A 54,384-nucleotide genomic window follows, 5' to 3' on the forward strand; every position below is an offset into this window, starting at 1 on the left:
ACACCACCGAGGATTGGAAGTCTGATGAGCAAGCTGATGTTGAGTGCGAAGAACCTGCTGGTTGCCGCGGCCGGGACCGGGATCTTGCTGGCCGGCGCGACGACTGCGCAGGCGGCGGAGTCCGGGCGGGCCGCCCAGTCCGAGCAGGCGAAGCCGACGATCGTGCTGTTGCACGGTGCCTACGCGGATGGTTCGAGCTGGTCTGGAGTGACCAGTCGGCTGCAGCATGACGGCTACAACGTCGTCGCGCCCGCCGTACCGCTGCGCGGGATCGCGTCCGACACGTCGTACCTGAGTGGTGTCCTCGCGACCATCCCCGGTCCGAAGGTGCTGGTCGGGCATTCGTACGGCGGTGCGCTGGTCAGCGAGCTGGCGGACACCTCTGGGGTGAAGTCGCTGGTCTATGTGGCGGCGTTCATCCCGCAGGCCGGTGAGACCCTGGGCGCACTGAACTCGCAGTTCCCGGGCAGTGAGCTCGGACCGGACGTGACCACCGTGATCAGCTACCCCGGTGGGGTGGACCTGGCGCTGAAGCCGGACAAGGCCGGCCCGATCCTGGGCGCGGACATCCCGGCCCGGGAGGGGGCGGTGTTCCTGGCGGCGCAGCGGCCGGTCGCGGCCGCGGCGTTCAGCGAGCCGGTGGAGGAGACCGCTCCGGCGACGCTTGCGAAGTACGCGGTGATCCCGACCGGTGACAAGGCGATCGCCCCGGCCGCCGAGCGGTTCATGGCCACTCGGGCGGGCGCCACGAAGGTCGAGGTTCCCGGTGCGTCCCACTTGGTGGCTGTGTCCCAGCCGGCGGCAGTCACCCAGGTGATCGAGCGAGCCGCCCGTTGATCGCAATCACTCGCCACAAGCCGGCCGGAGCATCCCGCTCCGGTCGGCTTTCGTCGATCGCCTAGCTGGGGTCGGGGTTGCCGGCGTTGCGGGCTTCGATGGCTTTGAGGGTGTTGGTGAAGGCCTTCGACAGGAGGCGCTTGCCGAGGACTCCGACGACGACAGCGAGCATCCGGCCTTGGAGGTTCTTGCCTTCGCGGACGACCGTCACGTCCACCGCGGTCGTCCCGTCGGGCTGCCGGGTGAAGTCGTAGGTGTGCCCGGAGTGTCCGCCCCAGATGTTGGAGTCGGTGGTCGTGAGGACGACGTGGTCGGGGTCGGACCAGTCGTAGTGGAGGCGTTCCCAGATGCCGGCTGAGCCTTCGGTGACGTCGGCGTCGTGATCGCCGCGGGCGTGGACCACGAGATAGTCCTCGGTGCTGTTACCGAAGAGTTCCGCGCGACCCGGCCCGAAGTCGGTGAGCCCGGCGATGAACTGCTCGGGCGTCGAGGTCGTGGTCGCGTGCAGGCGAATCGTGGACATCTGTACTCCTTGGCTGTCGGTGTCACGGGGTGTAGGACATCGTCCGCCCGGGGTGAGGCTTTGTGGGGGAGGCGGCGCGATGGTGAGGGGTGAGTGGCGGTCGCCGATCATGAGGAGGAAGCCGTGGGTTCTGATAGCAACGTTCCGGTCGATCTGTACATCGCCGCCTACCTGGACGAGCAGGGGGCGCGGGGTGATTGGGACGCTCTCAAGCAACTCGCCGATGACGACGTGATCAAGGTTGACGGGCTGGTCCTGGTCAGTCGTGACAAAGACGGCAAGATCAATGTCGACGACGATTTCCACACGGCCCGGAAGGGCGCTGCCTGGGGTGCGGTCGGTGGTGCGGTCATCGGCCTGATCTTCCCACCCAGCCTGCTGGCCAGTGCGGCGGTCGGTGCGGGTGCTGGGCTCGGTATCGGTGGCCTCAAGGCGCACCGGACCAAGGCGGCCATCAAGGCCGACGTCGAGGACACCCTGCCGCCCAACAGCTCCGGAATCGTGGCGTTGTTCGAGGAACAGTGGGTCAAGGACGTCGACAAGGCGCTGGCGCACGCGAACAAGGTGACCAAGCACGAGGTCGACGCGGACAGCGCGGAAGAGGTCAAGAACGCCGCCAAGAAGTAGTCCCGAGCCGCGAGCTAGGCCCTGAGTGACCAGGAGGCATCCAGAAGCCGGAGGAACCATGCCGCGGAACGGCGCCCGCCGATCGGTCTTTGCGGCGCTGGTGATCGTTGCCCTGCTCGTCGTACCGACGGCTTGCAGTGACAGCTCGCCACAGAGTCAGTCGAGTCCGTCAGCGAGCGCCGCGCCGCGGGGGACAGTCGCACCGACACCGGTCGAGTCCGCGGCGGACTGCGCTGCCTCGTCGGCACTGAGGGCCTCGCTCCAAACTCTCATGAACGTGAAGCCCTTGCAGGACGGTCTGGCCGCGCTGACTACCGCGATGGCCGACGTCAAGACCAGCCTGGGTGCTGCGGCAGCCTCGGCATCCGCCGCCCTGAAGCCCGCTGTGGAAGGCGTCAAGACGGCATTCTCAGAGTTGGAAACCGCGGCGAGCGGCCTGAGCGCAGACACCCTCAGGCAGCAGGCCCCTGCGATCAACACGGCGCTCCGGCAACTCGGCACCGCGACCGCGACGTTGGCCACCACATTGACAAGGAGCTGCCCAGGCCGCTGACCTGGCGCGACAAGAGGGGATTTCGAGATGGCTGAAGTGACTGAGAAGAGGGGAGGGGCAGTCATGGCCGGCTTCGTGCTGTTCGCCGGCATGCTGCTCATCGTGATCGGGTTCGTCAACATCTTCCAGGGGTTCATCGCGCTGTTCAACGACGAGCGCGTGGTGGCGACGCGGGAGAAGTTCATCCTCGTGGACATGACCGGTTGGGGATGGACACTCCTCATCTCCGGACTGCTGCTGCTGATCGTCGGCGGCGGCCTGCTCGCGGCACAGACGTGGGCCAGGATCACCGGGATCGTGCTCGTCAGCCTGCACGCCATCACGCAGATCGCGTGGCTTGGTGCCTACCCGGTCTGGTCGCTGCTGATGATCACGCTGGACATCATCATCCTGTACGCGCTGACCGCCCGGTGGGCCGAAGTACGCGACCGGATCGGCGAGGGTCCGGGTCCGTGGGAGGAGGTCCCCCGGCCGTCAGCGGCGGAGTACCGGAGCGTTCCTCCGCCCGTCTGAGTGCCGAGGGGCTACTCGTCGGCGAAGACAGTTGCCCAGTCGTTCCGGATGCTGACGACCGTCCAGTCATGTGCGCGGGCCTGCTCGAGCGAGGTCTCGGCGCCCGCGGTGTAGCTGAACTCGCGGTCGGCATCGTCGTGCAGAACCAGCAGCCGTAATCCGGGACGGCCGGGCTGTCCGGCGTACCGGAGCATCGGGATGTCGCCATTGGAGTTGCCGCCGGCAACGACCGGCCGGCGGCCGACCCGGCTCCAGATGCGGACGGGTTTCATCGGGCCGTCGTCGAAGACGTCCATCTCCGCCTGGTAGACGACCGATCCGCCGGTGTCGTCGTCCTGGTACCGCAGCCCGGCGGATGTGCCGATGATGCGCTCGGCCGGAATACCGTAGATCTCTTCGGTGACGGGCCGCATGAAGTCGCGGTCGCCTCCGGAAGCGATGAAGGTACTGAACCCGTTCGCCTCCAGGTAGTGCAGCAGTTCGACCATCGGGAGATAGGTACAGTCCCGGAGACGCCGGCCGAGCGTCGGGTGCGGCGTCGTCTGGAGGAAGCGGCCGGCCAGCTCGGCGTAGGTGTCGACACTCATCGTCGCGAACGCCTGAAGGATGCCGCCCATGAGTACCTTCACGTCGCTCTCGTCGCCGTGGTAGTGCTTGGTGATCACGCCCCCGAGCCAGGCGTAGTCCTTGTCCCGTGCGGCCTGCCACGGCTGACGTGAGCGCAGACTCGGATCCTGCTCGGCCATCTCGGCGAGCCGCTGCAGGATGAAGCCGAGCTCGACCGGCATCGGCTTCTCGCACCACAGCGTGCCGTCGTTGTCGAAGACCGCGATCCGCTCGGAGGGTGGAACGTACTGCGCTCCACCCTCGTCCACGGCCCGACCGACGTAGTCCACGATGGCCTGTCGGGTCGGCGTGTCGTTCCAGGACAACAGCAGGGCTTCCGACCGCACGGGTACGTCGTGTTCCGTCCTCACGTCGGGCCTCCTACTCGCGCATCAGCATCAGGGCGGCTTCGCGTTCGAGGTCCAGGTACGGCTCACCGCTGACGTCGACCGCGATGCGGTTGATCGTGCCGCCGGTGAAGCGGTGCGGCGGCTCGCCCGGGTAGTCATCGGTGATCGGCTCGCCGCTGTGCCTGCCGACGTACAGACCTGAACCTGCGATGGCGAAGGCTCCGAGCTGGGTCTTGATGCGTGCCTCGCCGACCTTCTCGTCGCCGTGGTAGAGCGAGAGTGTTCCGGTCGCGGCGTCGGGGTCCATGCCTTGCTTCTCGAAGGAGGCCGACAGGATCAGGTTCTCGCCGGTCGGGACGTCCTTCGTCCCGACGACCTGCTGCTCGAGCGCGCCGACGAAACTGTTCACGTAGTGCAGCCGGTTGTCCTTCACGTACAGCGCATGGCCACCGAACCTGGCGCCCATTGCGAACAGCACGCCTTCGGCTCCCGGCGCCGGGATGTCGACCACCGCACCGATCGTGAACGAGCGGTTGCGGGTATTGACCGCCTGCCACTCCGAGACCGGGGCAGTGTCGGGGAAGTAGACGTAGCGATCCTTCGGGGCGCTGAGCTGCGGCCGGGGGGTGCTGAGGATCTCCAGCGGAGAGCGATCGTCGAGCGGGAACGCGTTGTTCGCGCCGGCCTCCGCGAACCAGATGTTCACCAGTTCGCGCAGCTTGTCCGGCTGCTCCGCGGCCAGGTTCCGGACCTCGGAACGATCGACCTCGACGTTGTACAGCTCCCACTCGTCGGCGTTGAAGTGCGCCCAGCCCGACACCGTCGGGTGCGTGGTGACCGCCTTCCAGCCCTCGTGGTAGATCGCGCGGGATCCCAGCATCGAGTAGAACTGCGTCCTTCGTCCGGAGTCGGCCGACGCGTCGTCGACACTGCCGCGCATGCTGATCCCGTCCAAGGGGCTCTGCGTGTGGCCCTTGATCGTCTCGGGGGGTTCGACGCCGAGTACGTCGAGAATCGTCGGGACGATGTCGATCGCATGGTGGTACTGGTGGCGGAGCTCGCCGCGGGCCCGCGCGCCCTTCGGCCACGAGATGATGCACGGGTCCGACGTACCCCCGTTGAACTCGTAGCGCTTCCACATCTTGAACGGCGTGTTGAACGCCATCGCCCAGCCGTTCGGGTAGTGGTTGTAGGTCTTCGTGCCACCCAGATCGTCGAGCTTGGCGAGGTTCTCGGCCAGATCGTCCTCGATCCCGTTGGCGAACTTCATCTCGTTGACCGAACCGTTCGGGCCGCCTTCGCCGCTCGCACCGTTGTCGGACACGACGACGACCAGCGTGTTCTCCAACTGGTCGGTCTGTTCCAGATAGGCGAGCAATCGACCGATGTGGTGGTCGGCGTGGGCCAGGAATCCGGCGTACACCTCGGCCATCCGGGCGAACAGACGCCGCTCGTCGGCGTTCAGCGTGTCCCATGGACGGCTGTAGTCCAGGGTCGGGAACGGCAGGTGATCCGGCCCGCTGCGGGTCTCGGGGGTGCCGATCGGATTCAGTTGCGGAAGTTCGGTGTCGGCCGGCACGAGACCGAGTTCCTTCTGGCGCTTCAGGGTCTCTTCCCGCATCGCCTCGTACCCCTGGTCGAAGCGGCCGGCGAACTTGTCGATCCACTCCTTCGGCGCGTGGTGAGGTGCGTGGCAGGCGCCGGGTGCGTAGTAGAGGAGGAACGGCTTGTCCGGAGCGATGGCCTTGGCGTCCTTGATGAACTCGATCGCCTTGTCGGTGATGTCGTCGGTCAGGTGGTAGCCCTCCGCGGGTGAGCGGGGCTGATCGACCGGGTGGTTGTCGTAGACGAGGTCGGGATACCACTGGTTCGTCTCGGCCCCGAGGAACCCGTACCACCGTTCGAAGCCGCGGCCGCTCGGCCAGTTGCGACGCGTTGCCGCGAGGTTCATCTCGTCGGTGGGGCACAGGTGCCACTTCCCGACCATGTACGTGTTCCAGCCGCGCTCCCCGAGGATCTCCGACAGCATCCCGTTCTCCGGGGGGATCGTGCCGCTCGCGTTCGGGAACCCGATCGCCGCCTCGGTGATGCACGCCATGCTGTTGCGGGTGTGGTTGCGACCGGTGAGCAGCGCCGACCGGGTCGGCGAGCACAGTGCCGTCGTGTGCCACTGGGTGAAGCGCACCCCGCGCGCGGCGATCGCGTCGAGGTTCGGGGTCTCGATCGGGCCGCCGTAGCAGCTCATGGCCGAGAAGCCGACGTCATCCAGCACGATGTAGACGACGCTCGGCGCGCCGTCCGGGGGCTTCGGTGGTTCGAACGGCGTCCAATCCGGCACCGAGTCGCGAATATCGACGTTGATCGTCCCTCGGAACTGTTCAGGCATGACGTTCCCTCTCGCTGGAGCCACTTCGGGCCAGCATTCCGGGGGCCGTGATCCCGAGTCGTCACCCGCAGGGGGTGAACCGGCTTCGCGCGACGAGCAGATCATCCCGGCTGTGGGATGCCTGAGGCGTGGCGGCCGGAAAGGATGGCTTCGGCGTCGGGGGTCGACAAGCCATGGAACAGGCGGGAGTGGGGCGGGCTCGATGAGGCGGCGGATTGCGGCGATTGTGGCGCTGCTGGTGGGGGCGGCGACGATCGTGCTCGGCGTCGTCAACGCGGTGAATCAATTCCCGCGTGGTCTCGGCGTGCTGGCCTGTGTGGTGATCGCTGCCTGCGCGGCTTGGTACGGCGTGATGCGGAGAGGGGTCGCCCGGCTGGCGGGGTTCTACGTGGCCGGCGTGGCCCTGGTCGCCGCGGTGATCTTTGTGGTGGTGGGCGGGACGTTCGGCGTCGGTGTCCTCGTCGTGGCCGGGCTCCTGGTCACGCTGGCAGCGGCCCGCGCCAGCTTCGCGAGCCACGTGGATCTGCCCCGGGTGGCTCCTCCGCAGCGCCCGGTGCTGTTCTACAACCCGAAGTCCGGCGGGGGAAAGGCGGAACGTTTCGGACTCGCCAAGGAAGCGCGCGACCGCGGCATCGAGGCGATCGAACTGAAGCGCGGGGACGATCTCGAAATCCTGGTCCGCGATGCGGTCGAGCGCGGCGCCGACGGGCTCGCGATGGCCGGCGGGGACGGTTCGCAGGCGATCGTCGCCGCGATCGCCGCCGAGCGCTCGCTGCCCTACGCGTGCGTGCCGGCCGGCACGCGCAATCACTTCGCGCTCGACCTCGGGGTCGACCGTGAGGATGTCGTCGGTGCTCTGGACGCTTTCGTCGATGGCGGTGAGCGGCTGGTCGACCTCGCCGAGGTCAACGGCCGGGTGTTCGTCAACAATGTGTCACTCGGCCTGTACGCCGAAGCAGTCCAGCGCACCGGTTACCGCGAGGCCAAGCTCCGCACCCTGCTCGACACCGTGCCCGACGCGCTCGGTCCCACCGGCAGCGAACTCGACATGCGCTGGACCGGCCCAGGCGGTCAGGGACACCGCGGGGGAGCGGCAGTGCTCGTCTCGAACAACCGCTATCGCCTCGGACGTGCGGTCGGTTCGGGGACCCGGCCGCGCATCGACGACGGCCTGCTCGGGATCACTGTCGTGGGAGCACCCGCGGACGGCGATCAGCGCCGCGTTCAGCGTCCATGGCGCGAGTGGTCGGCTCCGTCGTTCGAGGTCGAGGCCGATCGCCCGCTGCCTGCCGGCGTCGACGGGGAGGCGCTCGTCCTCGACGCACCGCTGCGGTTCCGGATCCGGCCCGGGGTCCTCCGGGTGCGTATCGCCCACCAGCACCCGGGCGCGTCGCCGTCGGCGACGGCGCCCGACGGTTTCCGCGACAGCGTGGCCGAGCTGGTGCGCATCGCCCTCGGCCGGGGCCGATCAGCAAGCTCAACCCGTGGGAGGACGTAATGGACCTGATCGAGATCAAAGAGAAGGAGCCGATGAGCCGGGAGGCCGCCGCGGCTCGCTTACACGCTCTGGCCGACATGCTCGCCAAGGAGAACGACGTCGAGTTCGACCGGGGCGGGATGCGGGTCAAGGTGCACGTTCCCGATGAGGTCAACCTCAAGCTCGAGTTCGAGCTCGGCGACGACGGGAGCGAACTCGAGGTCGAGCTCACATGGTGACGGAAACCGTTGCGTGACCGACTCACTGAGCCGTCTGGCTACTTACGACCGCGCGCTGTACCGGTCGGTGGCGCGGCTGCCCACCCCCGTGCTCGACGAGCCGCTGCGGCGGGTGTCCGACATCGCCGACTTCTCCAAGCCGTGGTTCCTGGTGGCCGGTGCCCTCGCGCTGTTCGGTGGACGGCGAGGCCGGCAGGCTGCGTTCGCGGGAGTCACGGCGATCGGGGCGGCGTCCTTGGTGGCGAACCAGCTGCTGAAGAAGACGGTGGGTGAGAGCCGCCGGCCCGACCGGGGTGGGCTCGGCGTGCCCGTGCAGCGATGGGTGCGGATGCCGTCGTCGGGATCCTTTCCGTCCGGGCACTCCGCGTCCGCGGCGGCCTTCGCCGTTGCCGTCGGAGACGTCATACCAGCGCTCGGGCCGGCCCTGCGGGGGGCGGCGTCGGTCGTCGCGTTCTCCCGGGTGTACACGGGCGTGCACTACCCGAGTGACGTTCTGGTCGGGGTGACCGTAGGAGCGCTGTTCGGTCGGTTGGCCGCGCGGCTGACGCTCCGCCGGCGGCCACCACACCAGCCGGATGAGAAGGAGCACACGTCATGACAGTTGAACCCACCCAAGGCGGTGCGCACGCGGTGAACGCCGCCCGGCTGTGGGCCGGCGGCGGGGCCACGGCCGTCGTCGCCGCATTGATCGCCTTGGTCGGCATCCTGATCGCTCGCGGGGTTTTCGATGTACCCGTCCTCGCACCCAAGGGCGAGGGCACCTGGGGAGACGCGGACACGCCGAAGTACGCGTTGTTCTGCGGCCTCGCGGCGCTGGTCGCCACCGGCCTCCTGCATCTGTTGCTGATCTCCACGCCGCGGCCGTTGCAGTTCTTCAGCTGGATCATCATGCTGGCCACGGCCGCGGCGGCACTGCTCCCGTTCGTGGCCAACGGCTCAACGTCGTCCAAGGTGGCGACCGGAGTGATCAACCTCGTCGTCGGGATCGCCATCGGCACTCTGCTGAGCAGCTCAGCGCGGTCGGCAATGCGAGACCGCCGTGACATCAGCTGATCCGCGGGGCCGTCACTGATCGGGGCGCTCCGGTCGCTGCCGGACCTCCCAGGCCGCAGCTGCTCGCAGGGCTTGCTCGGTCGATTCCCCGATCAGCTCGGTGGCCTCGAAGACGCCGACCGGTCCGGCCCCGTGCTGCCGGTCGGTACGACGCAGCAGTTTGGCGACCTCGTGGTCGACACCGCTGAGGTACAACCGGCCGCCGACGGCGTCCAGCGCCGCGGCGTAGTCGTCCACGACCTTGACGAACGTCGCGCCCACGGCAGTCCGGCCGCGCAACCGCAGTACGACGGTCGGTGCCTCGGCGCCGGCCGGGTCGGGCAGCTTGACGCCCAGCGTGCGCGAGCCCGCGTACAGCAGGCTGCCGTACACGTCGAGGAGCGTCGCCTGATGGCTGGGCAGCTTCGCCGGAGCCGGGTGCTCGGTCCACCGGCCACCGCCGACGGGAGTCAGCTGGACGATCTTGAGGTCCATCGCCTCCTGGTTCAGCTGCAGCAGCAGGGACAGTGCCACGCCGATGCCGACCGCGGCGGAGATCGGCAGGAACAGGGTTGCGCTGAAGGTCGTGACGACCGCGATCTGCGAGGTCGGTCCGGTGCGCAGGATCGACACCACCTCACGTGGTCGCAGCGACTTGGCGGCCGCATAGATGAGGACGGCCGCCAGCGTAGGCATCGCGACAAGTCCGATCACGTTGGAGAAGGCTGCGAGGATCGCGATCATCCACAGACCCGAGCAGATGGCCGCCCACCTGGTGCGACCGCCGACCGTCCGGTTCAGGGCGGTCTGACCCACCGAGCCGCCCACCGGCAGTCCGCGGAAGAATCCGGCCGCGACGTTGCCCATGCCCTGGGCAACAAAGTCTTGGTTCGAGTTCGAGGCGGTCCCGTCCCGGTTTGGGGCGGCGTCGGCGACACCACTGCCCTGGACGAGGACGATGGCCGCGACAGCCAGTGCCCCGGTGAGCAACGGGAACGACAGCTGGCTGAGGTCCGGCAGCTGCGGCAGCGGAATGCCGCGCGGAATGTCCCCGGTGTCCTTCACGAGGGTCACCGTGTCGGCACCGGCGAGGGCGACGCCGGCGGTCGGGACGGCCAGCGCCACCAACGCGCTCACCGTCGACAGCCGGGTCCAGGACAGGCCGACGAGGATGGCCAGTGCGGCGAGTCCCGTCAGCAGTGACGGGAGGTCGATCCGCGAGGGATGGAGGATGACGTCGACCGCCTTCCCGAGCGCGATCTCGCCGGTGGCGCTCGCGCCGGTGAGGCCCGGCAACTGGCTGAGCAGGATGTTGACCGAGATCCCGGTGAGGAAGCCGGTCATCACCGAGTGCGACACGAAGCGGGTGTAGCGCCCCAGGTGCGCCAGACCCGCGATGATCATCGCCACGCCGGCGATGATCGTCAGCAGGAGCAGGGCTTGTGGCCGATCGGCGGAGTCCACACCTTCCAGCGCCGATCCGGCGGCCAGGGCCGCGGCCGTGGTGGTGGTGACCACCATCAGCTGGCTGCTCGTGGCCAACCCGCCGGCGACCGGACCGGCGAAGCTCGCGTAGAGGCCATGGATCGGATTCACACCGATCAGCGCCGCCGACGCCATCCCGTTCGGGACGCTGCTGATCGCCCCCGGCAGCCCGGCGATCACGTCGGCGCGCAGGTTCCGTCGCTCCGGACGGATCGCTCGCAGCCACCGCAGCACGGGGCGTGCGCTCACGCGATGCCCAGCGCTCACGCCCGTCTCCTTCCGCGATCGAGCGTCTCCGCCTGTAGTGAGCCTAGATGCGAAGCGGCACCGGCATCTCACCCTGGCCGGACGATGCGGAGCGAGGGATCGGGGGGCATCGTCGTCCGGGTAGGGGGATGACCGGAGAAGGTGGGCACGATGACCTACGACGACCTGGACGAGCAGCGGGACGTCCCAAGCGGCGCGGTGGGCGGTGTCGCGTTCGCCGCGATGCTGATGTCCACGATCGGTGTGTTCTCGATCGTCGCCGGGCTCGCGTCGATCATCGACGAGGGCTCCGTTTCCGCCACTCCGCGGTACGCGTTCGACCTCGATCCCACCGCGTGGGGGTGGGTCCACCTGGTACTGGGCGTCGCGGCCGTGGCGGTCGGGATCGGCCTGTTCACCAACGCGGCCTGGGCGGACTGGGTCGGGATCATCCTTGCCGGGCTGGTCGCGATCGACTACTTCTTCTTCATTCCCAAGCAGCCGTTCTGGTCGCTGTTGGTGATCGCGCTGAGCATCTGGGTCATCTGGTCGATCACGCAGGCACGAGCGAGTGATGCCTGACGGGCCGATGGTCGACTCGGCCAGAGCGGACCAGGAGCGGTTGCCGTCCGACTACGCGGGGGCGATCTACGGATCGCTGCTGGCGGCGTCGGTTGTCGCCGGCACGGGTCCCGGGGAAGAGCCGCCACACCCCGCCGAATTGATCGTGTTGCTCCTCGCGACCGGCCTGGTGTTCTGGCTGTCCCACGTCTATGCCCATCTGGTCGGAGAGCCATCGGCAGGAGCGCTCCGGTCCGCGAAGCAGTTCCGCGTGGCCGCACGGCGGGACTGGCCGATCGTGCAGGCCGCCGTACCTCCCGCGGTGGCGGTCGGCGTCGGCGTGCTGCTCGGGATGTCGGACGCCGGTGCGGCCTGGCTCGCGCTCGCCGTGGCCGTCGGCTCGCAACTGGGGTGGGCGATGTACGTCGCCATCCGGGCCGGCGCGACCGGGGGCCGTCTGGTTGCGACAGCCGTCATCAACCTGTTCCTGGGTCTGGTGATCGTCGGGCTCAAGGCCGCCTTGACGCACTAGTCACGAAGACCCGGCAGGAGGGGTAGATACAGATGGCCCACAACCGCACACCATTGGTCCGTCCTGGCGACGTCGGCCGGGTCGTCGCCACCTACATCACCTCGGTCCTGGCGCTGGCTCTCGCGGATGCCGTGTTGTCCGGGCTGCGGTTCTCGTCGTTCCAACAGTTGCTCGCCGCGGCCGCTGTCACGCTGGTGGTCGGTGCTTTGGTACGCCCGTTGCTCGTCGTCGCGAGTGCGGCCATCGGATGGCTTGCGGTGCTCCTGCTGGCGGTGCTCGGACAGGCTGTGATCCTGGCCGTGGCGCTCTCGCTGATCCCGGGCGTCGAGGCGAGCTCGTTCTGGGTCGTTCTCGCCGCGGCCTGGATCGCGGCCGGCGCGGCGACGATCGTGGCCTGGCTAGGCACCTCTGGTACGCCGGAAGCCTTCACGGCGGCGCTCGTACGCCGGACCAGGCGACGGCGTAAGCCGGTGGACGACCCCGAGGTTCCAGGCGTGATCTTCGTCCAGTTCGACGGCGTACCGTTCCCCGTCCTGCGCTGGCAACTCATGGCCGCCACCTTGCCCACCGCAGGGCGCTGGATCCGCGACGGCGGCTATCGCCTGGTGGAGTGGACCCCGGTGCTGCCGCCCACCACGCCCGCGAGCCAGCTGGGGATCCTGCACGGTCGCATCGACGGCGTGCCCGCGTTCCGGTGGTACGACCGCGCGCTCGGACGGGTGCTGGTGAGCAATCGGGGTCCCGACGCCGCGGAGATCGAGCGCCGCGCCACCAACGGCCGCGGTCTGCTGGCCGACGGCGGTGTGAGTATCTCCAACCTGTTCAGCGGCGACGCCGAGCGGTCGCTGCTGACGATGAGCAAGCTCGAGCTGAGTCGTGGTTCGGCCGGTACGCGTCGCCGCGTCGCCTGGTATCTGGCCAGGCCGGACGGATTCGCGGGCAGCCTGTTCGGAGCGGTCGCGGAGATCGGCCGGGAACGGTTCGAGGCCCGGCGGCAACGTCGCCGCGACGTTCGTCCGCGCGGTCACCGCGGCTGGCTCTTCGCGGGCATGCGCGCCGTCACGAACGTCGTACTGCGGGATCTCAACACCGCACTGGTCGCGGAGGAGATGATCCGTGGCACCCGTGCCGTGTACGTCGACTATGTGGATTACGACGAGGTGGCCCATCACGCCGGCTCGCTGCGGCCGGAGTCGCTGGCCGCGCTCGATCGACTCGATCACGTACTGGCGTGCCTGGAGGAGGTCGCGGCGTCGGCACCGCGGCCGTACCGGCTCGTCATCCTGTCCGACCACGGGCAGTCCCAGGGCGCGATCTTCGCCGATCGGTACGGGATCGACCTCGCCGCGCTCTGCTCGCAACTGACCGCGGCGCGCGTCGAAGCCGTCGAGCAGGCGGTCGAGGGCTGGGGCCGGCTGAACGGTCTCCTGGCCGACCTGTCCGGCGGTGACAGCAGCAGGGGACGAGTTGCCCACGGTGCGGCGGTCCGGGTGCAGCGCCACTCCGCGCCGCCAACGGTCACCACGAGTTCAGACCTGGTCGTCCTCGGGTCGGGCAATCTCGGCCTGGTGTACGCCGCCGAGGAGCAGCGGCTGACGATGGAGGAGATCAACGAACGCTGGCCGGCGCTCATCCCCGGGCTGGTGAACCACGACGGGATCAGCTTCGTCGGTGTGATGAGCACCGAGCACGGACCGCTGGTGGTCGGGCCGTCGGGCATCCACCGGCTGTCCGACGCGAAGGTGACCGGCGACGACCCGCTGGAGCCGTTCGGCCCGCTGGCGTCGGCGGACCTGCTCAGGGCGGTGTCGATGCCCGAGGCACCTGATCTGTACGTGAACAGCTCGGTCGACCAGGACACCGGCGAGGTGTCGGCGTTCGAAGGACTGGTGGGCTGTCATGGCGGACTCGGTGGATGGCAGGGCAGGGCCCTGCTGCTGGCTCCGCCCGACCTGGTCATCCCGGAGCAGCAGATCCGCGGCGCGGACGAGCTGCACCGCGTGCTCGTCGCCTATCTCGAACAACTCGGACAGCGCACCGGGATCTCCCACGACACCGGCGGACGGGTGACAACCCAGCAGCCTGGCGCTTTACCCCGCCAAGGATGAGGTGACTGCGGGCACGCCGGACCGAGCATGGTTATGTGGGTATCTCAGATCAACAGACCGGCGTACGGCGCACTTCGGCGAAGGGCTGGGTCGGCCCGATCGTCTTCGCCGGCGTGATGATGATCGTTCTCGGCTGCTTCCACGCCTTCCAGGGACTCGTCGCGCTGTTCAACGACGGGTACTACGCGGTCCCGGCGAATGGTCTCGCCATCCATATCGACTTCACCACCTGGGGTTGGACGCACCTGATCTTCGGGACGATCGTCCTCGTGGCCGGATTCTGTGTTCTGCTCGGCCAGGTGTGGGCCCGGGTCGTCGGCGTGATCCTCGCCGTCGTGAGCATCATGGTGAACGCGGCCTTTCTGGCCGCGTCCCCGTTTTGGGCCACTATCATGATCGCCGTCGACATCTTGGTGATCTGGGCGCTCACCCTCCATGGTCGTGAGGTGCGGCCGAAGGCCGGTGCGTACTGACGTCGTCGGGCCAGGCCTCCGGACGTGCGGGGAGCAGCCCCAGCTCCCATGCCCGCCGGACCGCCTCGTTGCGGCGCGATGCGCCCAGCTTGCGAAGGATGCTCCGCACGTGGCTGCGCACCGTGTTGACCGAGACGTACATGGTGCCGGCGATCTCCTCGGTGGTCAGCAGTTCGGCGAGGTACTCGAGGACCTCGTGCTCCTTGCTGGTCAACGAGGTGGTGATGACCAAGTCGGTCCGCGACATCGCCCAGCGATCGGCGGCACGGTCGCGAGGCTGCCGACTTGGTGCGCGCAGCCACGGGTGATGTCTCATCAGCTCACCGGCCGGGTGCAGCATCTTGCGCAGCGACGGTGGCGCCTCGGTGAAGGGCCGACGGAACTGCTCGGGGGCCGCCAGCCTGAGGGCGCGTTCGAGACAGAGCCCGCTGCGGCTGGTGTCCCCGGAGCTGATCGACTCGGCGGCCTGGACCAGCCAGCTCTCCACCTGGGTTTCGAGTGGGACGGCCCGATCCGCGGCCGGGGGTGGCTGACCGGGCAGGCGTTCGCCGGCTTCGGCGGCCGCACGGTGCAGCACCAGCAGCGATCCGACCTGATCGCGCCCTTCGGACTGCTCGATCACCGCGATGGCCTCCTGCGGCAGGTGTTGTGCCACGAGCATCTTCGCCTCGTCGACGATCAGCGCCTGGCCGAGCCAGCCGCTCCGGGCGCCGTAACTGTTGCTCGCGGCCCGCAGCTCCGCGGCGGCGAGATCGGTGTCGCCGCCGGCCCTCAGCAGCCTTGCCCGGACGAGGGCAAGGGCGGCAGCGAGAACTCGCGCGTCGTGGGTGGGAGCGGCGTCCGCGGCGCGCCGCACGAGGTCCTCGGCGAGCGGCAGATCGCCCTGATCGGTGTGCACCCAGGCCTTGGCCACGATCGCGGACTGCGGAAGCTCCGGTTGCGCCCCCGACTCCGCCAGCGCCGTCGCGTGGGCGACGACCTCCCCGGCTCGCCGCAGATGTCCCCACACCGCCTCGACCAGTGCGGCCATCCCGAGGAAGTCGGCCAGGGCCTCGTGGGCACCGGCCTCTTCCGCGATGGCGATCCCCTCCGTGAAGGCGGTGATGGCCGCCGGGAAGTCCCCGCGCCGGAGCAGCACCCGGCCCTTGCAGCCGGCCACCAGCAGTCTCGGTTCCGGATGCCTGCTCGCCGACTCCGCCGACGCGGCTCTCAGCTCGGCCTCCGCGATCAGGACGTCGACCAGTCCGTCCTCGATGTTCTCCCCGAGGCTGGCGCAGACGGCTTGCAGCACGGTGACGGCCAGCTCGGCCGCCGGTGTCCGAGCGGGTTCCTCGTTGTCCAGCCACTCCCTGGCCTTGCCGAGCTCCGACATACAGCGGTCGACGTCGAACGCGGCGAGCGCCCGGGCGGCTCTGACCACCGAGGCCTCGGAGCCGTCCAGATCGTCCGGGAAGTCGGCGAACATCGTTGTCAGCTGCCGACGCCGGCGTCCGACGAGAAGACCCGCCACGTCGAACCCCTCGACCAGGTACTGGGCGGCGTGCCACCAGTCACCGGCGTAGATGGCGTGGTGGATCGCTTCCAGCGGCTGATCGTTCTGGGCGAACCAGGCGGCGGCGGCGCGGCCCAGCGCGGGAGCGACGATAGGCCTCTCGAACAACAGTTGGGCGCGCAGGAACTCGCGGAACAGCGGCTGGTAGGTGTAGCAGTCCGCGGTCCCCGGCACCGGCTGGATGAACGAGTTGCCGTGGGAGAGGAACTGCAACGACCGAAGGTCACAAGCTCGCCCGGTGAGGGCTTCGGCCAGCCCCGGGCGGATCACGTCGACGATGCAGGTCAGGAGCAGGAACCTGCGCAGTGCCGGGGGCTGCGCGTCGAGCACCTCGGTCATCAGGTACGCTGCCACGTTGCCGGCGTCGCCGCGGAACTCCCGGATGACCCGCTCCGAGTCGGTCTTGCCGGCCAGGTTCATGGCCGCGAACATCAGGCCCGCCGGCCAGCCGTCGGTCCTGCCCAGGAGCTCGTCGACCTGCGTGGCCGTCAGGTCGAGTTTGTGCTCGCGCATCAGCTCCGCGGCCTCGTCGGTCGTGAAGGCGAGCTCGACGGCCCGGATCTCGGCGATGGTGCCCGCCAACCGGTAGACGTGCAGGGGGAGCGGAGGGTCGGATCGTGTCACCAGAACGACCCGGACCTGACCGGCACCCTCGCGGATGAGGCGATGGAGGCTCTGCCCGAACTCCGGCGTCATCATGACGTCGCCGCAGTCCACCACGAGCACCAGAACGTCGTGGTCGTGGCGACGCAGGATGGTGTGGACGGGGTCCAGCACGGCTGTCGACTGACCGCTGCCGGTGTCCAGGGCGATGCGCCTGACCAGGGCCGGTCCCTGGTACTGCGCCGCCCACGACTCCAGCAGCATCGTCTTGCCGAAACCCGCCGGCGCACTGACCAGCGTGAGTGGCCCCTGCACCCCCAGGCTCACGCGGTCGACAAGACGCGGCCGTGGCACTGTTCCTGGTGGGATCGCCGAGGTCCTGGCCGGGGAACTCAGTCGACCTTCGAATGGTGCGTCCGGTGAATGACGAGATCTGTTCTCCACCCCTGCGTGCTGATCGCTCGGCATTGCCCCCTCCTAGCGACGTGCGGCATCACTGGGCGCTGGCGGGGCGGTGCGTGGCGAGCCGCACCCTTTGAAGAAACCACGGAACTGCTTGTAACACCAGCGTTTCCCGTCCGAAACCCGGACATTTCGAGACTCAGCGACCCCCTTTGATCAGCGTGCCGGGCAGTTCACCCCGCAGGGATGAAGCCGCGGGCGGGTGACGTTTGGAAGCGTCGAACGCACACGTTCGGAACGGAGTGGGTTCGATGGTCGACGTGACGTACGAGATCCGCGTTGCGGGCGCCGTACCCGAACAAGACCTTCGAGACATGGGCGCCGAGACACTCGCGGTCGACCAGGTGAACACCATCGTTTACAGGATCCCGGACCAGTCAGCCCTCTACGGCCTGCTGGCCCGGCTTCGGGCCTTGGGCATCGAGGTCGTCGAGGTTCGCCGGGTCCTGGACCCTGCCTCGGCATCGACAGAGCGGATCGACATCGATCCGGCAGGGAGGGGGGACGATGTCACCAAGTGAGTGCCGCGAGCCGTCGTACCAGGTCGTCATCCAGGGGGAGCTGAGGCCGGCCGTTCTCGCCTTCTGCGCGGGCCCGCGGGCTCAGTACGAGACATCCGGCGCCTTTCGGCTGCGGGTCCGCGACGATCAGGGGATCGCGGAGCTGGCCGCGCGGCTGCAGGGCGCGGGCTTGATGATCCTGAGCATCCGGCGCGTTACGCCGACCGATGTCGTGGTGCCCGCGGGCGTGTGAGATGACCGAGGAGGCGAGCAAGGCACCGGCCGGGGCGACGGCCAGCCCACGGCTCGCCATCCTGCTGGCGATGGCGATGTTCGTGCTCGTCGTCGACACGTCGCTGATGAACGTCTCGATCAGCTCGGTGGTCCGGGATCTCGACACCACGGTGAGCGGCGTCCAGTCCGCGATCGCGCTCGAGGCGCTGGTGTCTGCGGCCTTCATCCTGATCGGAAGCAAGGTCGGTGACCTGATCGGGCGCAAGCGCGCCTACCTGCTGGGCCTGGTCGGCTACGCGATCGGTGCCCTGGCGATGACCCTGGCCCAGAGCCTGACCGCGATCATCGTCTTCTGGGCCCTGATCGGCGGCCTCGGGGCTTCGCTGCTGCTGCCCGCCATGCAGTCACTGATCCACGGCAACTTCGAGGGAGCGGCGCAGGTGAAGGCGTACGCGCTGGTCGGCGCGTCCGCGGCGCTGGCCGCGGCGGTCGGACCGCTGCTCGGGGGCTTCATCACGACGTACCTGTCCTGGCGGGTGGCGTTCCTGCTCGAGGTCGTGGTGATCGCGGTCGTGCTCATCGGCCAGGGCCTGATCCATGACGCGCCGTACACGGGATCCCGGCGGGTCGACGTGGTCGGTGCCGTCCTCTCGGTGATCGGGATGGGCGGCGTCGTGCTGGGTATCCTGGTGTGGCAGGAAGGCGGCGAATACGTCGGCCTCATCATCGGCCTCGGCCTGATCGCGCTCGCGACGTTCATCTGGTGGCTGGTCCGGCGCAAGCGCCGGGGTGAGCCGACCCTGCTCGACCCGGACCTGTTCCGCTCCGCTGTCTACCGGCTGGGTATCTCGCAGCAGACGCTCCAGCAGATCGCGCTGGGCGGCACCATGATCGCCCTGCCGATCTACCTGCAGATGGTTCTGGAGTACAACGCGATGGAGGCCGGCCTGTCCATGGCGCCGCTCTCGCTGAGCATGTTCGGGATGGCGATCCTCGCGGAGAAGAAGGCAGGCGGACGACGGCCGAGCAGCATCATCCGATGGGGATTCGCGCTCCTGACCCTGGGAGTGCTCGGGCTGATCCCGATCGTTCCGCGGGCCGACTCCGGCTGGGCCCTCGTCGCGCCGCTGATCCTCATGGGACTGGGTCTCGGCCTGCTGGTCTCGCAGCTCAACAACTACACGCTGGGGCCGATCTCCGAGGAGCGTGTCAGCGAGGCGGCCGGGGTCAACTCGGCCGCGGGTTCGTTCGGGCTGTCGTTCGGGCTGGCCTTCGGCGGAGCCATCATGCTGGCCACGCTGTCGTTCGCCTTCACGAACCTGGCGGAGTCGAGCACGGTGCTCAACCCCACCGAGCAGCAGCAGGTCGCCCAGGCGCTGGAAGAGGATGCGCAGGTGATGAGTAACACCGAGCTCGAGAAGCAGCTCGCCACGCAGCCGCCGGACACCCGGGCGGAGATCCTCGACATCAACTCGACCGCGCGACCGATCGCTCTGCAAGTGGCGCTGGCCATTCCGCTGCTGGCCGGCCTTGCCGGGCTGGTGAACTCGTTCCGGATGGTCCGCGTGGACCGTCGGCCGACTCCGGATGAAGTCGAGCCGACGGCCTAGCCCCGCGGGATGGCGATGATCAGACCGCCAGTGCCTTCGCCTTGAGGGTGTCGAACTCGGCCTGCGAGATGGTGCCCTTCTCGAGCAGTGCGCTGGCCTGGGCGATCTGGTCGGCCGGACTCGGGGAGGACGAGCTCGCGACCGACTTGATGTAGTCCTCCTGCTGCCGCTGGGCGGCGGCGTGGCCGGCCAGCGTCCGCTCCGTCATGCCCTTGCCGCGGACGATGACGTAGACCAGCGCGGTGAGCAGGGGGACGAAGAGCAGGGCGACAAGCCAGATGGCCTTGACCCATCCTGAGGTCTCGGAGTCGCGGAACAGGTCCATGATGATCGAGAACAGCATCATCAGGTAGGCGACGAAAACGAAGCTGATGATGATGAACCAGACAATGTCCCAGAAACTCATTGCAGCGTCCTTTCTCGGAGCGCGAAAACGCTTCTGGTCAACGGTGGCGCCTCGACAGCGGAGCGTCCTCACCTGTTCCGGATGATCTTCACCCCACTGGCTGTCACCGAAGGTCCAGGCGCATGAGGATCCGGGGGTGACCGGAGAGGGTTGAGGTGGTGTCCGCGGCTTTGGTGAAGCCGGCTCGCTCGAAGTTCTTGCGGAGGCCGGCGTACGCCATGGTGAGGTCGACCTTGGCGTTGCCGTTGTCCAGAGGGTAGGCCTCGATGGCTGGGGCGCCGTGGTCGCGGGCGAACTCGACGGCGCCGGTGATGAGGGCGTGGGAGATGCCTTGCCCGCGGTGGCCCGGGCGGACGCGGATGCACCACAGGGACCACACCGGCAGGTCGTCGACGTGCGGGATCTTGCGGTTGCGGGCAAAGGTGGTGTCCGACCGTGGTGCGACCGCTGCCCAGCCGACCGGTGTGTCGCCGTCGTACGCGAGGACTCCGGGGGCCAGATCCGCACGGCAGAGCTCGGCGACGTACTCGCCCCGGGCCGGTCCGCGGAGTTCGTTGTTCTGCTTGGACGGGATCCGGTAGCTCAGGCACCAGCAGACGTTGGCCGTCGGCGACTTCGGGCCGATGACCGCGCGAACGTCCTCGAAGACCGCGGCCGGGCGAACCTGGATTGGCATGCAACCCAGGTTCGCATGGCGTTCAGCCGATGGGAGCGCCGAACCACCGGGGGAGATGGCTGAGCAGGTCTTGCTGGTCGTCGCCGACCCAGGCCACGTGGCCGTCCGGTCGGAGAAGCACCGCGGGGACGTCGAGTTCCTCGCTGGTGTCGACGAGATGATCGACACGGTCCGCCCAGCCCGCCACCGAGAGGCGGCCGGTTTGGTCGAGCAGTACGCCGCGGCCGTCGTGCATCAGGCCGTAGAGGTGGCCCTGCTTCAGCTCCACGTCGCGCAGCCGCCGGCCGAGTAGTTCGTGGCCCTCGCCGAAGTCGTAGCGGATCCCGATCGCGATGACCTTCTCGATCAGGTACCGGTTCACGTCCTCGAAGTCCATCAGCTCCGACAGCAACTGGCGTACGGCCTGCGGACCCGGCTCCAGGGACATCAGCTCCATCTGCGCACGCGTGTTGTTCAGTACGGCGGCCGCCACCGGGTGCCGTTCGGTGTGATACGTGTCGAGCAGCCCGTCAGGTGCCCATCCGTTGATCTCGGCAACCAGTTTCCAGCCGAGGTTGAACGCGTCCTGGACGCCGAGGTTGAGTCCCTGGCCGCCGGCCGGCGGGTGGATGTGCGCCGCGTCGCCGGCCAGCAGCACCCGGCCGGTCCGGTAGCGCTCGGCGAGCCGGGTGGCATCGCCGAAGCGGGACAGCCAGCGCGGCGAGTGCGCGCCGAAGTCGCTGCCCGCGATCTCCCGCAACTGCTGGCGGAACTCGTCGAAACTCGGCGGGGCCGAGCGGTCCTCGGCCACATTCGCGGCGGGTACGCCGACGCGGTACACCCCATCTCCGAGAGGCATGGTGCCGAACCGCAGTTGGGTCTTGCGGATCTCGGTATTCGCCGCGTCCAGCGTCTCCTGCGACGCGGTCAACGACATCTCTCCCAGGAGCGTGTCGGCACTGCTGGGCTCGCCCGGGAAGTCGACGCCGAGCAGCTTGCGCGCCGTACTGCGGCCGCCGTCGCAGCCGACGAGATAGCGCGAGCGCAACTGCGTACCGTCGGCCAGTTCGACGGTCACGCCTTCGTCGTCCTGGCTCAGCCCGACCAGCTCGCAGCCGCGCCGGATCTCGGTGCCCAGTTCGACGGCGTGCTCGGTCAGCAGGCGGTCGGTCGTGGGCTGCGGGATGCCGAGGATGTACCCGTGCGCGGTGTCCAGCCCGGTGGGAGGCGGCTTACGGATGCCCGCGAATCCACCGATCGGGTACTGCGTGGCGACCGCGAGGAACCGCTCCAGCAGACCGCGCTGATCCAGCACCTCGATGGTGCGCGCATGCAGGCCGAGTGAGCGGACGACCGGACTCGGCTCCGGGTCCTTCTCCACGACGAGCACCGGTACGCCGTGCAGCCGCAACTCGCTGGCCAGCATCATGCCGATCGGTCCGGCGCCGGCAATGATCACGTCAATCATGAAGCCCCCGATTCCAGCCTGATTTCTGCTTCGGCGGGTGATTCTCCAGCACGAACCGGGCCTTGCGGCAAGTCCCCCGGTGCGCTATATGTTGGGTATGGCAAGGAGTTGATTTCTCCTTGCCTTTCTTTGTGCCAGGTCAGTGCCGGCCTTCGAGGCCGATGGCATCGCGGAGTTTCTGGGTGGCCTCGTCGAGTTCCGGGTCTGTCCGCGAGTGCGACTTCATCAACGCGGCCAGCGCTTCGGCGATCACGTTGAGCTTCTCCTGGGACGCTTCCTCTGCCCGGCGGGCGGCGTTCTCCAGCAGGACCAGGAGGAGCAGCGTGACGACGCTGGCCACGGTGTGAATCGCGACCTGCCAGGACTTCAGATCGACCCAGAGCGGCAGACTCGCCAGCCAGGCAATGACGATGCCGGCGCAGAGGAAGAAGAACGGCGCCTGGCTGACCCGCAGGTAGGCCGTCTGCACGAACCGGTCGAACAGTGAGCGCCGATCACCCTGCACGCGGGTCTGAGCCGCCTCACTTCGCTCCATCCGTCGGACAGTAGTGCGCTTTTCCCTCCCCGGTACAGCACTCACGGCTTGCGGGCCGCGCGGAGGCCCAGGGCTGCGGTGGCGGCTGCTGTGGCGGTGGCGAGGGCGCCGACCAGGACGCGGTGTTTCGAGGTCCAGGCCTCGTAGCTGCGTGAGGTCGCGCGGTCGTCGAACGCGCCGTGCGCGCCGTAGTCGTGGCCGTCGTCGCCGTCGGCGGGTTCCCAGAGATTTGCGGCGTCGTCATCGGGCAGGTCGGTCTGCTGCGAGGTGTATCCGGTCCGCGCCAGGTAGCGGTCGAGGAGGCCGGGTGCGAACTTGTTCGCCAGCAGCGTGCCCATCGTCGGCCCACCGATCCAGTACTCGCGGCGCCGGGGATGATCCGCGGCGAACACGACCGCATCGGCGGCGACCTCCGGCTGATAGATCGGGGGGACCGGCTGTGGGTGCTTGGGCAGCTTGGACAGCACCCACGAGAACTGCGGCGTGTTCACGGCCGGCATCTGCACCATGGTGACGTGCACGTTGGACTTGTCGTGCAGGAGTTCACAGCGCAACGAGTCGTGGAATCCCTGGATCGCATGTTTCGCACCGCAGTACGCCGATTGCAGCGGGATCCCGCGGTACGCCAGAGCCGATCCGACCTGGACGATCGCCCCACGGTCACGCGGTTTCATCCGATCGAGTGCCGCGCGCGTGCCGTACACGTACCCGAGGTACGTCACCTCGGTGGCCCGCTTGAACTCCCGCGGTTCGATCTCCAGGAAGGGCGCGAACACCGAGCTGAACGCGACGTTGGCCCAGACGTCGATCGGCCCGAGCTCGGCCTCGACGCGCGCCGCGGCGGCCTCGACCTGGTCGTAGTCGGCCACGTCGACCGCGATCGGCAGCGCCGTACCGCCGGCGGCCTCCACGTCGCGTACGGCGCCGTGCAGACCCTCCTCGCCACGGGCCAGCAATGCCACTTTCGCGCCCCGCTTCGCGAAGGCGATCGCGGTCGCCCTGCCGATCCCACCGGTGGCTCCGGTCACCACTACGACCTGCTCGTGCTCCGTCACGCTCTCCACCTTCCAGTCGACTCCGAACCCCGGTACCCGGGTCACGCGGGTGTAGACAGCACGTGGCCGGGGCACGGGGAGGCATGCGGCTGACTGAGACTGCGGATGTCTGGTGGAAGAACGCGGTGATCTATTGCCTCGATGTCGAGACGTTCTTCGACACCGACGGTGACGGGCGTGGTGACCTGCGTGGTGTGAGCCAGCGGATCGATCATCTGGCTGAGCTGGGGGTGACGTGTCTGTGGCTGATGCCGTTCTATCCGACGCCGGACCGGGACGACGGCTACGACATCACCGACTTCTACGGGGTCGATCCGCGGCTGGGGACGCACGGTGACCTGGTCGAGCTGATCACGCTCGCCCAGGACCGTGGCATCCGGGTGATCGCCGATCTGGTGGTGAACCACACCTCCGATCAGCACCCGTGGTTCCAGAGTGCGCGGGCTTCGCGGGAGTCGCAGTACCGGGGCTGGTACGTGTGGCGGGACGAGAAACCGGCGGACGCGGACAAGGGCATCGTCTTCCCCGATCAGGAGACGAGCTTGTGGCAGTACGACGAGGAGGCGGGGCAGTACTACCTGCACCGGTTCTACAAGCATCAGCCCGATCTCGACATCGCGAACACCGAGGTGCGTGAGGAGATCGAGCGGGTGATCGGGTTCTGGTCCCGGCTGGGGTTGTCCGGTTTCCGGGTGGACGCCGTACCGTTCCTGCTGGACACCGCCGGAGCCCTCGACGCGGCCGAGTTGCCGGACCCGCACGACTATCTGCGTGATCTCCGCGCGTTCCTGGATCGGCGGCAGGGGTCGGCGATGCTGCTCGGCGAGGTCAACCTGTCCTACCCAGACACTCGGCGCTTCTTCGGCGACGAGGACGGCGACGAGCTGACGATGTGTTTCGACTTCATCGGGATGCAGCGGTTCTACCTGTCGCTGGCGCGTCATGACCCGACCGAGCTCGTCAACGCGTTGCGTCAGCGGCCGGACCCGCCGGAGGAGGCGCAGTGGGGTACGTTCGTCCGCAACCACGACGAGCTGACCCTGGACAAGCTGTCCGACGACGAGCGCCAGGAGGTCTTCGACGCGTTCGGGCCGGAGGAGAGCATGCAGCTCTACGGACGCGGGTTGCGGCGCCGGTTGCCGCCGATGCTGGGCAACGATCCGGCTCGGCTGAAGATGGTCTACAGCCTGCTGTTCTCGCTCCCGGGTACGCCGGTGCTCTTCTACGGCGAGGAGATCGGCATGGGGGAGAACCTGGCCGTCGAAGGACGGTACGCCGTCCGTACGCCGATGCAGTGGACGGCCGATGTGAACGGCGGCTTCTCGACCGCCGACCCCGATCAGTTGGCCACCCCGGTCGTCGAAGGAGAGTTCGGTCCGGACCACGTCAACGTCGCGGCTCAACGGCGCGATCCGGATTCGCTGCTGAACTGGATGAGGCTGCTGATCCGGCGCTATCGCGAGTGTCCTGAACTCTCGTGGGGCACGTACACCGTTCTCGAGCACGGGGCGAAGTCCGTGTTCGCGCATCGCGCCGACCACGAGAACGGCACGATGATCGCCGTACACAACTTCGCCGACGAGCCCGCGAGCGTGACACTTGCGGTGGCCGGCTCGGGAGTCGGTGTACGCGCGGTCGACCTGTTGCGCGACGGTACGACGAACGTCGCGGAGAACGGTTTGATCGAGCTGGACCTCGAGCCGTACGGGACCCGTTGGCTGAGACTCGTCCGGCTCGGCGACCGGTTCATCGTCTAGAGCTTCTCGGCTTCGAGCAGGTGGTTGTGGGTCATGAGCGCGGTGCGGAGTTCCTTGTAGCCGACGCGGTCGAAGAGGACGGTCATCGTGGTGCCGTCATAGTGTTCGACCAGGCCGGGGCCGAAGGTGTGGTGGGTGACCCGGCTGCCGACCGGGAAGGGCTCCTCTTCGGGTGGTGCCGCCGTTCGGCCGGCCAGATCGTTGTCGCAGTTGCCGCACGGGCCGTAGTACTGCTCGCCGAAGTAGCTGAGCAGCCACTCGCGGCGGCAGCCGCCGTACTCGGCGTACAGGGCCATCATCTCGACCCGGGAGCGGGCGATCTCGCGACGATCGTGCTCGACGGCCGAGGCTGCGGCGACCGCCCGGTCGACGCCGACTCTGGGGGCCAGGTGGAAACGGTGGCCGATGGCAACCACTCGGGCGTCGGTCAGCCGGCCCAGCGCTCGTTCGACGCGGGCCGCACTGAGGCCGCTCGCCGCGGTCAGTTCGGCGATGTCCGCCGGACGGTGGTCGTGGAGTGCGGTGGCGACCGCGAGGAGATCCTCGTCGGTCACCCCGCCTGAGGCGAAGAACCGGTTGAGTCCGAGGTTGGCATGACGGAAGAACAGCTCGATGTCGGCCGGTTCACCGTCGCGGCCGGCGCGGCCGAGCTCCTGGTAGTACGCGTCGATCGAGCCCGGTGCCTCGGCGTGACTGACCCAGCGGATGTCCGGTTTGTCGATGCCCATCCCGAAGGCGATGGTGGCGACGACGACCCGGTACCGGTCGGCGAGGAAACCGTCCTGGACCTCGCGGCGTTGCTTGGCCGACAGACCGGCGTGGTACGCCTGTGCGGACACGCCGGCGATCTCGAGGTCTGATGCCAGGTCCTCGGCGTGCCGATGGGTACCGACGTACACGATGCCCGGGCCGCGGGAGGACCGGACATGGCTGAGCAGCCGGCGGTTCTTGGTCTCGTCGTCGGCGAAGGTGAACACGGCGAGGTTGAGGTTCGGCCGATCGAAGCCGCCGACGACCACGGCCGGGCTGCGCATCTCCAACCGGTGAACGATCTCCTTGCGCACCGGTGGCGCGGCGGTGGCGGTCAGGGCGAGGATCGGTGGCCGACCCATCGCGCCGATGGCGGCGGCGAGCCGCAGGTAGTCGGGCCGGAAGTCCTGTCCCCACTCGCTCACCAGGTGGGCCTCGTCCACGGCCACTAGTCGCGGGCGGGACGCCGCGAGCAGATCGAGTACGTCGGAATGCGTGAGCTGCTCGGGTGACATGAGCACGAAACCGGGCCGGTTGTTCGCCAACATGTCATGGGCAATCCGTCGACCGGCGTGATCGCTTGCGTTCAACTCGGCGACTTCGACGCCGGCGGGGTGTTCGGACAAGGCCCGCAGTTGGTCCCGCTGCAGCGCTACCAGCGGACTGACCACGATGGTGACGCCACCCAACGCCAGTCCGGCGAGCTGGTAGATCGCGGTCTTGCCGGTCCCGGTGGCGAGGACGGCGAGCGTGTCCTGCCCGTCGAGCACCGCCTGGACGGACTCGGCCTGCCCTGGGCGCAACGCGTCGTACCCGAGCCGCTCACGAGCGAGCGCGGCAATGTCGGAGAGGCCCACCACGCACACATCATGTCTCACCCGAGGATGCCGTCGTAGGGTCCACCCATGGACATGACGGCGCCCGCACCCCGAGTCCTGGTGATCGGCCTCGATCCGTTCCGGGTTCCAGGCCCGTGGGACCCCCAGCCGGTGGCCGACGCCATCGAGGTGGGACGCGCCAACTTCGCCGAGCACGGCCTCGGTGTCGAGATGTGCCTGGTCGGCCTCGACGGCAGCGACGACATCCCGGCAGTCATCGCCGCCGCCGTCGCAGCTCACACCTGGGAATGCGTCGTGGTCGGCGGCGGCATCCGCCGAGCCGAAGACCAACTGAACCTCTTCGAACAAATCATCAACCTCATCCGCCACCACGCCCCCAACGCCGCCATCGCCTTCAACACCACCCCCTCAGACACCTACGAAGCAGCCGCCCGCTGGATCCAGCACCCTGGCGGCCGCTGACCAGGGGGCGGCACGGGTGCGAGCGGGCGCCTTTCGCGGTCGCTGGGCTTTATGATCCGCACGTGTCGACTGCAGTGCTCGCCACCAAGCTGTTCCCGCCGGCCCGGCGGACCGAGCTGGTTGCGCGGCCACGGCTGGCCGGCCGGTTGGATGCCACTCTGAACCGCGAGCACCGGCTCACACTTGTCTCCGCGCCGGCCGGCTTCGGCAAGACCACGCTCCTCAGCGACTGGGCGGCGGGCCAGGAGCGGGTGGGGTGGTTGTCTCTCGATGAAGGCGACAACGACCTGTCGCGATTCCTGGCCCACCTGTGGGCAGCGCTGGCCGGCACCGGTCTGGACCTGGACCCGACGGCGTTGGAGCCCAGCGCCGCCGCACTGACCACGGTCGTCAACGAACTCGTGCGCGCCGGGCCCGACACCAGTCGGCTGCTCGTGCTCGACGACTACCACGTGATCGAGTCGCCCGAGGTGCATCAGGCGATGACCTTCCTCCTCGACCACGGGCCGGATCAGTTTCACCTGCTGATCGCCACGCGCTCGGACCCGCCGCTTCCGCTGTCGCGGCTGCGGAGCCGAGGGCAACTGACGGAGGTACGGGCCACGGACCTGCGCTTCGCACCGGCGGAGGCGCGGGAGTTCCTCAATGAGGCGATGGGCCTGCACCTGGCCGAGGCCGACGTACAGGCGCTGGAGGGACGGACCGAGGGCTGGATCGCGGGCCTCCAACTCGCTGCGCTCTCGCTGCGAGGAGTCTCCGACGTTGCCGAGTTCGTCGAGGCCTTCACCGGCAGCAACCGCTTCGTCATCGACTACCTGGTGGACGAGGTCCTGACCCGGCAAGGCTCGGAGGTGCGGGACTTCCTGCTCCGGACCTCGATCCTCGACCGCTTGACCGGTCCCTTGTGCGACGCGGTCACTGGTGGGTCGTACGGCGCTCAGATGCTGGCGGACCTGGATCGCGGCAACGTGTTCCTGGTCCCGCTGGACGCCGAGCGGTCCTGGTACCGGTACCACCACCTGTTCGGCGATGTCCTGCGTGCTCGTCTGATGGCCGAGCACCCGGAGCAGCTCCCGGCACTGCATCGGGCGGCGAGTGCCTGGTACGCATCACATCAGCTCGTCGCGGACGCCGTACGACACGCGCTTGCCGCGGGTGACCACGACCGCGCCGCCTACCTCGTGGAAGAGGCGTTGCCCGAGATGCGGCGTGCTCGGCAGGACAACCTCCTGCTGAGCTGGTCGCGGTCACTGCCGGACGACGTGGTGAAGCGGAGCCCGGTCCTCAGCATCATGTCGGGTTGGTCCCGCATGATGGCTGGTGATCTGGACGGGATGGAGCGCCGGCTCGATGATGCGGAGGCGGCGCTGGCTGCCGGCGCTCAGGACCCGACGCTCGCGGCGAGGTGGGCCGACACCGAGGATCTGCGGACCGCACCGGCGACCTTGTGGGTCTACCGTGCGGCGCTGGCGCAAGCGAGAGGCGACGTACTGGCGACCGTGCTCCACGCTCGGCGCGCGCTGGATCTCGCCGGAGCCGACGATCACTTCGTGCGGGGCGCAGCGGCAGGGTTTCTCGGCCTGGCCGCCTGGGCGGCCGGTGACGTCCAGGAGGCGTTGTCCACGTTCTCGGACGCGGTTCGCAGCCTGCATGCGGCGGGGAACCTGGTCGACGAGCTGGACAGCACAGTGGTGCTCGGCGACATGTGGCTCAGCGCGGGGCGTCCGGGCCGGGCGCGCCGGTTGTACGAGCAGGGACTGGCGACGGCGACCGGGGCAGGCGAGCCGTACCCGCGGGCGACCGCCGACCTGCATGTGGGACTTGCCGAGCGCGACCGTGAATTGGATGACCTCGTCGGTGCGGAGGCACATCTCGAGACCGCGCAGGTGCTCGGCGAGCGTGGCTCGATCACCGAGAACCGGCACCGCTGGTACGTCGCCATGGCGCAGGTTCGCACTGCGACCGGCGACTACGCCTCGGCCAGGCAACTGCTTGACCAGGCGGCGGCGCTGTACCGGCCCGGCTCCTATCCCGACGTCCGCCCGATCGGCGCACTGCGAGCTCGCGTGGACATCGCGGCGGGAGACCTCATCGCGGCGCAGGAGTGGGCGGATGACCACGCGATCACCGATGACGTTTCGTTCCTGCGCGAGTACGAGCACCTCACCCTCGTGCGGCTCCGGCTCGCCGGTCACCAGAGCGCAGCCGAGGTGCTGGCGCTATTGGATCGGCTCCAGGCCGCCGCTGACCGGACCCGGGCCGGCAGTCTGCTGGAGATCGGCATGCTCCGAGCACTCGCCCATCACGCGCTCGGACACCGGTCGGAGGCCCTCGCTGAGTTGAACGACGCTCTGTCCCAAGCACCAGAACCCGATGGCTACGCCCGTCTGTTCCTCGACGAAGGCGCTCCGATGCTGGCCCTGTTGCACGAGGCCTCGGACAGCGAGTACGACGTACTGCGCCGGCACGCTCGTCGACTCCTCAAAGGTGCCGCTCCGTCCGGCCGCGGAGCTCTGGCCGATCCGCTCAGCGAGCGGGAGCTCGACGTACTGCGACTGCTCGACAGCGAGCTCACCGGTCCTGAGATCGCCCGTCAGCTCTTCGTCTCCCTGAACACGCTGCGCACCCACAGCAAGCGCATCTTCACCAAGCTCGACGTGAACACCCGCGCCGCCGCCGTGCGCCGCGGCCACGAACTCGGCCTGCTCTAGCGATCACATCGTCAGTCACACCATGTGGTGACGCCGGGTCACCACACGGCGCCGTACGTTCCGAATATCCCGCGGCACCGGCCGCGGACCACCAGGACCAGGAGCCGGACATGACCATCACACCCACCACCCTCACCCGGGCCGCCGGCGGTGCCGCGGTCGCCGCGGGCCTCATCTTCATCGGCGTCCAGATCAACCACCCGCACCTGGACATCGCCTCCATCACCACGACCGAGGTCGTACTGCGGAACTCCCTGAAGGTCCTGATGGCCGCGCTGGCACTGGCCGGCATCACCGGCATGTACCTGAGCCAGGTCCGCCGCAACGGAGTCCTCGGACTCATCGGCTACCTGGTGCTCAGCGTCGGCTACCTCTCCATCATGAGCACCACCGCCATCGCCGCGTACGTTCTGCCTGCGATTGCCGACACCAACGCCGGCTACGTGAACGACATCATCGCGCTGTTCACTGGTCACAAGGCCACCGGTGACCTCGGTGCACTGCAAACCGTCTGGCAGGTCCAGGGCTTCGCCTATCTCGCCGGCGGCCTCCTGTTCGGCATCGCGCTCTACCGTGCGCGGGTGCTCGCCCGCTGGGCCACCGCGCTGCTCGCCGTCGGTGGTGTCGTCTCGGTCGCCCTCGCCGTGATGCCGGACGCCTTCTACCGCCTGCTGGCCTTCCCGAACGGCATCGCCATGATCGGCCTCGGCTACTCCCTCTGGCGCACCGCCCGCAGCAGCACCCCGCAGCCGGCCGGCCAACCCGTCACCGTGGATGCGTCCTGACCATGCCGAACGACCCCCGCTGCTACGAACTCCGCCTCCAGGGCGACCTCGACCCCCACTGGTCGACCTGGTTCGGCGGCCTCGCCCTCACCCACGACCCCGACGGAACCACCACCCTCCGCGGCCCCATCACAGACCAGTCCGAACTCCACGGCCTACTGACCAAAGTCCGCGACCTAGGCGTCGTCCTCATCTCACTTCAGCTCGTCGACGCGGACCCCTGATCGCTCTCTCCCCACCCGCCCTAGGCCGGTGGGGAGAGACACGCGCTGTGACCGCGGGGTGGGGGAATGATTTCTAGACCGGGGAGCTCGGGTTGGCGGTCGTCGGGAGGTTGCCGGGGATGCGTGCGTGTTGTGGCGCGCGCTGGCTGCGAAGTCCAGGTGTCGGGCATCGACCTCGACACCAAGCAGGTGGTCGCGACCTTCCCGACCCCCGAACTCCGTGCCGAGAGCTTCGAAGCAATCCGCAACCGCGGCTACACCGTCGTACCCCGCACCGCCTGAACCTCACGTCAGGGTCGATCATCCAGTAGTCGTCGCCTATCCGGATGACATCGGGATCCGAATAGTCGCCGGGGAGCACCGGATTGGCGTCAGACCGTCACCCAGATGCCCCCAGCCGATTTTCACAAGCGCAAGGCTACCCAGGCACGCGATACTGCATCGTTGACTCGGAAGCATTGACGAGGGGATCCCAGGTAAGGTTGGCCTTACTTCGGGTCGGATGATTGGTGACCGGTCGAACTGACCAGATACCTGGAGGGGTGGGTGACACGACTCGTGACTGGCCTTGGTGCGTGGTTGCGGCGGCGTACTGGTCGGGGGTTGCGCCGGGCGTCGACGGTGGAGGCGCGTCTGGCCGAGCATGTCGAGCGGATGGCCGACGAGCATCCGCCGATTCCGCTGGACAGCGCTGACTACTCGATGGCACGACCTCAGGTGCTCGGCGAGAAGTTCGGCCCGGTCCTCAACTACATGTCGAGGGTCGAGCTCGAGGTCGAACGCAACGTGATCGAGCTCAACCTCCTGCTGCCGGATCCGCCGCCGATCGACCGGACGTTCTACTCCGACGTCTGGCTTCCGCAGGAGACGCACCACGGTCTGATCCTGGACGAGTTGCAGTTGCAGGCCGGACTGCCGCAGGCGACCCCGGATCTGACCACGATCGACATCCGGCTGCGGTTGCTAGGTGCCCTCGGGAAAGTGAGCGCGGTGCAGGATGTCAGCCGGATGCTCTACTACCTCACCGGAGTGGCGACGGAGCAGTCGGCGATCCTTGCCTACAACAAGCTTTATCAAGGGCTTATGGCACTCGGCGAACGAGCGATCGCGCTGACCATCGTCGGCCCGATCCGCCGGCAGGAGCCAGGTCACTTCGCTTACTACAAGATCGCTGCCCGAGCGTTGTGGGCCGAGTTGGCGCCGTGGCAGAAGTGGCTGGTCAGGACGCTGCGCAAGCAGAGCTTCGAAGTGGTCGGCGCCTACAACAAGAGGCAACGCGGAGAGTTCGGCGTCGTGATGCAGCGGCTCGGCATCACCGCTGAGGGCGACAAGGGGATCCTTCGTTACGCCGAGCAGATCGGGCGGGTCGAGAAGGAGCTGCTGTGGGCACAGCGGCAAGGTCTGCGGGTGCCGGCGTACGTCGTCAACGCGCTGCGGAACTCCGTTCGCCTCGCCCACACGTCGGCGCCGGAGGGCGGTCTACTCGCCTCGTGACCGACGCCAGTCGCTGGGGGACAGGCCGTAGGCATGGCGGAAGCGGCGGGCGAAGTGGCTGGGGTCGTTGAAGCCCCAGTGCGCGGCGACGGTGGCGATGGAGTGGTGGCGGCTCGCGGGGGAGGCGAGCTGGCGCCGCGCGGCCTCGAGTCGCTCGGAGATGAGCCACTGCTCGAAGCTCAGGTCGTGGCCGGCAAAGAGCTTGTAGAGGTACCTCAGTGAGATGTAATGCTCCGCCGCGACCCGAGCCGGCGTGAGGTGCGGATCGCCGAGGTGCTGGCGCACGTACCAGGTGATGCGGGTGAAGAGTACGTCGGTCATCGCCGGGCGCTGGTGCTTGTCGTCATCGGCCGCCGATGCGAGCAGCGCCCGTACCAACTGGGTAGTGGCGGCGCCGAGCATCGGTGCGGAGCGGGTGCCTTGCAGGGCGTCACTGACCGGCGGCAGCTCGCTCAAGTGAGTCAGCACGAGGTCGTACAGCGGGCTGCTGGGCAGGCGCGTGGCCGCGGCTCGCACGGTCTCGACACTCAGGCCCAGATCGCTGTAGTCGATCTGGAAAGCCAGTGATGCACCGCGACCGCTCCACGCGAATTCGTACGGCGAAGTCAGGTCCACCAGCATCAGTTCACCGGTGTGCACCCGTTGTTGGTGCGTGCCCTGGCCGAACGCGCCGACCCCGCTCACCTGGACGGCGAGCGCCAACCGCTCGGGTGCGGCGAGCCGGACGTGTTTGGTGGTGCGGACCAGCCGGATGCCGGATCCCTCGTTGCGGAACAGGTTCGGTACGCCGAGTTGCCAGAAGTCCATCCGGGCATGGACATCACCGCGCCGGTCCTCGTGCTCGACGCGCGCGGGGACACTCGCGGACATCATCGCCGTGTAGAACGCCTCGGCGCGATCGTGGGGCGGGAGCGCGGCTGTGTCGAGAATGACCGCCATCGCCTGCCTCCACTCCAAGGTAGGCGGACTGTGCACCGGCAGCCCGGGATCGTGCAGTCAGATCCTATGTCGGCCGGATTCGGCTGGCTAGGCTTGCGCCACGGTGCCTGATCCTTGACCGGAGGGGATTCTGATCATGGCTGCTCCCGACACGATTGTCCTGGTGCACGGCTTCTGGATGACACCGCGAAGCTGGGAACACTGGGTGACGCACTACGAGCAGCGCGGCTTCCGCGTGCTCGCGCCCGGGTACCCGGGGTTCGAGGTGGAGGTCGAGTCGCTGAACGCCGACCCGACCCCGATCCTCAAGCTGACCGTGCCGCAGATCATCGCGCACCTCGAGGCGGTGATCCGCGAACTGCCGTCGCCGCCGATCATCATCGGCCACTCCGCCGGTGGCGCGTTCACCCAGATCCTGCTCGACCACGGATTCGGCGCGGCCGGCGTCGCGATGAACTCGGCGCCGACGGAGGGTGTCCGCGTCGTACCGCTGTCCCAGGTGAAGTCGACCTTCCCGGTGCTGAAGAGCCCGGCGAACCGGCACAAGGCGATCCCGTTGTCGCTGGAGGAGTTCAAGTACGCGTTCACCAACACCTTCACCGACGAGGAGTCGCAGGCGCTGTACGAGCGGTACGCGATCCCGGCGAACGGCGGGATCCTGTGGGGGAGCGTGCTCGCGAACTTCCAGCCCGGGCACCAGGACACCTGGGTCGACTACCACAACGACGACCGGGTGCCGCTGTTGTTCGTCTCCGGCTCGGAGGACCACATCATGCCGCCGGACGTGCAACGCTCCAACGCGAAGCACTACAAGTCCGACACGGTCACCGAGGTGAAGCTGTACGACGGATACGCACACCTGCTGCCCGCGCAGGCAGGCTGGGAGAAGATCGCGGACGAGGTCCTCGACTGGGCGCTGGCCCACGCGGTGACCAGCAAGCCGTGACCGACGTCCGGATCACCCACATCGGCGGTCCGACGACGCTGATCGAGGTCGAGGGTTGGTGCCTGCTCACGGACCCAACCTTCGACCCGCCCGGCCGTCGGTACTCGTTCGGCTGGGGTACGGCGTCGACCAAGGTGGCCGGACCGAGTATTCCGGTCTCGGCCCTGCCGCGGATCGACGCCGTACTCCTCACCCACGACCATCACGCCGACAACCTCGACGACGCCGGTCGCGCGCTGTTGTCCAGCGCTCGTACGGTCGTGACGACGGTCGCCGGAGCACGCCGGCTCGGTGGTGACGCGGTCGGCCTGGCTCCCTGGTCGGTTCAGTCGCTCGAGAAGGCCGGCCTCCCCACTGTGGAGATCACCGCGACGCCTTGCCGCCACGGTCCGCCACTGAGTCGCCCGATCACCGGCGAGGTCACCGGTTTCGCGTTGCGATGGCCGGGCCAGCAACACGGTGCCCTGTGGATCTCCGGCGACACAGTCCTGTACGACGGGGTGCGCGAGGTCGGCAGCCGGATCGACGTGGGGACGGTGGTGCTTCACCTCGGAGCCGTGCAGTTCAACGTCACCGGGCCGCTCAAGTACACGATGTCCGGTCCCGATGGCGTCGAACTCTGCGAACTGCTCGAACCGCACACCGTGATCCCCGTCCACTACGAGGGCTGGAGTCACTTCACCCAAGGCCGCGACACCATCGAGGAGGCCTTCTCCCGAGCCTCAGCCGACGTCCGCGACGCGCTGACCTGGCTCACCCCGGGCGCGCCCAAGGTCCTCTCGGTCTGACCGGCACGCTTGAGCCAAGCCGGGAGCCACCAGTTCGCCGCACCCAGGAGGGTCATCAGCGCCGGCACCAGGGCCAAGCGGACGATGGTGGCGTCGATCAGGACAGCCACGGCCAGACCCAGGCCGAACATCTTGGCGGTCGGATCGTCGGTGAGCGCGAAGCTCGTGAAGACCGAGATCATGATCAGGGCCGCCGAGGTGATGACCCGGCCGGTCGTGGCGATGCCGTGGATCGTCGAGGCGGCGGTGTCGCCGGTCCGGACGTAGGTCTCCCGGATCCGCGACAGCAGGAAGACCTCGTAGTCCATCGAGAGACCGAACAGCACGGCGAACATGAACATCGGGATGAACGGCAGGATCGGGATCGTCGACTCCAGCCCGATCAGGCCGGAACCCCAGCCCCACTGGAAGACCATCACCAGGACGCCGAACGACGCACCGATGCTCAGGAGGTTCATCAGCGCGGCCTTGAGCGGTACGACGATCGAGCGGAAGACCACCGTCAGCAACAGGACGGACAGCAGGATCACCGCGCCGATGAACAGCGCGAGCCGATCGTTGACCTTCTCCCCGACATCCGCCAGGACCGCCGTCTGCCCACCGACGTGCGCCTTCGCCGGACTCTGCCGCAGTACCGACGGGAACACCTCCGCACGGAGCCGCTTGACCGTGGTCATCGTGGCATCGTCCTGTGGGCCGGTCGTCGGTACGGCGATCAGCGTTGCGATGCCGGCCGCGAGCTTTACCTCGGGACGGGCGACCGAGGCGATGCCCGGATCGGCCGCAACCGCGTCAGCCAGCGGCTGGACGACACTCGGATCCGCCGAGATGTCGACGGCGATCACCAGCGGACCGTTGCTACCGGGACCGAAGCCCGCGGCGACGAGGTCGTAGGCCCGGCGTTCTGTCCGCTGCACAGGGAGCGCACCTTCGTCGGGAGTGCCGACCCGGAGCGCGAGCACCGGTGCGGCGAGTGCCAGCAGCAGGACAGTGGCGCCGATCGCATACGCGACGGCATGCCTGGACACGTGACCCGCCCAGCGCTGCCAACCCGAACCGGGTGTGGACCGCACCCGCCGTACCCGCAGACGGTTGATCCAGTGGCCGGCCAGTCCCAGGAAGGCCGGCAGCAAGGTGAGCGACGCGAGCACCATCGTGAGCACGATGATCGAGATCGCAATGCCACCGGCGGTCATGAACGGTACGCCGGCCACGACCAGACCGAGGATCGCGATCACCACCGTGCCACCGGCGAAGAGCACAGCCTGACCCGCGGTGGCGACGGCCTGCCCGGCCGACTCCTCGACACTCAGCCCGCGGGCCAGGAACTCGCGATGCCGGGTGACGATGATCAGCGCGTAGTCGATGCCCACCCCGAGGCCGATCATGCTGCCGAGCACCGGCGCCCAGCTGGGCAGCTCGATCAGATACGTGACCAGGGACAGCGAACTGATACTCAGCGCGAGCCCGAACACCGCGATTGCGATCGGCACGCCCATCGCGATGATCGACCCGAAGGCGACCAGCAGGACGATCATCGCGGCGATCAGGCCGATCGCCTCACCGAGGCCGGCCTGGCCCTCCTCGAACGCGTTGAACAGGTCACCGCCGAGCTCGATCCGCAGCGGGGATCCCGCCGCGGCCTCAGCGCCGAACGACTTGAGCTGGTCCAGATCGCCCGGATCCAGGTCGTCGAGCACCGGGTACTGCAGGCGGATGAGACCGACCCGGCCGTCCGGCGAGATGACCGGTTCGCCGGCACCGAGCACGTGCGGCAGCGCGGCCGCCGTCGACCGTACCCGGGTCAGCTCAGCTCGCAGTTCGGGCGAGGCGAACGTCGCCGCGTCGTCGAGCGGAGTGACGACGATCTGCGCTGTCAGGCCGGCCTGATCCGCTCCGGCCGCCGACAGGAGATCAGTCGCGGACTGCGAGTCGACGCCGGGTGCTCCGAACGACTCCTCGAGTTTCTTGCCGAAGGCGCCGGACGCCGCGACCACGAGTGCCGCCACCACGAGCCAGGCCCCGATCACCACCCACGGCCGGCGAGCGGCGTACCGGCCAATCCGGTCCAGCTTTGATCTCATGATTGATCTCCTTCAGGCGAGAGTTCCGTTCATCGTCGCCGCGCCGGACCGGCTGGCACCTCGGACGAAGAGCCGGACTTTCGTCGGCCGATCAGCCGAGTCGCGCCCCGTACTTTGAGCCGATCCGCGGGCGGCGCGGAGTCCCTACGCTGTGGGCATGGTGAGAAACGCCGTACGGTCGCTGCTTGCCGAGCCGCGCGCGCCGCAACCGCCCCGGCGGGTGTGGCGCGACTGGGTGCTCGTCTCCGGCCTGCTGACGGCGGGCATCCTCGAAGGCGTGCTCCGCGATGACCTGGTGTGGAGACCAGCCGCAGTGGTGCTGGCGATAGCTGTCGCCTTTGCACTCCTCTGGCGGCGTACGTTTCCGCTCGCCGTGGTGGCCGCCGTGTTCGGTGCGCTGATCGTGGTCGACATCGGAGTCCTGGTCAGCGGCAGCGGACCCTTCGGCCTGTACACGATGATCTGCGTGGTCTTGCTGCCGTACTCCCTGGTGCGCTGGGGATCCGGCCGCGAGATCGGCATCGGGCTCGTGATCATTGGCGTTGCGTTGGTGCTGGGCAATATCGCCGACTTCACCAGTTACGTCGAAGCCGTCTTCGGCAGCATGTTCCTGCTCTTCCCGGCGACCCTGGCCGCCGCGGTCCGCTACCGGTCGACGGCCCGGATCCGCGAGCTGGACCAGGTGCGGCTCCGCGAGCGTGAGCAGTTGGCCCGTGAGCTGCATGACACAGTCGCTCATCACGTGTCGGCCATCGTCATCCGGGCGCAAGCCGGCCGAGCGGTCGCCGCCACCCGCCCGGAGGCCGCGGTCGAGGCCCTCGCCGTCATCGAGGCAGAGGGCACCCGTACTCTGTCCGAGATGCGGACCATGGTCGGTGTACTGCGCGACGCTTCGGCGGCGGAGCTCGCCCCGCAACCGGGAGTCGCGGACCTGGAGCGGCTCGCCCGGAGCGTCGGGGACCGCCCGCGGGTCGAGGTCGAGGTGTCGGGTGAGATCGAGGAGTTCGGACCGGCGGTCGGCGCGGCGATCTATCGCATCGCGCAGGAGTCGATCACGAACGCCGTACGCCATGCCCGCCAGGTCACGCGGATCGATGTCAGTGTGACCTCGGACGGCGACGCCGTACGGCTGACCATCCGTGACGACGGGGAAGCCACGTCGGTGCCACGGAACCCACTCGGCTACGGATTGGTGGGGATGACCGAGCGCGCGATGCTGCTCGGCGGTTCGTTCGCCGCAGGCCCCGGCGCGGAGCGCGGCTGGACCGTCGACGTGGTGCTGCCGAGAACGGCGGCCGGCCGATGACGATCCGGGTTCTCGTCGCCGACGATCAGGATCTCGTCCGGACCGGACTGGCGATGATCCTCGAGGCGCAGCCCGGAATCGAGGTGGTCGGTCAGGCAGCCGACGGGCGCGAGGCGGTCGAGCTCGCCCGCCGGCTTCGGCCCGAGGTGTGTCTGTTCGACATCAGGATGCCCGTCATGGATGGGATCGAGGCGACCCGCGAGCTCGCCGGCGCGGGGGCGGAGGATGCGCCGGCGATCGTGGTGATCACCACGTTCGACCTCGACGAGTACGTGTACGGCGCGCTGAAGGCGGGCGCCCGTGGATTCCTGCTGAAGGATGCCGGTCCCGACCTCCTGGTCCAGGCGATCCACGCTGCCGCCAACGGTGACGCACTGATCGCACCCCGGATCACGGCCCGCCTGCTGGCCGCCTTCTCCGACCCACCCGCCGGGCGTACGCCGGTCCAGCCGATCGACCCGCTCACCACCCGCGAGGAGCAGGTCCTGATCGCCGCGGCCACCGGCCGGACCAACGCCGAGATCGCGGGGGACCTCCACATCAGCCTGAGTACCGTGAAGACGCACCTGACCAGCGTGATGGGCAAAGTCGGCGCCCGGAACCGCGTCGAGATCGCGATGTGGGCCTACGAGACAGGCCGCATCAAGCCTTGACGAAGGTCACGCGGAGGCCGTCGGGGTCGTGGGTATCCGGCTGCGGACTGGTGGTGGTGAGGACGAGATGGTTGATCGGGGTCGTTGCTGGGGGCAAGGAGCTGGAGAGCTTGACCGCGTCGGGGCCGATCCGGAAGGTGGGGGAGTCCGCCGAAGGGTCGCTGGGCATGCCCAAGTGGGTGCCGTAGAACTCGACGGCGGCGTCGAGATCGGGCGAGTCCAGCCCGATGGAGCTGAGCTGGCGGACAGGGCCGGCCGTGATCGGCGGGATGCGGAACTCCTCCGAGCGCTGCAGGAGTTCGATGCGGGTGCCGCTGGGGTCGGCGAGGAACGCGAGCCTGCCCTGGCCGCTGCCGGCGACCTTCGGCGATGAGAGCTCGGCGTACCCCAGCGCGATCAGCCGGGCGTAGTCCGCGTCGAGGTCGTCGGTCATGAAGCCGACATGGTTCAGGCCGTATGTCGCATCCGGGTCGGGATCCTCGTGGTACAGGAGCTCGACCAGGCCGGTGCCGAGCTGGATGTGCACCCGATGGACGCGGCTGTTCGGCATGAACAGCCGATCGACCACTTCGGCACCAAGCCCGGAGTAGAACTCCAGGCTGGCTTCAAGATCTCGGACGCGGCCACCGACATGGTTCAGCTCGTAGATCACCTCGTCACGATAGCAAGCGCTTTCCGCCGCCGCCCGGTCACTGCGCGAGCCGTTCCTGGAGGAAGTCGGCGATCTGCGTCCGGGCCTCCCGGGCCTGCGGTACGACGCCTGGCATGCTGAGGAAGGCGTGGCCGGCGCCGGGGTGTTCGACCAGCTCGACCGGTGTGCCCGCATCGCGGAGCCGGGCGGCGTACGTACGTCCATGGTCGGCCACCGGGTCCAGCGTCGGCACCACGACGAGCGCCGGAGCGAGTCCGCTCAGGTCATCGGCGTACAGCGGTGACACTGTGCGCGGATCCGATCCGTCCGGGACGGCCAACCGGCGGAAGAATTCCATCTGCTTGACGGTGAGGGTCGGGCTGTCGGCGTACTCGGTCATCGACGGGTAGTCGAAGGCGGTCGAGGTCAGGTCGACGCAGGGATTGACCAGCACCTGCGCACGCAGGCGGAGCCCGGAGTGCCTGGCTCGGATCGCGGCCAGCGCGGTGACCATCGAACCGGCGCTCTCGCCGAAGACCGCGGTCCGGTCCGGGTCGATGCCCCACTCCGCGGCGTGGTTCAGTACGTGGTCCAGCGCGTCCCAGCCGTCGTCGATCGCGGCGGACAGGGGAGTCTCCGGGTCGACGAGCCGGTGCTCGACGGAGACCACGACGGCGGGCAGTCGAGCGGCGAGATGACTGTTGACCCAGTCGCACTGCACCGCCGTACCGACGAATCCGCCGCCGTGCACATGCAGTACGAGCGGCAGCCTGGCCGCAGCGTTGCCTGATGGTCGGTAGACGCGGACGCGGAGAGCACGATTGGGGAGGTCCAACTCCTGCCAGTTCATGGTGGCGCCGCGGTCCGGGAACCCGGTGATCACTCGCGCCAGTCTGGAGCCGCGCTTGCGGTTCTCGGCCTCGCGGAAGGCGGCCAGCGCCTCGGGCGGCATCGCCAGCCAGTCCGGTTCCTTGCGCAGGGCGTGCATCAGCCGGATGCCCAGTGGCGGTTGCTGCGGTCCGGTCGTCGTGGTGCCCATCGTGCTCCTCGGCTCTTGATTTCGCTACTAGAAGTATCGATACCAAAAGTAGCATAACTCGCTATGGTGTGATGATGGCCCGAGCAACGACACCGACCAGACCGCCCGGACGCCCGCGTGCCGGCGTCGACGCCGAGGTCTTCGCGGCGACGCTGCGGACAGTGGACGAGCTCGGGTACGCGCGGGCGACCGTCGACCGGATCGCCGCCGCGGCCGGGATCGCGAAGACGACGATCTACCGTCGGTGGCCGTCCAAGGGCGAGCTGATCACCGCGTGCCTGATCGACGCGTTCGGTCCGGCGCCGCTGGCGGGCGCGGACCGGAAGGAGAAGCTGGCCGCAGCCGTCCGCTGGATTGCGGCGAAGATCGGTGAACCGGGGATCGGCGCGGCGTTCGCCGGTGTGTTCACCGATGCCGTCGGCGATCCCGCCCTGCGCGAGGTCCTGTCGACGCGGTTGCAGGATCCCTACCGGATCGCGTTCCAGGAGGCGCTGGGCGAGCCGGAGAACCGGGTCCTGTTCGTCATCGACGTCGTGGTCGGAACGCTGCTGCACCGAATGGGCATGACCGGTGAGCCGATGGTCGAGGCGGACGTGGACGCGCTGGTCGAGATGGTCGTGCGCGAGCTTCGGTAGTCGCCGCCGTACGACGACTACCGAAGCTACGCCGAGAGAGCGTTGGTCAGGAGTGCGACCAAAGCCTCGAGTTGCATGTCGGCGGACGCGGAGAGCTCGTCGTCGGACCCGTCCAGGGCGCGGGCTGCCAGCCCGGCCTTGGCGTCGATCAGTTCGGCGATCTTCGTGTCGATGGTCTGGGCCGCGATGATGCGCCAGGCGGTGACCGGGTCGTCCTGGCCGATCCGGTGGACCCTGTCGATGGCCTGCGTCTGTTCGGCGTTGGTCCAGGAGAGCTCGGCCAGGACGACGTTGCTCGCGACCTGGAGGTTCAGGCCCACACCGGCGGTCAGCAGCGAGCAGACCGCGATGGAGACGTCCGGGTCGTTCATGAACGCGTCGATGTTCTGCTGACGCTTTCGGGCGGTTTGGTCACCGCGGATCGAGGAGAAGCGGATGCCGCGCTCGGTGAAGAGCTCCTCGGCGGTGTCCATCACCTCGATGTGCCTGGCGAAGAAGACGACCTTGCCGACGCTGTGCACGAGTTGGGCGGCGTAGTCGGCGGCCAGACCGGCCTTCGCCCGGCCGATCCGGCGGACCAGCGTGAACACGTTCTCGCCGGTCTTGGCGTTGTCCTGATCCGCGCGCTCCCACCCGGCGACCCGGCGCACGAGGTCGTGGTCGATGCCGTCCACGACGCTGCCGGCGGTCCGCGTCTCGAGCGCGCTGTGGTACCGGGAGACGAGGCGTTCGGCGAGCTCGCGCTCGGCGTCGCGGATCGAGCGGCCGACGGCGCCGTCGAGCTCGACGGGCAGGTCGGCGATCCGGCGGGCGGGGATGTCGGCGGCCACGTCGACCTTGCGGCGCCGGACGATGCCGAGGTCGATCACGCAGGCTCGGGCGGCCGCCGAGAAGGCGGGATCGGCCGGCGTCAGGTCGGTCTCCTCGAGCGACTCCATCAGCTCGGCCCGCGGGCCGGCCTCGTCGATCCAGCCGAGGAACTCCCAGATCGCCGTGAAGTCCTCGATGTCGTTGATCAGCGGCGTACCGGTGAGGGCCATCAGCAGCGGACGCGGGGTTCGGGTCCGGATCCGCTCGGACAACTGCAGGACGTTTCGCGAGCGCTGGGACTTCTTGTTCTTGATGAAGTGCGCCTCGTCGACCACCATGCCGCGGAAGCCGAGGTCGCCGAGCCAGCCGACGTGCCGGTCGAGCACCTCGTAGTTGACGATGACGATGTCGGCGAACCCGTCCACCGTCTCGCCGTCGCCCTGGACCACGGTGGCGACCTTCTTCGGCGTCCACAGGCCGGACTCGCGAGCCCAGTTGGTCTTCACGACGTTCGGTACGACGACGAGCAGCGGGTACGCGTTCGCGGCCCGTGCGGCCAGCAGGGCCTGAGCCGTCTTTCCGAGGCCGGGCTCGTCGGCCAGTAGGAACGTCCGGTGGCCGGCCGCAGCGGAGGCGATCAGCCGCGCCTGGTGTGGCATCAGCTCCAGGCCGTTGGCCGCGTGCAGGGAGATCGGCTCGGGCAGGGACTTGCTGGCCGAGGCGGAGGCACGCTCGAACGACCGGAGCAGCGGCCCGATCAGCTCCCAGCTGGCGAGCCGCCCCGGGCGGGGCGGACGTGACGGAGCGGCGCTGAAGTCTGGCGCGAGGAAGGGGTTGGCCAGCTGTCGCGAGACCACGGTCTGCGGCACGACTCGGCGGGCCGGCGGGTCGGCCGGAGTGGCTGGCTGGCGGGGCGCGGCCTCCTCGCGGGGTGGCTCCAGGCCGGCGGCGAGCAGCATCTCGCGCTTGAGCGACGTGGCCGCCTCGGAGATCACCGCGTCCTCGGCCAGCAGGCCGAGCAACGAGGTGTCGCGAGCAGCGGTCTTCGCCAGAATCGTCGCGATGCCGTCGAGCCGCCGCAGTTGCTCGGACCGATAGGTGTCACTGGCGGACGCGTCGCGGTTCACCCGGGAACGCTCCTCGCGCACCAGCAGCGCGACCACCTGGAACTTCGTCCGCACCGAGGGCCGGACGGCGCCGCGCTCGACCGCGGCCTCGACCTCCCGCACGGCGCGTGCGAGCACCTGGATGAGGCCGTCGGCATCATCGGCCGGCCGCCGGCGGCGGGCAGCCTGTCGGGTAGCGCCGGGCTGGCGCTGGCCTCGTCGGGCCAAGGAATCCTCCTGTGAACGGACATGACACGGCGGCCATGGGTGAAACGCGCACCGTACGGCGTGATGCCGTCGACGAGACGCCGTCCGGGATGTCCGGCGGACCGTCGGAAGAGTGGCCGGCGAAATCCGCGGCGAATCGACGCTGCCCAGGTCGGTGCCCTCCCATACTAGCGTCAGTCCGCTGGCCGGACAGCCCATTACCCCCGCTGGATCAGGTCAACCCACCTCAGGACTGGTCTCGACGGTGGCGGCGACCATCACTATCTGTGCTGCACTGGTGCCCGTTGCAGTGGTCATTGCGCTCACGATCCTTCGCCGTGTCTGGACCGCTGAGCGGGTCGTGCCGGCCGAGAATGACTTGGTCTCGGAGCGCGGGTCAGTACGTTGGAGAGGTGCGGGTGGCGAAGCGTTGGTGGTGGGTCGCGCTGGGAGTGGTGGTCGTAGGCGCATGGGCCGCGCGCACCGACGACCACCCCAAGGCCGTGGACGCAGCACAGTCCACAGCGACCGCGAAGCCGACGCCAACGCCTACCCCTCGGCCGAGTACGTCGACCACCCCGAAGCCGTGGTACGACGACTACGACCCAGCCCACTTCGCCCCGCAGGTACGCCGGTACGCGCAACAGGCCGGGGTCAGTCCACAGTTGCTGATGGCAATCTTGTACAACGAGTCGTACAAGCCGCACGACCCGGAGTTCGAGCGCTCGTGGGCGCGGATCGACTCGAACCCGGCGTTCGGAATCGCGAACATGCATCGGGCCGCCTTCGACGACACGAAGCGCGGACGCGACTTCGCCAAGCGGAAGTGGGAGCAACTCCCGGACGATCCGGGGCTGGCCATCCAGGCCGCGGCGTGGCACCTGCATGACCTGGCCAAGCGGCTGCCGGACAAGCGAAGTGACCGGTACAGCAAGGACGAGTTGCTAGCCCTGGGCTACAACGCGGGCGCGGGAAACATGCGCATCTTTGCCAAGGGAACGAAGGCCGGCGCTCAAGCCCAGTCCTACGTCGATCGCTTGCACGACAACTGGGCGAAGTCCGGCCAGGCGATCCGCTGATGAAGAGAGGAGAGAGCGTGACTGAGTTCGGCGGAGTGTCTGAGCTGGCGGTAGCCGACTGGCGGCGGCGGGTGTTCGCGCTCTATCAGTCCGTGCGGACGGAGAGCGACCCGGCGCAAGCACATGAGCTGTGGCGGGTCGGACGCAATGAGTTGCTCACGACCCATCCGGCGTCGCCCGTGCCCGCGGAGGATCGCTCGATCTACGGGGGAGCCGAGATCGGGGTCTATCAGCCCGAACTGCGGTTCGAGGTCGCCGTTGATCCGGATGTGGAGAAGGTGCTGTGGGAGGTTCCTTCGGCAACGGACGGCGTGATCCCGTTCACCCGCGTCGGAGTCCTGCATCTTCCCGCGGTGGGCGATCTGGACGTGTGGTGGCTCGAGTCGTACGGCGGCGGTCTGTTCGTGCCGGTCAAGGATTCGCTGGCCGGCGAACGCACGTACGGCGGTGGTCGGTATCTCCTCGACACGGTGAAGGGTGCTGACCTCGGCGGCGATCTCCGGGCCGGCTGGCTCGTGGTCGACCTGAACTTCGCCTACAACCCCTCCTGCGCCTACAGCCCGGACTGGACCTGCCCGCTCGCACCGGCGGGAAACACCGTCAAGGCAGGGTTGCCGGTCGGCGAACTGACGTCAGCTCCCGCCGACTTCTAGGGCCGTCAGCAGGACCAGGACCACGGTGACGACAGCGAACAGGCCATGGCCCCCGACAACCGCGACCGGGAAGTGACGCTCGGCCGGCACGTCACCGGCGGCAGGCCCACCAGCCGAACCAGCGCTCGTCGTCGACGCATTGGCTGCCGCCGTCCGCGCGCGGTACGTCGGCAGCCAGCGAGCCAGCATCGTGAAGCCGAGCAGGGCCACCGGCACGAGGAGGACGAACGCGATCCAGGCCAGGACATCGCTGTCGACGACCACGTAGATGATCCACAGGACCAGGCCGAGCGCGGCCAGCGCGAAGTGCCCGAAGATCAGTGCGGGCGGGAAGTGGCTCGCGCTCGGCTTCTTCGGGCCGCCGTTGCTGATCCACGTGTACAGCAGGTAGAAACCGCCGAGCGCGGTGATCAGCCAGGTGACAAGTGCCGCGATACCCATCTCAGCTCCTAGGCTCGAAACCTTCGGCTTGCTCCTCGTCCGTCGCGACCCGGACCCCGTACCGGAACGCCAGCTTGCCCCCGAGATAGCCCGACAATGTCAGGGCTCCCAGACTGACGGCCGACAAGACGATCGGTCCCACCGGCACCTGGTCCGCGTCGGATCCACGCCGCCACAGCGCGTTCACGGCGTACGCGATGGTGATCGTGACGTTGAGGATCAGGTGGACGACCCCGGTGCGGAACGCGGCGGTGCCCGACGGGATGGCGAAGAAGTCGAGCAACCCGACGCTCGCGGCCGCGAGCGCGCCGATGATGCCGATCACGATCAGCCAGACCGACGCCCGCGCGAGGAAGTCCGCGTCGGTGATCCGCGACCCGACGTCGAACACGAAGCTCGCCACCCAGGAGCCGATCGGGATCGTGACCAGGACCGGGTGGAACGGATGACCGTACGGGCCGGTGAGCAACGCGCTCACCGGACGCTTCGCCGCAGCCGACCGATCCGACACCGGGCCTCCCTATTTGACTAATCGAGTTTGGTCTTATTCCTCAGCAATGGTCAAGAGTTCAACGGTGGCGGCAGCGCTTTTCGCCAATGTTCTTGACCGTTATGGTGAGACGGTGAGGTCACGGGGAAGCGGTGCGGAGGCGACGATCCGGGCGGTGTCGGTGCTGAGTGACGACACCCGGCGCCGGATGTTCGACTTCTGCCGGCGCGGGGGCCGGGCGATCAGCCGGGACGAGGCGGCGGCCGAGGTGGGCATCTCGCGCAAGCTGGCGGCCTTCCACCTGGAGCGGCTCGTGGACGCGGGCCTGCTGCGAACCCACTACGAGCGGTCCGGCGGGATTCGCAAGGTCGGGCGGGCGCCGAAGATGTACGAGCCGGCCGAGACCGAGTTGCAGGTGTCCATCCCGCCGCGCCGGCCGGACCTGCTCGCCGAGATCCTGCTCGACGGCATCCTCAGCCAGGACGACAACGCGGATGGTGACGCGGAGGCCCCGGACGGTGGCAGCGGCGGGTTGGAGGCAGCTCGCCGGGCGGCGTTCCGGCACGGCGAACGCGTCGGCGCGGAGGAGCGGGCGCGCTCCCGTCCAGGCCGCCTCAGCGCCGAGCGGGCGTTGACGGTGTCGGAGGCAACCCTGGCGAGTGTGGGTTTCGAGCCGACCCGCCCGCGTCCGGGCTGCGTCCGGCTGCACAGTTGTCCGTTCCACCCGTTGGCCGAGTCGCAACCGGACGCCGTCTGCGGACTCAACCACGCCTTCCTCACCGGCATGCTGTCGGGTCTGCGGGCGACCACCGTTCACGCCGTGCTGGACCCGAAGGGCGGCGAGTGCTGCGTGGAGATCACCGCGGACTGATCCCGCCGGCTCACGCCTCGGGTTCGCCGGTGGGGTGGTGGGTCTCCTGCTCGATGAGCGACTTGATGCGGGCGAGTGCCTGCTCGAGCTCTTCGTCGACGTCGGCGGCCTGGTTGGTGTGCACCCGGACGGTCAGCTTGGACGTCTCGTCCGCGACGAAGTCGACCAACAGCTCACCGTGGTACTCGTGCGGTCCCGGCGCCCCCCACCTCAGCACCCGATCCTCGTCGAGTACGTCGATCCACGCGTCCCGGTGACCGAGGTCGCCCGCGGCGACGTCGACCACCTCGTGCACGGGCCTGATGGGGACGCCGTACTTCGGGACCCTGAGCTTCCACCGGTCGCGGCGCGATGCGGTGGAGCTCGGTCATCCAGGGCAGGAGATCGGGGAGGCGATCCAGGTCGGACAAACGGTCGAAGAGGACGTTCGGGTCGACGTCGACTGTGGTCCAGGCTTCGTACTGACCCATGGCAGGACTTCTTTTCTAGCTGGGGATCTTGCGGCGGAGTTCGGGGAGGACCTCGGTGCGGTAGAGGTTCATCATGTCGATCGAGTGCGGTCCCATATTAGCGACGTAGATCTCGTCGAAGCCGGCCTCGACGTACGGCGTGAAGGCGTCGACGTGGGCATCGGCCTTGGGGCCGCAGGTGACGGACTGGGCGGTCGACTCCTTGGTGACGAGCTGGCTGGCCTGCTCGAAGTGTCGTGGTGAGGGGAGGACCTGCGACAGCTCCCCGGGCAGGCCGGAGTTGCCCCAGATCCGGTGGGCCTGCTCGACACCTTCCGCTTCGGTCGGTGCATAGCTGACCTTGAAGCCGGCCTGGGCCGGCTTGCTCCCGCCGCCGTTGTCCCGGTATCGCTGCAACAGGTCGGCGTCGGGAGTGGTGGTGATGTACCCGTCCGCGATCCGGGCCGCGACATCGGTTGCCTCTGGCCCGAATCCGGACATGTAGATCGGCAGCGGCTGGTCCGGCCGCGTGTAGATGCGTGCGGTGTCGACCGTGTAGTGCTTGCCGTGGTGTGAGACGAACCCCTCCTCAGTCCACAACCGGCGCATGATCTCCACCGCTTCCTCGACCATCTCCAGCCGGACGTCGACCGTCGGCCAGACCGATCCGAGCACGTGCTCGTTGAGCGCCTCGCCGGTGCCGATCCCGAGCCGGAACCGCCCGTTCAGCAGTACGGCGCTGGTCGCCGCGGCCTGCGCGATGATCGCGGGATGGATCCGCACCGTCGGGCAGGTGACCGCGGTCGTCACCGGGAGCTCACAGACCTGCGAGATCGCCCCGATCGAGGACCAGACGAAGGCGCTCTGGCCTTGCTCGTGGTTCCACGGATGGAAGTGGTCACTGATCCAGAGCCCGTCGAACCCGGCATCCTCAGCCAGCTGCGCCTGCTCGATCAACTCCGCCGGCGTGTACTCCTCACTGGACAGAAAGTACCCGATCTTCACGATCTCTCCGATCACTCGCTTCCCCTCCCGAGTGCCCATCCCGCCTCCGTCCATGCACCCCTCACACCGCGATGGTTTGTCAGCGTTTCCAGGCGGGCACCGGAGGCGGCGCACGGGGAAAACAGCCGCCGGGTGTTCGCCCGGCTCGTCAGATGGGAAGGACCATGGGTCTCATTCTGTGGATCATCGCGGCGATCCTCGTGATTGCCGGGATCGTTTCGCTCGTCCGCGGTCAGTTGCTGTGGGGCGCTGCCCTGATCGTGATCGGACTGCTGGTCGGCCCTGGAGGCGTCAGCATCTTCACCTGATCTCTCTACCGGTTCGATTCGCCCCCACGTCGCGTCCGCGTGGGGGCGACACCCGTGGTCAGGGGAGCAGGTCGACTGCCGCGCGCAGGTCCTTGACGAAGTGATCGAAGTCGCGGCGGAACTCCTGCGAGCGGACCACCGCTGAGGGATGCACGGTGGCGACCGCTGTCCGGCCGTCGGGGAGCTCGACAGCCTCACCACGATGCTCGGTGACCTTGAAGCCGGTACCGAGGAGGGACCTGGCGGCGACAGCGCCGAGGATGACCACCAGCTTGGGTTTCACGATCTCGAGCTCGCGATCGAGCCAGGGGTGGCAGGCAACGATGTGGCCGACGGCCGGCGTCTTGTGGATCCGGCGCTTGCCTTGCCGTTCGAAGCGGAAGTGCTTCACCGCGTTGGTGAGGTACACCTGCGACCGATCGATCCCGGCTTCGGCCAACGCCTTGTCGAGAAGCCGCCCGGCCGGACCGACGAACACATGGCCTTCCTTGTCCTCATGGTCACCGGGAGTTTCACCCACCAGCATCATCCGAGCGCGCACCGGCCCCTCGCCGGCCACCACCTGCTCGGCGTCCTGATACAAGTCGCAGCCACGACAGTCCGGCAAAGCCGACCGCACCTTCCGCATCCCGCCGTCCGCCGGCACCCACCGCGTCGCTCCGTCGAAGCTCATACCTCAATCACCCGTCTCGGCGTGCGGCGCGTGCACCGGCTTGGACTGCGCCGAGCGGCGCTGGCGGAGGTAGACCGATCCACCGACAATCGCCGCCCCGTCGTACCGGCCAGGGCGCGTTGCGATCGTTGCGGTGCTCACGGGGATCCGCGTCCTGCGGCGCCGACCCCTCGAGCGGCCGGGACTCCGCCGAGCCCTTCTGCACGAGGTAGGCCGTGAGCAGGACGTACATGCCCATCTGCAGCCGAAGCCATCGCATGCTGCACCGGTACCCCGGTTCGGGGACTGTGAAATCAGGGGGTTGGTGGGATGAGTGCCTGCCGGATGAGGACGAGGGCGAACAGCAGGAGCGTGAGGGCGTGGACGACGGTGCACCACAGGCAGATGGCGTCGATCTGGAACAGCTCGGCCCAGATCAGGTAGCAGACGAAGACGACGCCGACCAGTACGGCGGCCAGGCGGAGCCGACCGGGCCAGGGGGAGGGCGTGCGCCACATCGGTGGCAGCGAGAGCACCGTCATGGCGGCGAAGAAGCCCAGGCCGAGCAGGGCGACCGGGATGCCGAAGAGCTTGGAGTACTCGCTCGTCGTGACCTTCACACAGTTCACGACACCGGTGTCTGGGCAGGCCAGCGTCGACGCGGCGGTGAAGTGCTCATAGGTCAGGTACGACGCGACCGCGAGACCGGCGATCGACAGGGCCAGCGTGGTCCAGGGGATCCACCCCAGCCCGGTCGACTTCTGGTCGGAGCGTTGTGCGGTGTTGCTCACGCTCAGCTCTTCCCGAGCTTCGCGGCCGCGGCGGTCACGGGGGCACTGGAGCACACGTTCGCCGGCTGGTTGTTGGTGAGCTTGCAGATCGCGGCGGTGTAGACGTTCGCGGAGGCGATGACGGCCTTCGCGATCGGGCTCGACGGGTCCTTGAGCGCGTCAGCGACCTCGGCCTGGGTCTTCCCGGCCAGCACCTCCGGGCTGTACGTCGCACCCGACGAGACGAACTTGCCGCCGAGGGCGATGAACGGGATCGAGCCACCGGTCTTCACGTACGGCGGCTGGTTGTAGGTGTCGAAGGTCTTCTGGTCCTCGGCCGTCGGGGTGTCGAGCGGCTCGTACTGGCCGTTGACCTGTTGGTTCGTGGTGGTCTCGACACCGGTGAAGCTCAGGTACTGACTGGTGTAGGTGGCGCCGTGGAAGGACAGGGTCGGCGTGTTCGGGAACACGTCGTTCGCCGACGAGTGCGTCGTACCGAGGTTGCTGAACGTCCCGAACCGGGACAGGGCGACCGACACCGGCCACCGCTCGGCCGCGCAGTACGGGCAGAACTCGGCGCCGATGTAGAGCACCTTCGGCTTGCCGTCGGCGGTCAGCGCCGGGGCGTCGATCGCGGACGGCGCGGCCTGCACGCTCTCGGAGCCGACGGCGGCGAACGTCGAGTCCGGGATCGACGTCAGCGCGGTCATGATCTGGGCATCGGCCGAACCCGACGCCGCGGTCGTGTCCTTCTTGCCGCCACCGACCAGCCTGATGGTGATCAGGCCGCCGACGATGACGATGACCAGCACCACGGCACCGACCGCAAGCAGAAGCCGTCGGCGTCGCTCGGCTCGCTGCTGGGCAGCAAGCTGCGCCGCGATCCGCTCGCGGGCCTGGGCCTTCTGCTCGACACGCCTACTCATGACTCTCCCTCGCACATTCTCAGGCATGCCGAACGTGCTCGACACCCATCAAGGACAACTGTTGATCAGGCCCGGAAGTTCCTGCCTCTCCGTCACCGAGAGATTACAGATGGGCGCGGAGTGTCGGCGCCGGTGGCTAGGTTCTGGCTATGGACTGGCGACGATGGCATGACGAGTACGACGAGGCCGGGTCGGGGCTGGCGCGCCGGCTGGCCGCAGTGCAGGACCAGGTACGCGCGGGCCTGGATCGCTGTCCGCCTGGTCAGGTGCGACTGATCAGCCTGTGTGCTGGGCAAGGGCGTGACGTGCTCGACGTGCTGCCGGATCATCCGCGCCGCGACGACGTCCATGCGAGGCTGGTCGAGCTGGATCCGCGGAACACGGCGTTTGCCCAGGAGAGGGCGCGCGGTCTGCCGCAGGTGGAGATCGTGACCGGGGACGCCGCGCAGGTCGATCAGTACGACGGCCTGGTGCCGGCCGACGTGGTCCTGGTGTGCGGGGTGTTCGGCAACATCTCCGACGAGGACATCGAACGCACGATCGACACCTGCCCGCAGCTGTGCCGTACTGGCGCCACCGTCATCTGGACCCGTCATCGCGGCGAGCCCGATCTGGTGCCGGTCATCTGCGAGTGGTTCGAAGCCCGCGGCTTCGAGCGTGTGTGGGTATCGGATCCGGACGCGGGTTTCGGGGTTGGCGTCCACCGGTACGCCGGCGAACCGCAAGCACTGGTCCCGGGCCGAACCTTGTTCAGCTTCGTGCGCGGCGGGGTCTGAGACTGCTTGCTTCCATAGACGACATCACCTATGTTACATAGGAGATGTCATATCGCGTGGAGGTGAGCGGCATGGACGAGACGGCGCAACGGTTGCTCGGGTCCTCGGCGCGGCTGTCGCGGGACCCGGAGACCGAGATCGACTGGGACGCTCCGATCGGTGACGGCTACGGCCTGAGTCCGGAGTGGAGCACGCTCTACAGCACGCCGTACTGGGACGGGCTGAGCGAGGCGCAGCGCCGGGAGCTGACGCGGCACGAGGCCGCGTCGGTGGCGACGACCGGGATCTGGTTCGAGCTGATCCTGCAGCAGCTGATCCTGCGCGATGTCTACGACAAGCCGGCCGCCAGTGCCGAGTTCCAGTGGGCGCTGACCGAGATCGCCGACGAGTGCCGGCACTCGATCATGTTCGCCCGGGCGTCCGCCCGGATGGTCGAGCCGTCGTACCGGCCGCGGTGGCTGGCGCGTCAGCTGGGCCGGGTGTTCAAGGCGGTCGCCACCGGCGAGTCGGCGTACGCCGCGATCCTGGTGGCCGAGGAAGTCCTCGACGTCATGCAGCGCGACTGGATGCGGGATCGGCGGGTGGAACCGCTGGTGCGGCAGGTGAACCACATTCACGTGGTGGAGGAGTCGCGGCACATGGTGTTCGCCCGCGAGGAGACGCGTGAACGGCTGGCCGGTGCGGGCCGCGGCCGGCGGTGGGTCAGCGCGCTGGTGATCGCGATCGCGGCCGACATGATCGTGTCGAGCATGGTCGGGCGGGAGGTCTACGCGAACGTGGGTCTCGACGTCGACCGGGCGGTCCGCGAGGCGCGGCACAACGAGCATCACCGGTCGCTGCTGCGGACGAGTTGCGCGAACCTGATGGACTTCCTGGGCTCGCTCGGCCTGCTGACCCCGGCGGCGTCCAGGGTGTACCGGCGTACCGGACTGCTGTGAGCTACGCGATCTCGGGCGAGTGCTGCTCGGAGGCCAGCTGCGTTGCGGTGTGCCCGATGAACTGCATTCATCCGTCGCCGGGGGAGCCCGGGTTCGGGACCGGCGCGGGGCTGTTCATCGATCCGCGGACCTGTATCGACTGTGGCGCGTGCGCCGACATCTGCCCGGTCGACGCGGCGCAACCCGCGGACCGCGCCACGGCCGCGGACGTCGAGCGGAACGCGGCGTACTTCGCCGATCGGGAGCCGCTCGACGGGACGGACCTCGACGCCTGGCATCCGTCGGCGTACCAGACCTGGGGCGGTGGGCCGCGGCGCGTTCTCGTAGCCGGCGCCGGGCCGGCCGGGATGTACGCGACGCGTGAGCTGCTGTTGCGGAGTTCGGCCGAGGTCACCTTGGTAGATCGGCTCGATCGCGTCGGCGGGCTGGTTCGCTTCGGGGTCGCCCCGGATCATCCGCAGACCAAGCAGATCATCTCCACCTTCGAGCGGATCGCCGAGCATCCACGGGTCCACTGGCGCCCGGGTACGGACGCAGCCGACGCCGGAGCCGAGTACGACGCGGTGGTCCACGCGGTCGGTGCGTATCAGAGCCGCCTGCTGGCGATCCCCGGTGAAGAGACCGCCTGCACCGCGAAGGACTTCGTTGCCTGGTACAACGGTCGGCCGGGTGCCATGCTGCCGATCGAGCTGACCGGTCCGCGGGCGGTCGTTGTCGGCACCGGTAACGTCGCGCTCGACCTGGCCCGGATCCTGCTCAGCGACGAACGCCGCCTGGCCAAGATGGATCTCCCGGACGTCGTACGCCGTACGCTCGCGAGAAGCGGGATCCGTGAGGTGCTGCTGCTCGGTCGACGGGGTCGCGACGACGCGGCGTACAGCGCCTCCGCGTTGCAGGAGATGTCGGCCTTCCCGGGCGCTGAGCTGCGGTTCGAGGCCAGTCCGGTCCGGTGGAGTGCCGCAGGGCTGGAGCTCGACAGCGGCGAGACGATTGCTGCGGGCAACCTCTTCACCGCGATCGGGTTCGAGGGCCGGCCGGTCGACGGGCTGCCGTTCGACCCGGACCGCGGCATCGTGCCGAACGTCCGGGGCGCCGTCGTCGGCCGGCCCGGGCACTACGTCGCGGGCTGGATCAAGCGCGGCGCTCGCGGTGGCATCGGCGTGAACAAGGCCTGTGCCCAGGAGACCGTGCAGACCCTGCTGGCCGCCGAGCAGGCCGTGATGGCTCTGCCG

General features: G+C 68.5%; 58 protein-coding genes and 1 pseudogene. 34 read left to right on the forward strand and 25 right to left on the reverse strand.

The window, feature by feature from the left end:
- Positions 1–24 precede the first annotated feature (24 nt).
- Entirely contained in the window at positions 25–837 is an 813-nt protein-coding gene (locus AB0E63_RS35505) for an alpha/beta hydrolase (RefSeq protein WP_360375889.1), read from the forward strand.
- Positions 838–898: 61 nt separating this feature from the next.
- Here the strand turns inward: AB0E63_RS35505 and AB0E63_RS35510 are convergent, their stop codons facing one another.
- Positions 899–1,360, reverse strand: coding sequence for a hypothetical protein (locus AB0E63_RS35510; RefSeq protein WP_360375891.1), 462 nt, complete (start codon positions 1,358–1,360; stop codon positions 899–901).
- Between the two features lie 123 nt (positions 1,361–1,483).
- On the opposite strand from AB0E63_RS35510, the gene AB0E63_RS35515 reads away from it, so the two are divergent.
- The 3 genes from AB0E63_RS35515 to AB0E63_RS35525 all read left to right on the forward strand — a co-directional run bounded on the left by AB0E63_RS35515 (position 1,484) and on the right by AB0E63_RS35525 (position 3,053).
- The gene (locus AB0E63_RS35515; protein ID WP_360375893.1) at positions 1,484–1,987 is read left to right on the forward strand and encodes a DUF1269 domain-containing protein; all 504 of its coding nucleotides are present in this window, start codon (positions 1,484–1,486) and stop codon (positions 1,985–1,987) included.
- A gap of 277 nt (positions 1,988–2,264) precedes the next feature.
- Positions 2,265–2,540: a hypothetical protein gene (locus AB0E63_RS35520; RefSeq protein WP_360375895.1), complete on the forward strand. Its 276-nt coding sequence runs from the start codon at positions 2,265–2,267 to the stop codon at positions 2,538–2,540.
- Between the two features lie 27 nt (positions 2,541–2,567).
- Positions 2,568–3,053, forward strand: coding sequence for a hypothetical protein (locus AB0E63_RS35525; protein ID WP_360375897.1), 486 nt, complete (start codon positions 2,568–2,570; stop codon positions 3,051–3,053).
- A gap of 11 nt (positions 3,054–3,064) precedes the next feature.
- Here AB0E63_RS35525 and AB0E63_RS35530 read toward each other — a convergent pair whose 3' ends face one another.
- Both AB0E63_RS35530 and AB0E63_RS35535 read right to left on the reverse strand, forming a co-directional pair.
- On the reverse strand, positions 3,065–4,030 hold the full coding sequence (locus AB0E63_RS35530) for an HAD family hydrolase (protein ID WP_360375899.1): 966 nt from the start codon (positions 4,028–4,030) through the stop codon (positions 3,065–3,067).
- 10 nt (positions 4,031–4,040) lie between these two features.
- A complete protein-coding gene (locus tag AB0E63_RS35535) occupies positions 4,041–6,395 on the reverse strand; it encodes an arylsulfatase (protein WP_360375901.1) in 2,355 nt (784 codons plus the stop codon).
- A 202-nt stretch (positions 6,396–6,597) separates the two neighbouring features.
- Here AB0E63_RS35535 and AB0E63_RS35540 point away from each other — a divergent pair, with 202 nt between their 5' ends.
- From AB0E63_RS35540 to AB0E63_RS35555, 4 genes are read left to right on the forward strand one after another with little or no spacing between them, the layout of a single operon-like run.
- Positions 6,598–7,893 carry a diacylglycerol kinase family protein gene (locus tag AB0E63_RS35540; RefSeq protein ID WP_360375903.1) on the forward strand — a complete coding sequence of 432 codons (1,296 nt, stop codon included), beginning with the start codon at positions 6,598–6,600 and terminating at the stop codon, positions 7,891–7,893.
- Positions 7,893–8,111 (forward strand): amphi-Trp domain-containing protein, encoded by a 219-nt coding sequence (locus AB0E63_RS35545; protein WP_360375905.1) that lies wholly within the window; start codon positions 7,893–7,895, stop codon positions 8,109–8,111. The genes AB0E63_RS35540 and AB0E63_RS35545 overlap by 1 nt, the downstream gene beginning before the upstream one ends.
- A 13-nt stretch (positions 8,112–8,124) precedes the next feature.
- On the forward strand, positions 8,125–8,709 hold the full coding sequence (locus tag AB0E63_RS35550) for a phosphatase PAP2 family protein (RefSeq protein WP_360375907.1): 585 nt from the start codon (positions 8,125–8,127) through the stop codon (positions 8,707–8,709).
- Entirely contained in the window at positions 8,706–9,164 is a 459-nt protein-coding gene (locus tag AB0E63_RS35555; protein ID WP_360375909.1) for a DUF6069 family protein, read from the forward strand. Before AB0E63_RS35550 ends, AB0E63_RS35555 begins: the two co-directional genes overlap by 4 nt.
- 12 nt (positions 9,165–9,176) lie before the next feature.
- Here the strand turns inward: AB0E63_RS35555 and AB0E63_RS35560 are convergent, their stop codons facing one another.
- Positions 9,177–10,895: a SulP family inorganic anion transporter gene (locus AB0E63_RS35560; protein WP_360375911.1), complete on the reverse strand. Its 1,719-nt coding sequence runs from the start codon at positions 10,893–10,895 to the stop codon at positions 9,177–9,179.
- Between the two features lie 150 nt (positions 10,896–11,045).
- Here AB0E63_RS35560 and AB0E63_RS35565 point away from each other — a divergent pair, with 150 nt between their 5' ends.
- The 4 genes from AB0E63_RS35565 to AB0E63_RS35580 are packed head-to-tail and all read left to right on the forward strand — an operon-like array spanning position 11,046 to position 14,548.
- Positions 11,046–11,456 (forward strand): hypothetical protein, encoded by a 411-nt coding sequence (locus tag AB0E63_RS35565; RefSeq protein ID WP_360375913.1) that lies wholly within the window; start codon positions 11,046–11,048, stop codon positions 11,454–11,456.
- Positions 11,449–11,967 carry a hypothetical protein gene (locus AB0E63_RS35570; RefSeq protein WP_360375915.1) on the forward strand — a complete coding sequence of 173 codons (519 nt, stop codon included), beginning with the start codon at positions 11,449–11,451 and terminating at the stop codon, positions 11,965–11,967. The genes AB0E63_RS35565 and AB0E63_RS35570 overlap by 8 nt, the downstream gene beginning before the upstream one ends.
- 32 nt (positions 11,968–11,999) lie before the next feature.
- Positions 12,000–14,075, forward strand: coding sequence for a phage holin family protein (locus AB0E63_RS35575; RefSeq protein WP_360375917.1), 2,076 nt, complete (start codon positions 12,000–12,002; stop codon positions 14,073–14,075).
- A gap of 35 nt (positions 14,076–14,110) precedes the next feature.
- On the forward strand, positions 14,111–14,548 hold the full coding sequence (locus tag AB0E63_RS35580) for a hypothetical protein (RefSeq protein WP_360375919.1): 438 nt from the start codon (positions 14,111–14,113) through the stop codon (positions 14,546–14,548).
- Here AB0E63_RS35580 and AB0E63_RS35585 read toward each other — a convergent pair.
- Positions 14,502–17,030: a LuxR C-terminal-related transcriptional regulator gene (locus AB0E63_RS35585; protein ID WP_360375921.1), complete on the reverse strand. Its 2,529-nt coding sequence runs from the start codon at positions 17,028–17,030 to the stop codon at positions 14,502–14,504. The genes AB0E63_RS35580 and AB0E63_RS35585 overlap by 47 nt on opposite strands.
- A 386-nt stretch (positions 17,031–17,416) precedes the next feature.
- Between AB0E63_RS35585 and AB0E63_RS35590 the strand changes: the two genes are divergently transcribed.
- Genes AB0E63_RS35590 through AB0E63_RS35600 form a run of 3 tightly spaced genes read left to right on the forward strand, consistent with a single transcriptional unit; the run spans position 17,417 to position 19,509 of the window.
- Positions 17,417–17,686 carry a hypothetical protein gene (locus tag AB0E63_RS35590; protein ID WP_360375923.1) on the forward strand — a complete coding sequence of 90 codons (270 nt, stop codon included), beginning with the start codon at positions 17,417–17,419 and terminating at the stop codon, positions 17,684–17,686.
- On the forward strand, positions 17,673–17,918 hold the full coding sequence (locus tag AB0E63_RS35595; RefSeq protein ID WP_360375925.1) for a hypothetical protein: 246 nt from the start codon (positions 17,673–17,675) through the stop codon (positions 17,916–17,918). The genes AB0E63_RS35590 and AB0E63_RS35595 overlap by 14 nt, the downstream gene beginning before the upstream one ends.
- 1 nt (position 17,919) lies before the next feature.
- Positions 17,920–19,509, forward strand: coding sequence for an MFS transporter (locus AB0E63_RS35600; RefSeq protein WP_360375927.1), 1,590 nt, complete (start codon positions 17,920–17,922; stop codon positions 19,507–19,509).
- A gap of 19 nt (positions 19,510–19,528) precedes the next feature.
- Here the strand turns inward: AB0E63_RS35600 and AB0E63_RS35605 are convergent, their stop codons facing one another.
- The 5 genes from AB0E63_RS35605 to AB0E63_RS35625 all read right to left on the reverse strand — a co-directional run bounded on the left by AB0E63_RS35605 (position 19,529) and on the right by AB0E63_RS35625 (position 23,628).
- Complete coding sequence (locus tag AB0E63_RS35605; RefSeq protein WP_360375929.1) at positions 19,529–19,915, reverse strand: SHOCT domain-containing protein; 387 nt, start codon at positions 19,913–19,915, stop codon at positions 19,529–19,531.
- A 103-nt stretch (positions 19,916–20,018) separates the two neighbouring features.
- A complete protein-coding gene (locus tag AB0E63_RS35610) occupies positions 20,019–20,591 on the reverse strand; it encodes a GNAT family N-acetyltransferase (RefSeq protein WP_360375931.1) in 573 nt (190 codons plus the stop codon).
- Between the two features lie 22 nt (positions 20,592–20,613).
- Complete coding sequence (gene rox, locus AB0E63_RS35615) at positions 20,614–22,038, reverse strand: rifampin monooxygenase (protein ID WP_360375933.1); 1,425 nt, start codon at positions 22,036–22,038, stop codon at positions 20,614–20,616.
- Positions 22,039–22,177: 139 nt separating this feature from the next.
- Positions 22,178–22,573: a low affinity iron permease family protein gene (locus AB0E63_RS35620; protein ID WP_360375935.1), complete on the reverse strand. Its 396-nt coding sequence runs from the start codon at positions 22,571–22,573 to the stop codon at positions 22,178–22,180.
- Positions 22,574–22,614: 41 nt separating this feature from the next.
- Positions 22,615–23,628 carry an SDR family oxidoreductase gene (locus tag AB0E63_RS35625; protein ID WP_360375938.1) on the reverse strand — a complete coding sequence of 338 codons (1,014 nt, stop codon included), beginning with the start codon at positions 23,626–23,628 and terminating at the stop codon, positions 22,615–22,617.
- An 83-nt stretch (positions 23,629–23,711) separates the two neighbouring features.
- Here AB0E63_RS35625 and AB0E63_RS35630 point away from each other — a divergent pair, with 83 nt between their 5' ends.
- A complete protein-coding gene (locus AB0E63_RS35630; RefSeq protein ID WP_360375940.1) occupies positions 23,712–25,385 on the forward strand; it encodes an alpha-amylase family protein in 1,674 nt (557 codons plus the stop codon).
- Here AB0E63_RS35630 and AB0E63_RS35635 read toward each other — a convergent pair.
- Positions 25,382–26,995: a RecQ family ATP-dependent DNA helicase gene (locus AB0E63_RS35635; protein ID WP_360375943.1), complete on the reverse strand. Its 1,614-nt coding sequence runs from the start codon at positions 26,993–26,995 to the stop codon at positions 25,382–25,384. The genes AB0E63_RS35630 and AB0E63_RS35635 overlap by 4 nt on opposite strands.
- 45 nt (positions 26,996–27,040) lie before the next feature.
- On the opposite strand from AB0E63_RS35635, the gene AB0E63_RS35640 reads away from it, so the two are divergent.
- The 6 genes from AB0E63_RS35640 (at position 27,041) to AB0E63_RS35665 (ending at position 32,650) form a co-directional block, all read left to right on the forward strand.
- A complete protein-coding gene (locus AB0E63_RS35640) occupies positions 27,041–27,436 on the forward strand; it encodes a hypothetical protein (protein ID WP_360375945.1) in 396 nt (131 codons plus the stop codon).
- A 62-nt stretch (positions 27,437–27,498) separates the two neighbouring features.
- Positions 27,499–30,147, forward strand: a complete 2,649-nt coding sequence (locus AB0E63_RS35645) for a LuxR C-terminal-related transcriptional regulator (protein ID WP_360375948.1) — start codon at positions 27,499–27,501, stop codon at positions 30,145–30,147.
- Between the two features lie 110 nt (positions 30,148–30,257).
- Entirely contained in the window at positions 30,258–30,932 is a 675-nt protein-coding gene (locus AB0E63_RS35650) for a hypothetical protein (protein WP_360375951.1), read from the forward strand.
- A gap of 2 nt (positions 30,933–30,934) precedes the next feature.
- Positions 30,935–31,156, forward strand: a complete 222-nt coding sequence (locus AB0E63_RS35655) for a hypothetical protein (protein ID WP_360375953.1) — start codon at positions 30,935–30,937, stop codon at positions 31,154–31,156.
- A gap of 123 nt (positions 31,157–31,279) precedes the next feature.
- Positions 31,280–31,438 (forward strand): hypothetical protein, encoded by a 159-nt coding sequence (locus tag AB0E63_RS35660; protein WP_360375956.1) that lies wholly within the window; start codon positions 31,280–31,282, stop codon positions 31,436–31,438.
- A gap of 264 nt (positions 31,439–31,702) precedes the next feature.
- Complete coding sequence (locus AB0E63_RS35665) at positions 31,703–32,650, forward strand: GTP-binding protein LepA (RefSeq protein ID WP_360375959.1); 948 nt, start codon at positions 31,703–31,705, stop codon at positions 32,648–32,650.
- Here AB0E63_RS35665 and AB0E63_RS35670 read toward each other — a convergent pair.
- Complete coding sequence (locus AB0E63_RS35670) at positions 32,636–33,589, reverse strand: helix-turn-helix domain-containing protein (RefSeq protein ID WP_360375962.1); 954 nt, start codon at positions 33,587–33,589, stop codon at positions 32,636–32,638. The genes AB0E63_RS35665 and AB0E63_RS35670 overlap by 15 nt on opposite strands.
- A gap of 136 nt (positions 33,590–33,725) precedes the next feature.
- Between AB0E63_RS35670 and AB0E63_RS35675 the strand changes: the two genes are divergently transcribed.
- On the forward strand, positions 33,726–34,535 hold the full coding sequence (locus AB0E63_RS35675; RefSeq protein WP_360375964.1) for an alpha/beta hydrolase: 810 nt from the start codon (positions 33,726–33,728) through the stop codon (positions 34,533–34,535).
- Entirely contained in the window at positions 34,532–35,323 is a 792-nt protein-coding gene (locus AB0E63_RS35680; protein ID WP_360375967.1) for an MBL fold metallo-hydrolase, read from the forward strand. Before AB0E63_RS35675 ends, AB0E63_RS35680 begins: the two co-directional genes overlap by 4 nt.
- Here the strand turns inward: AB0E63_RS35680 and AB0E63_RS35685 are convergent.
- Positions 35,209–37,407 carry an MMPL family transporter gene (locus AB0E63_RS35685; RefSeq protein WP_360375970.1) on the reverse strand — a complete coding sequence of 733 codons (2,199 nt, stop codon included), beginning with the start codon at positions 37,405–37,407 and terminating at the stop codon, positions 35,209–35,211. The genes AB0E63_RS35680 and AB0E63_RS35685 overlap by 115 nt on opposite strands.
- Before the next feature lie 157 nt (positions 37,408–37,564).
- On the opposite strand from AB0E63_RS35685, the gene AB0E63_RS35690 reads away from it, so the two are divergent.
- Positions 37,565–38,713, forward strand: a complete 1,149-nt coding sequence (locus AB0E63_RS35690; protein WP_360375973.1) for a histidine kinase — start codon at positions 37,565–37,567, stop codon at positions 38,711–38,713.
- A complete protein-coding gene (locus AB0E63_RS35695; protein ID WP_360375976.1) occupies positions 38,710–39,366 on the forward strand; it encodes a response regulator transcription factor in 657 nt (218 codons plus the stop codon). Before AB0E63_RS35690 ends, AB0E63_RS35695 begins: the two co-directional genes overlap by 4 nt.
- Here the strand turns inward: AB0E63_RS35695 and AB0E63_RS35700 are convergent.
- Both AB0E63_RS35700 and AB0E63_RS35705 read right to left on the reverse strand, forming a co-directional pair.
- Positions 39,356–40,018 carry a VOC family protein gene (locus tag AB0E63_RS35700; RefSeq protein WP_360375978.1) on the reverse strand — a complete coding sequence of 221 codons (663 nt, stop codon included), beginning with the start codon at positions 40,016–40,018 and terminating at the stop codon, positions 39,356–39,358. The genes AB0E63_RS35695 and AB0E63_RS35700 overlap by 11 nt on opposite strands.
- A 37-nt stretch (positions 40,019–40,055) precedes the next feature.
- On the reverse strand, positions 40,056–41,036 hold the full coding sequence (locus AB0E63_RS35705; protein ID WP_360375981.1) for an alpha/beta hydrolase: 981 nt from the start codon (positions 41,034–41,036) through the stop codon (positions 40,056–40,058).
- Between the two features lie 74 nt (positions 41,037–41,110).
- On the opposite strand from AB0E63_RS35705, the gene AB0E63_RS35710 reads away from it, so the two are divergent.
- Positions 41,111–41,671, forward strand: a complete 561-nt coding sequence (locus tag AB0E63_RS35710) for a TetR/AcrR family transcriptional regulator (protein WP_360375983.1) — start codon at positions 41,111–41,113, stop codon at positions 41,669–41,671.
- A gap of 26 nt (positions 41,672–41,697) precedes the next feature.
- Here AB0E63_RS35710 and AB0E63_RS35715 read toward each other — a convergent pair whose 3' ends face one another.
- On the reverse strand, positions 41,698–43,815 hold the full coding sequence (locus AB0E63_RS35715; RefSeq protein ID WP_360375986.1) for a DEAD/DEAH box helicase: 2,118 nt from the start codon (positions 43,813–43,815) through the stop codon (positions 41,698–41,700).
- Between the two features lie 398 nt (positions 43,816–44,213).
- Between AB0E63_RS35715 and AB0E63_RS35720 the strand changes: the two genes are divergently transcribed.
- The gene (locus AB0E63_RS35720) at positions 44,214–44,873 is read left to right on the forward strand and encodes a transglycosylase SLT domain-containing protein (RefSeq protein WP_360375989.1); all 660 of its coding nucleotides are present in this window, start codon (positions 44,214–44,216) and stop codon (positions 44,871–44,873) included.
- Between the two features lie 17 nt (positions 44,874–44,890).
- Positions 44,891–45,526 carry a DUF1684 domain-containing protein gene (locus AB0E63_RS35725; RefSeq protein ID WP_360375991.1) on the forward strand — a complete coding sequence of 212 codons (636 nt, stop codon included), beginning with the start codon at positions 44,891–44,893 and terminating at the stop codon, positions 45,524–45,526.
- Here AB0E63_RS35725 and AB0E63_RS35730 read toward each other — a convergent pair.
- Positions 45,506–45,967, reverse strand: coding sequence for a hypothetical protein (locus AB0E63_RS35730; protein ID WP_360375993.1), 462 nt, complete (start codon positions 45,965–45,967; stop codon positions 45,506–45,508). The genes AB0E63_RS35725 and AB0E63_RS35730 overlap by 21 nt on opposite strands.
- Position 45,968: 1 nt before the next feature.
- On the reverse strand, positions 45,969–46,478 hold the full coding sequence (locus AB0E63_RS35735; protein WP_360375996.1) for a DUF2231 domain-containing protein: 510 nt from the start codon (positions 46,476–46,478) through the stop codon (positions 45,969–45,971).
- A gap of 112 nt (positions 46,479–46,590) precedes the next feature.
- Between AB0E63_RS35735 and AB0E63_RS35740 the strand changes: the two genes are divergently transcribed.
- Positions 46,591–47,328 carry a helix-turn-helix domain-containing protein gene (locus AB0E63_RS35740; RefSeq protein WP_360375999.1) on the forward strand — a complete coding sequence of 246 codons (738 nt, stop codon included), beginning with the start codon at positions 46,591–46,593 and terminating at the stop codon, positions 47,326–47,328.
- A 10-nt stretch (positions 47,329–47,338) separates the two neighbouring features.
- Here the strand turns inward: AB0E63_RS35740 and AB0E63_RS35745 are convergent, their stop codons facing one another.
- Together AB0E63_RS35745 and AB0E63_RS35750 are read right to left on the reverse strand one after the other, a co-directional pair.
- A complete protein-coding gene (locus AB0E63_RS35745) occupies positions 47,339–47,623 on the reverse strand; it encodes a hypothetical protein (protein WP_360376002.1) in 285 nt (94 codons plus the stop codon).
- Between the two features lie 190 nt (positions 47,624–47,813).
- The gene (locus AB0E63_RS35750) at positions 47,814–48,821 is read right to left on the reverse strand and encodes a TIGR03557 family F420-dependent LLM class oxidoreductase (RefSeq protein ID WP_360376006.1); all 1,008 of its coding nucleotides are present in this window, start codon (positions 48,819–48,821) and stop codon (positions 47,814–47,816) included.
- 125 nt (positions 48,822–48,946) lie between these two features.
- On the opposite strand from AB0E63_RS35750, the gene AB0E63_RS35755 reads away from it, so the two are divergent.
- Positions 48,947–49,090 carry a GPGG-motif small membrane protein gene (locus tag AB0E63_RS35755; RefSeq protein WP_165949278.1) on the forward strand — a complete coding sequence of 48 codons (144 nt, stop codon included), beginning with the start codon at positions 48,947–48,949 and terminating at the stop codon, positions 49,088–49,090.
- A gap of 58 nt (positions 49,091–49,148) precedes the next feature.
- Here AB0E63_RS35755 and AB0E63_RS35760 read toward each other — a convergent pair whose 3' ends face one another.
- The 5 genes and pseudogenes from AB0E63_RS35760 to AB0E63_RS35780 all read right to left on the reverse strand — a co-directional run bounded on the left by AB0E63_RS35760 (position 49,149) and on the right by AB0E63_RS35780 (position 51,438).
- Complete coding sequence (locus AB0E63_RS35760; protein WP_360376008.1) at positions 49,149–49,763, reverse strand: UdgX family uracil-DNA binding protein; 615 nt, start codon at positions 49,761–49,763, stop codon at positions 49,149–49,151.
- A 3-nt stretch (positions 49,764–49,766) separates the two neighbouring features.
- The gene (locus AB0E63_RS35765; RefSeq protein WP_360376010.1) at positions 49,767–49,904 is read right to left on the reverse strand and encodes a DUF6766 family protein; all 138 of its coding nucleotides are present in this window, start codon (positions 49,902–49,904) and stop codon (positions 49,767–49,769) included.
- Positions 49,903–50,022: pseudogene (locus tag AB0E63_RS35770) on the reverse strand (DUF6766 family protein); the annotation flags it as partial. The pseudogene AB0E63_RS35770 and the gene AB0E63_RS35765, both read right to left, overlap by 2 nt.
- Positions 50,023–50,056: 34 nt before the next feature.
- Positions 50,057–50,533 (reverse strand): vitamin K epoxide reductase family protein, encoded by a 477-nt coding sequence (locus AB0E63_RS35775; RefSeq protein ID WP_360376012.1) that lies wholly within the window; start codon positions 50,531–50,533, stop codon positions 50,057–50,059.
- A gap of 2 nt (positions 50,534–50,535) precedes the next feature.
- Entirely contained in the window at positions 50,536–51,438 is a 903-nt protein-coding gene (locus AB0E63_RS35780) for a DUF929 family protein (RefSeq protein ID WP_360376015.1), read from the reverse strand.
- A gap of 149 nt (positions 51,439–51,587) precedes the next feature.
- Between AB0E63_RS35780 and AB0E63_RS35785 the strand changes: the two genes are divergently transcribed.
- The 3 genes from AB0E63_RS35785 to AB0E63_RS35795 all read left to right on the forward strand — a co-directional run.
- Positions 51,588–52,214: a class I SAM-dependent methyltransferase gene (locus tag AB0E63_RS35785; RefSeq protein ID WP_360376018.1), complete on the forward strand. Its 627-nt coding sequence runs from the start codon at positions 51,588–51,590 to the stop codon at positions 52,212–52,214.
- A 71-nt stretch (positions 52,215–52,285) separates the two neighbouring features.
- Positions 52,286–53,152 (forward strand): diiron oxygenase, encoded by an 867-nt coding sequence (locus AB0E63_RS35790; RefSeq protein WP_360376021.1) that lies wholly within the window; start codon positions 52,286–52,288, stop codon positions 53,150–53,152.
- 47 nt (positions 53,153–53,199) lie between these two features.
- Positions 53,200–54,384, forward strand: a 1,185-nt coding sequence (locus AB0E63_RS35795) for an FAD-dependent oxidoreductase (protein ID WP_360376024.1), incomplete at its 3' end; no start/stop codon positions are given.

It is taken from the genome of Kribbella sp. NPDC026596, from assembly GCF_040638415.1.
In the GTDB taxonomy this organism is placed as follows: Bacteria; Actinomycetota; Actinomycetes; order Propionibacteriales; family Kribbellaceae; genus Kribbella.

Bases quoted from the DNA above. Each gene is read 5' to 3' on its own strand.
- AB0E63_RS35505 (WP_360375889.1), top strand. From the start codon at position 25: ATGAGCAAGCTGATGTTGAGTGCGAAGAACCTGCTGGTTGCCGCGGCC.
- AB0E63_RS35510 (WP_360375891.1), bottom strand. From the start codon at position 1,360: ATGTCCACGATTCGCCTGCACGCGACCACGACCTCGACGCCCGAGCAG.
- AB0E63_RS35525 (WP_360375897.1), top strand. From the start codon at position 2,568: ATGGCTGAAGTGACTGAGAAGAGGGGAGGGGCAGTCATGGCCGGCTTC.
- AB0E63_RS35535 (WP_360375901.1), bottom strand. From the start codon at position 6,395: ATGCCTGAACAGTTCCGAGGGACGATCAACGTCGATATTCGCGACTCG.
- AB0E63_RS35540 (WP_360375903.1), top strand. From the start codon at position 6,598: ATGAGGCGGCGGATTGCGGCGATTGTGGCGCTGCTGGTGGGGGCGGCG.
- AB0E63_RS35545 (WP_360375905.1), top strand. From the start codon at position 7,893: ATGGACCTGATCGAGATCAAAGAGAAGGAGCCGATGAGCCGGGAGGCC.
- AB0E63_RS35555 (WP_360375909.1), top strand. From the start codon at position 8,706: ATGACAGTTGAACCCACCCAAGGCGGTGCGCACGCGGTGAACGCCGCC.
- AB0E63_RS35565 (WP_360375913.1), top strand. From the start codon at position 11,046: ATGACCTACGACGACCTGGACGAGCAGCGGGACGTCCCAAGCGGCGCG.
- AB0E63_RS35570 (WP_360375915.1), top strand. From the start codon at position 11,449: ATGCCTGACGGGCCGATGGTCGACTCGGCCAGAGCGGACCAGGAGCGG.
- AB0E63_RS35575 (WP_360375917.1), top strand. From the start codon at position 12,000: ATGGCCCACAACCGCACACCATTGGTCCGTCCTGGCGACGTCGGCCGG.
- AB0E63_RS35590 (WP_360375923.1), top strand. From the start codon at position 17,417: ATGGTCGACGTGACGTACGAGATCCGCGTTGCGGGCGCCGTACCCGAA.
- AB0E63_RS35595 (WP_360375925.1), top strand. From the start codon at position 17,673: ATGTCACCAAGTGAGTGCCGCGAGCCGTCGTACCAGGTCGTCATCCAG.
- AB0E63_RS35600 (WP_360375927.1), top strand. From the start codon at position 17,920: ATGACCGAGGAGGCGAGCAAGGCACCGGCCGGGGCGACGGCCAGCCCA.
- AB0E63_RS35605 (WP_360375929.1), bottom strand. From the start codon at position 19,915: ATGAGTTTCTGGGACATTGTCTGGTTCATCATCATCAGCTTCGTTTTC.
- AB0E63_RS35610 (WP_360375931.1), bottom strand. From the start codon at position 20,591: ATGCCAATCCAGGTTCGCCCGGCCGCGGTCTTCGAGGACGTTCGCGCG.
- rox (WP_360375933.1), bottom strand. From the start codon at position 22,038: ATGATTGACGTGATCATTGCCGGCGCCGGACCGATCGGCATGATGCTG.
- AB0E63_RS35620 (WP_360375935.1), bottom strand. From the start codon at position 22,573: ATGGAGCGAAGTGAGGCGGCTCAGACCCGCGTGCAGGGTGATCGGCGC.
- AB0E63_RS35630 (WP_360375940.1), top strand. From the start codon at position 23,712: ATGCGGCTGACTGAGACTGCGGATGTCTGGTGGAAGAACGCGGTGATC.
- AB0E63_RS35640 (WP_360375945.1), top strand. From the start codon at position 27,041: ATGGACATGACGGCGCCCGCACCCCGAGTCCTGGTGATCGGCCTCGAT.
- AB0E63_RS35650 (WP_360375951.1), top strand. From the start codon at position 30,258: ATGACCATCACACCCACCACCCTCACCCGGGCCGCCGGCGGTGCCGCG.
- AB0E63_RS35655 (WP_360375953.1), top strand. From the start codon at position 30,935: ATGCCGAACGACCCCCGCTGCTACGAACTCCGCCTCCAGGGCGACCTC.
- AB0E63_RS35670 (WP_360375962.1), bottom strand. From the start codon at position 33,589: ATGGCGGTCATTCTCGACACAGCCGCGCTCCCGCCCCACGATCGCGCC.
- AB0E63_RS35675 (WP_360375964.1), top strand. From the start codon at position 33,726: ATGGCTGCTCCCGACACGATTGTCCTGGTGCACGGCTTCTGGATGACA.
- AB0E63_RS35685 (WP_360375970.1), bottom strand. From the start codon at position 37,407: ATGAGATCAAAGCTGGACCGGATTGGCCGGTACGCCGCTCGCCGGCCG.
- AB0E63_RS35690 (WP_360375973.1), top strand. From the start codon at position 37,565: ATGGTGAGAAACGCCGTACGGTCGCTGCTTGCCGAGCCGCGCGCGCCG.
- AB0E63_RS35695 (WP_360375976.1), top strand. From the start codon at position 38,710: ATGACGATCCGGGTTCTCGTCGCCGACGATCAGGATCTCGTCCGGACC.
- AB0E63_RS35705 (WP_360375981.1), bottom strand. From the start codon at position 41,036: ATGGGCACCACGACGACCGGACCGCAGCAACCGCCACTGGGCATCCGG.
- AB0E63_RS35710 (WP_360375983.1), top strand. From the start codon at position 41,111: ATGGCCCGAGCAACGACACCGACCAGACCGCCCGGACGCCCGCGTGCC.
- AB0E63_RS35730 (WP_360375993.1), bottom strand. From the start codon at position 45,967: ATGGGTATCGCGGCACTTGTCACCTGGCTGATCACCGCGCTCGGCGGT.
- AB0E63_RS35750 (WP_360376006.1), bottom strand. From the start codon at position 48,821: ATGGGCACTCGGGAGGGGAAGCGAGTGATCGGAGAGATCGTGAAGATC.
- AB0E63_RS35755 (WP_165949278.1), top strand. From the start codon at position 48,947: ATGGGTCTCATTCTGTGGATCATCGCGGCGATCCTCGTGATTGCCGGG.
- AB0E63_RS35760 (WP_360376008.1), bottom strand. From the start codon at position 49,763: ATGAGCTTCGACGGAGCGACGCGGTGGGTGCCGGCGGACGGCGGGATG.
- AB0E63_RS35780 (WP_360376015.1), bottom strand. From the start codon at position 51,438: ATGAGTAGGCGTGTCGAGCAGAAGGCCCAGGCCCGCGAGCGGATCGCG.
- AB0E63_RS35785 (WP_360376018.1), top strand. From the start codon at position 51,588: ATGGACTGGCGACGATGGCATGACGAGTACGACGAGGCCGGGTCGGGG.
- AB0E63_RS35790 (WP_360376021.1), top strand. From the start codon at position 52,286: ATGGACGAGACGGCGCAACGGTTGCTCGGGTCCTCGGCGCGGCTGTCG.